The sequence below is a fragment of the Massilia genomosp. 1 genome (genome assembly GCF_011682185.1).
GTDB classification, from domain to species: domain Bacteria; phylum Pseudomonadota; class Gammaproteobacteria; order Burkholderiales; family Burkholderiaceae_D; genus Telluria_A; species Telluria_A rubra.
Window position 1 is genome coordinate 1 of record NZ_WHJF01000025.1, and the last position, 57,671, is coordinate 57,671.

The window sequence follows — 57,671 nt, forward strand, 5'->3', positions numbered from 1 at the left end:
GCGACATCGGTCCGTGTGTCATTCTCGCGTCCAAATATCAAGAGTAAACGCCTTTCTCGGCGAGTTTACAAGCAATATTTACAATCTTTGCTCACCGCGACGTCCCAGCCTTCATGCAATCGCCCTATCTTCTCCCCGGCCACCGCGCTACCAGCGGTGCGCCTGTGGTATCCTCCCGGGTTCCCCAAGAATACTCAGGCAACCACGCCCGCATGCCGGGCCGGACCGCCACGCTCCTGATCGACCATGAAAAAAACCCTGTACGGCATTCCCAACTGCGACACCGTCAAAAAAGCCCGCACCTGGCTGGCGGAGCACGAGCAGCCATTCGACTTCCACGACTTCAAGAAGCAGGGGCTCGAGCGCGCCACCGTGGCCGCCTGGCTCGAAGAACTGGACTGGGAAGTGCTGGTCAACCGCAAGGGCACGACCTGGCGCAAGCTGCCCGACGAGCGCCGTGCGGCCATCGTCGACAAAGCCAGCGCGCTCGAACTGATGCTCGAACAGCCATCCATCGTCAAGCGCCCGGTGCTGGCCGGCGCCGGCAAGCTGTCGGTCGGCTTTTCGGATGCGCAGTACCGCCAGATCTTCTCACTTTAAGACGCCAATGACCTTTTCCCGTACCCTCGCGTTGACCGAAAAACTGATCGCGCTGTCCTCGATCACACCCGACGACAAAGGCTGCCAGCAGCACCTGATCGACCTGCTTTCGCCGCTCGGCTTCGTGTGCGAGACCATCGAATCGAACGGCGTGACCAATCTGTGGGCGCGCAAGGGCGCCGCCTCGCCGGTGTTCGTGTTCGCCGGCCACACCGACGTGGTGCCGACCGGCCCGGTCGAACAATGGCAGTCGCAGCCCTTCATTCCCACCCAGCGCGACGGCAAGCTGTATGGACGCGGCGCGGCCGACATGAAGACCTCGATCGCGGCCATGGTCGTGGCGTGCGAAGAATTCATCGCCGCACACCCCGGTCACACCGGCTCGATCGCCTTTTTGATCACCAGCGACGAAGAAGGCCCGGCCACCGACGGCACCGTGGTGGTCTGCCGCCTGCTGGAAGAGCGCGGCGAAAAGATCGATTACTGCCTGGTGGGCGAGCCGACATCGGCGTCCACCCTGGGCGACATGATCAAGAATGGCCGGCGCGGTTCGCTGTCGGGCAAATTGTCCATCCGCGGTATCCAGGGCCACATCGCCTACCCGCAGTTGGCGCGTAATCCCATTCACCAGAGTGCGCCGGCATTGGCCGAACTGGCCGCCGAGCAGTGGGATGCGGGCAACGAATACTACCTGCCGACCTCCTGGCAGATGTCGAACATCCACGCCGGCACGGGCGCCAACAACGTGATCCCGGGCGAGGTGACGATCGACTTCAACTTCCGCTTTTCGACCGCCAGCACGGCGGATGGACTGAAAGCGCGCGTGCATGCGATCCTCGACAAGCATGGCCTGGAATACGACCTGGCGTGGACCTTGTCCGGCCTGCCCTTCCTGACTCCGCGCGGCACTTTGTCGGATGCGCTGTCGAACGCCATTTTGTCGGAGACTGGCGTGACGACCGAATTATCGACCACGGGCGGGACCTCGGACGGGCGCTTCATCGCCCGCATCTGCCCGCAGGTGATAGAATTCGGCCCTCCGAATGCCAGCATCCACAAGATCGACGAGCACATCGACGTGCGCTTCATCGATCCGCTCAAGAATATCTATCGCCGCACGCTCGAGCACCTGCTGGCGCCTGCGCCGCACAACACATGACCCGAGAACAGCCATGACGACTACCCTGTTTACATCGACTTTTACCACGCCGCGCGACCTGCTGCGCTATGCAATCACCCGTTTCAACGGCGCCAAGCTGTTTTTCGGCCACGGCAGCGCCGAAGCGCTGGACGAAGCGGCTTACCTGATCCTGCACACACTCAAGCTCCCGCTCGACAAGCTCGATCCCTTCCTCGACGCCCGCCTGTTGCCGGACGAAGTGCTGCAGGTGCTGGCCGTGATCGAACGGCGCGTCAAGGAACGCGTGCCGGCCGCCTACATCACCAACGAAGCGTGGCTGGGCACCTATGCCTTCTACGTCGACGAGCGCGTGATCGTGCCGCGTTCCTTCATCCATGAACTGATCCCGCACCAGTTCAGCCCCTGGGTGGAAGATCCGTACGCGGTCGAGAACATCCTCGAATTATGCACCGGGTCGGGCTGCCTGGCGATCATGATGGCCGACGCCTTCCCCGACAGCGTGGTCGATGCGGTCGACATTTCGACCGACGCGCTGGCCGTCGCCGAACGCAATATCCGCGAATACAAGCTCGAAGGCCGGGTCAACCCGATCGCCTCGGACCTGTACCAGAATGTCCCGTTCAAAAAATATGACCTGATCATCTCGAACCCGCCGTACGTCAATTCGGCGTCGATGGCGTCGCTGCCGCCGGAGTACCTGCGCGAGCCGCAGATTGCGCTCGACGGCGGCGCCGACGGCATGGACCTGGTGCGCAAGATCGTCGCCGGGGCCGCCGAACGCCTGACGCCGAACGGCATCCTGATGGTCGAAATCGGCAACGAGCGCGACTACGCGGAAGCGGCCTTCGGCCACCTCGGCCTGACCTGGGTGACCACCAGCGCCGGCGACGACATGGTTTTCCTGCTCACCGCAGAGCAGTTGCAAGCACAGTAATCCTCACTCATTACAAAAAGTAGAACATGATCCGTTTCCTGAACGTTAGCCTGATGCGCGGCACCAAGCCGCTGCTGGAAGGCGTCGACCTTACCCTTAACCCGGGCGATAAAATCGGCCTGATCGGCGCCAATGGGGCCGGCAAATCGAGCCTGTTCGGCATGCTGCGCGGCGAACTGCACCCGGACCAGGGCGAGATCGATTTCCCCGCCAAATGGCGCATGGCTTACGTGGCCCAGGAAACGCCGCCGCTCGAACGCGCGGCGCTCGACTACGCGATCGACGGCGACGTCCACCTGCGCAAACTCGAAGCGGAACTGGCGCGCCTGGAATCGGAACCGGAATCGACCGAGAACGGCATCGCCATCGGCGAGATCTACAGCGCGCTGGCCGACGCCGACGCCTACACGGTGCAGTCGCGCGGCGAACAGCTGTTGCTGGGCCTTGGCTTTTCGCTGTCGCAGATGCAGATGCCGATCGTCAGCTTCTCGGGCGGCTGGCGCATGCGCCTGAACCTGGCGCAGGCGCTGATGTGCCCTTCCGACCTGTTGCTGCTCGATGAACCGACCAATCACCTGGATCTGGACGCGATCATCTGGCTGGAAGACTGGCTCAAACGCTATGCCGGCACCCTGATCATCATTTCGCACGATCGCGACTTCCTCGACGAGATCGTCAACGTCATCGTGCATATCGACGAGCGCAGGCTGAAACGCTACTCGGGCAACTACTCCGGTTTCGAACGCCAGCGCGCGGCCCAGATGATCCTGGCCGCCGGCGCACTGGCCAAGCAGCAGCGCCAGCGTGCCCACCTCGAGTCGTTCGTGAACCGCTTCAAGGCGCAAGCCTCGAAAGCGCGCCAGGCCCAGAGCCGCATGAAGGCGCTCGAAAAGATGGAAGAACTGGCGCCCTTGCGCGCCGCCGCCGAATTCTCGTTCGAGTTCCGCGAGCCGCTGGCCGCGCCGAATCCACTGCTGGTGATGGAAGACGTGGACGCCGGCTACCATATCCTCGACGAGCATGGCGACAAGGTCGGCGACAAGGTGATCGTATCGGGCATCAAGTTCTCGCTCCAGATCGGCCAGCGCATTGGCCTGCTGGGTGTGAACGGCGCCGGCAAATCGACCCTGATCAAGACCATCGCCGGCGAACTGATGCCGCTCACGGGCGACGCCACGCTCGGCAAGGGCCTGTCGATCGGTTACTTCGCCCAGCACCAGGTGGAAATGCTGCGCCATGACGAGTCGCCGCTGTGGCACTTGTCCAAAATCGCGCCGACGGTGCGCGAACAGGAACTGCGCAACTTCCTGGGCGGCTTTAACTTCCCGGGCAATATGGTCACCAGCCCGATCCGCCCGTTTTCCGGCGGCGAAAAGGCGCGCCTGGCACTGGCGCTGATCGTCTGGCAGCGCCCCAACCTGCTGCTGCTCGATGAACCGACCAATCACCTGGATCTGGAAACGCGCGAAGCGCTGACCATGGCGCTGGCGCAGTTCGAAGGCACCCTGGTCGTGGTATCGCACGATCGCCATCTGCTGCGCGCGACCACCGACCAGTTCATCATCGTCGCCGACGGCAGGCTGCAGCCGTTCGACGGCGACCTGGACGACTACAAGGACTGGCTGTTCCAGACCAAGCTTGGCAAGGGCACCACCGTGCTGCCGGCGGCGGGCAAGGATAACAAGACGGCGTTCCCGGTGGCGGCGGCGGTTGCGGCGCCGAGCGCGCCGGTGGTCGACAAGAAGGACCAGAAGGAGCAGAAGCGCCAGGACGCGGAACAGCGCCAGCGCACGGCGGCGCTGCGCAAGCCGATCGAAGGCAAGATCAAGCGCCTGGAAGAGCAGATCGCCAAGCGCAACGAGCAAAAGACCGACGTCGACGCCAAGCTCGGCGAAGCGAGCATCTATGAGGCGGCCAACAAGGCCAAACTGAAAACGCTGCTGGCGGACCAGTCGTTCTACAAGAAGGACCTGGCGCAGCTGGAAGCGGAGTGGATGGAGTTGCAGGAGCAGTTGGAAGGGTTGGCGGCGTAACCCTTACCGCAGCGCGCACTACACCCCGTCGCCCCCGCGCAGGCGGGGGCGACGGTTTTGAGGGTAACGACAGCGCCTTACGCAGCCTGCTGCGTCACCGTCTCGCGCCGGATCGACATCAGCTTGTCGATATCGACCAGGATCAAACGCCGCCCGTCGGTTTCGCCCAGTCCCATCAGATAATCGCAGCCGTTCTCGCGGGTCATGCCGGGAATCGGCGTGATCTGGTCCGGATACAGGCGCACCACGTCGGTCACCCCGTCCACCAGCATCCCCATCACGCAGCTCGACAGTTGCAGGATGATCACGTCGGTCATCGGGCCGGGCGAGGCGGCGCGCTCGTTGAACGCCACCCGCATGTCCACCAGCGGCATGATCACGCCGCGCGACACCGCCACGCCCTTGACGATCGCCCCTTCCGAGGCGAAACGCTCGAGCGACTGGAAGGTAAGCAATTCTTTCACCTTGCAAAAATCCACCCCGTATTCCATGCCACCTAGCTGAAAGCTCAGGAACTCCCTCTTGCCGGCGGGGGCAGACTGCGTTGAAATCGTGTGCATGGTGGTCCTTTCGTCTCTGCGGGGCTGCGGCAAGGTCGCGAAACCCCATCGTAATGCGCGTGTGCAAGCGTCTCGTTGAGCGCGATCAAGGTTTGGGCCAGTCTGGCCGCGCTTGCAAAGCAACGGGAAGTCTTTACAATGGGGCGGCAATATTCCACGGGGATCATTGCGAACTTGAAGGACGGACAATGTATCAATGGGTGAAGCGACTTTTTTCTGCTTCCGAGCCGGCGCCCGACGCGCCCGGCGCGGCGCAGGCCAGCCAGGCGTCAGCCGTCGCAGCGACTGGCGGCGCGCCACCCGGATCGGCGGCCCAGTTATCGTTCGAGCAGCGCGACGGCGTCAATGGCAGCTATTTCAACTGGCTGTTCGAGAATGCCGACGTTACTGGCCTGGACACCACGCCGCACGAAAACCAGGTGCTCGACGCGCTCACGGCCATCCTGGCGTCGCAGCAATCCGGCGCGGCGCTGGTGCGGCGCCTTCCCGGCCTGCTGCCGCAACTGCTGCAAAGCCTGCGCAGCGATAACTTCTCGGGCGCGCAGCTCTCGCGCACCATCTCCAACGACGTGGTGCTGGTGGCGGCCGTGATCCGCATGGCCAATACCTCGTTCAAGGGCAGCGGCACCACGATTGCCAGCGTCGAACACGCGGTCATGCTGATCGGCCAGGAAGGCTTGCGCCACCTGATCACCAGCGTCGCCTTCCGCCCCATCATCGACCTCAATTCGGGCCAGTACACACGCTTGCTGGCGCCGCGCATCTGGGACCAGTCCGAGCGCTGCGCGGTGGCCAACCGCATGCTGGCCGAAGGCATGGGCGTCGATCCCTTCGAAGCCTTCCTCGCCGGGCTGGTACAGAACGTGGGCTTGATCGTCACCCTGCGCATCATGGACCAGATGAGCCGCGCAGAGAAAGAACTGGGCTCGGAGATGTTCTGCGCGCGCCTGGTGCGCGACGCCCGCATCCTGAGCTGCAGCATCGGGCGCGAATGGAATTTCCCGGAGAACGTGGTCAGCGCCATCGGCGAGCAGGCCGGCATGCGCAAGGGCGTGCCGGTGTCGCCGCTGGGACGCTTGCTGACCCAGTCCGATTACCTGAGCAAGGTGCGCATCCTGGTCGATAACGAACGCCTGGGGCAGGACGATCCGGTGCTGTTCAAGGGACTGTCGGCGCAGGCGATGGCGTGTTACCGCGCGCTCGACGCGATCGAAGACGATGTCGTGGCGACGCCGGCGGCTGCGGCGCCGGCGCCGTGAACGCAACGATCGATCCGGGCGAGGTGGCGTTTTCCGCCATCCGCGCCCAGGGGCCTGGCGGCCAGAATGTGAACAAGGTCTCGTGCGCGGTGCATGTGCGCTTCGACGTGGGCGCGTCGTCGCTGCCCGAGGCGATCAAGGAGCGGCTGCTGGCCCTGTCGGACCAGCGCATCACCCAGGCCGGCGTGGTGGTGCTCAAGGCGCAGCAGTCGCGCAGCCTGGAACAGAACAAGGAAGATGCGCTGCGCAGGTTGCAGGAGCTGGTCGACAGCGTGGCGGTGCTGCCCACGATACGGCGTGCGACCAAGCCGACCAGGGGCTCGCAGCGCCGCCGGCTCGATTCGAAGACCAAAAGCGGGCAGACCAAGGCGATGCGGGGGAAAGTCAGCGAGTAGCGCGTCTCACGCCCCGCTATTCCAATCGACCGCGCCCTCGTCCCCCGCAAAAATCACCTCCCCCTCGGCGCGCGTGGTGCGCAGTTTGAGCTTGATGTCCTTGGCCGGCAAGTCGTAGATGCTGGCGCCGTCCGGGTTGTAAGTCATCCCCCGCACCACCGTCTCGCCCTCGATCCGCTTGACCGTCACCGAACTGAGCCCGGCGCTGTCGTCGCGCTGGCGCACCAGTTCCGCCACCAGCGCGGCCCCGGCCTGCTGCTCCGTTTCGGCCGCCTTCACGTCCAGCGACACCCTGGCGATCGCCTTCAAGGCCGGCCCCGCCGCCAACGCCATCTTCTGGAACATCGGCACCTGCTCCTCGGTCAAGATCAACTCCTTCTTGCGCACCTTGGAGGCCAGCATGACGTACTTGCGCACTTCCGGCTCATTGGTCATCGCGTCCATCTCGGCCTTGCGCCGCAGCGCCAGCGCGGCGAACTGCGCGACCCGCGCCGTCATCGTCTCGATCACCTCGTCCAGGCGCGCGCTGTCGGGTTGCAGCGCGAAGATGTTCATCTCGCTCTGCCGGCGCGGCCCGGCGCTGTTGACCGTCACCGTGCGCGCCGCGATGGCGCAGCCCTCGGCCTGGCTGATCGTCACGTCCTCGCCCATGATCTCGCAGTTCACCGCGTGCATGATGGTCACGCGCGTGCCGGAAATGACGCAGCTCTCGGCGCGGTTGAGCACCACCTCGCCGGCGCTGGCCTGGATCACCGAGCCCGACGCCACGCCCTTGACGCGGATATCGCCGCGCGCGTTATGCGCCGTGCCGCCCACCAGGTTGCGGTTCAACAGCACCGTGCCGCCGCGCGAGATGATGTTCCCGAACACGTCGGCGTGAATCGTGATGCCCTCGCCTTCAACCACGCGCTTTTCCTGCACTTCGCCGAATTCTTCGAAGTCGCCGCTCAGTTTCAGGTTGCCGGTGGTGCGCGCGCTCACGCCATCGCGGCTGATGATCTTGTCGCCCACCGAAATCTGGCCGCTCTTGCTGTCCACATTCAAAAAACCGGTGTGCTGCGCGATCAGGAATTCGCCCTCGCCCGTGACCTCGACCACCGTCCCCGGTCCGGCCATGGGCGTGACTTCGGCATCCTTCGGCACGGGCGGTTCGATCCGCAATCCGGACAACTCGAAGCCCGGCTTGCCCGCCACGCGCGGCACCTTCTTGAGCAGCCGCACCCCCTTCTCGACCTGGGGAAAGCGGTTCTGGAAGGCCATCAGATCGAGCTTGCCGTTGGCCAGTTGCAGCGGCGCGTCGCTGCGATGCAGGTCGCTGGTCACTTCGATCACATGCGCGTCGCGCCCCGCCCGTGCTTCGAGCAGCCTGGCCACCACCACGCGCTCGGACTTGCCGCCGTCGATGGCCAGGCGCACCGCCTCGACATCGATCCCGAAACGGATTCCCTTGCCCCACATGTCGGCGATGAATTCGTCCACATCGAGCCGCTCGAGGTTGCCCGGACCATCCGGGTCGGCGGGGTCGGCCACGTACACCGGCTCGAAAAAATACTCGGCCTTGCCGCGGTTGATCTTGACCGACTTGTAGAGCGGGCGCCGCAGCGGGCTGAAAGGCCGGATGGCCGAGGCCAGGCGGATGATCACGTGGCCATCGGCCGATTTGGGCAAGGGCGGGCCGGCCCCGTAGACGGCCTTGATCAGCAAGGGATAGTCGAGATCGACCAGGTAACTGGTGGCGAAGATGCGGTCGATGGCGGCGCCGAAGGTCGTGCCGAGCACGCTCGGGTCGCCGTACACGCCGTCGTGACGCTCGATGATGCAGTGATCCAGCTCGGGCATTGCAGCGCCCGGGCCGGCGGCCGGACGGGGCGAACTTGCGCCAGAAAATTCAATCGACAAGACGGCACTCCATTTGATGCAAGCTTATACACCTGGCAAGTGTATTTCGCTACTGGTAAGTTTTTTCTAGCGTAACAGCTTGTCTCAAGCAAATATACAAGTGAATGCGCGAAACTCAGCAAATGTAACAATCCGGGGAATGGGGAGTGCGAAGGGGGAGGCAGGTGCGCGAAGGCGCCGGGCGCCGTGGCGCGCCCGGGAGAAGGTCAGCGGCGCGGCGCGTTCTTGTAGATGTCGACGCCGGCTTCGTTGATCTGGCGCCGCAGGTCGCGCCGCTCGTCGGCCGTCATGCGGCTGCCACGCCGGGCGGCGTCGGCATTCTGGGCGTTCTGGTCCTGCTGGGCCTGCAACTGGCGGCGCTGGTCGTCGGCGCGCGCTTCGAACTGGCGCTGGGTATCCTGGCGCTGCTGCTGGGCGCGCTGCGCGTCGGCCATGCGCTGGGCATCGCGTTCCTTGTCGCCGGGGTTGGCCTGGGCCACGGACAAGCCGGCGCAAGCGAACAGGCAGCACACAGCAACGCGACGCACGAACGCATGCCTGCAACGATCTGCGAGGGTGGCTGTCTTGGTTTCGATGTGCGCGTTATTCATGATGATCCTCTTCCGCAGTGCCTGATAAACATATAAGCTTGACCTGCTACTGGACTCAGTGTATGACCATTTGCATCTGAGCATAAGCCGAATTGGGTAAAGTTTGTAACAGTATGTAATGACCTTCGCGCATCGTGTTCTATCGGGCGATATGACGTTACCATAGCGACATGAATCTGACAAATCTGACAGCCAAATGAACACACCAGCCTCCCCTACCTCAGGCAACAATACAACGCAGGCGAACGCCAATGGTCACGCCGCCAAGATTATGGTAGTCGACGACGACGTGCGCCTGCGCGATTTGCTGCGCCGCTATCTTACCGAACAGGGCTTTTCGGTGGTCACCGCCGAGAGCGCGCCCGCCATGAACAAGCTGTGGCTGCGCGAGCGCTACGACCTGCTGGTGCTCGACCTGATGCTGCCAGGCGAAGACGGCCTGTCGATCTGCCGCCGCCTGCGCGGCGCGGGCGACCAGACCCCGATCATCATGCTCACCGCAAAAGGCGAAGACGTGGACCGCATCGTCGGCCTCGAAATGGGCGCCGACGACTACCTGCCCAAGCCCTTCAATCCGCGCGAACTGGTGGCCCGTATCGGCGCCGTCCTGCGCCGCAAGGGCCCGGACGAGATTCCGGGCGCGCCATCCGAAACGCCGCAATCCTTCGAGTTCGGCCAGTTCGTGCTGGACCTGGGCACGCGCACGCTGAAGAAAAATGGCGAGACGGTGCCGCTGACGACCGGCGAATTCTCGGTGCTCAAGGTGTTCGCACGCCATGCGCGCCAGCCGCTCTCGCGCGAAAAACTCATGGAACTGGCGCGCGGGCGCGAATACGAAGTATTCGACCGCAGCCTGGACGTGCAGATTTCGCGCCTGCGCAAGCTGATCGAGCCCGATCCCTCGTCCCCGCTGTATATCCAGACCGTGTGGGGCCTGGGCTATGTGTTCATTCCTGAAGGCCAGCCACGCTAGTGTTCGCACGCGATTCAAGCACGCCTCACGGCACGCAAATGAGCTGGCTCAGGAGCGGCCTGTTCTGGCGCACCTTCCTCTTGCTCAGCATCCTGACCACGCTGTCCATGGCCTCGTGGATCGGGATGATCAGCGCCGTGCAGCGCGGTCCGCAGGTCGAACAGACGGCCGACCTGGTCATTTCGGTGGTGACCATCACCAAAGCCGCCCTGACCCACTCCGCGCCCGAACTGCGGCGCGAACTGCTGTTCGAATTGGTCAGCAACGAAGGTATCCGCATCTTTACGCTGGAAAGTTCCGACGCGGTCGATCCGCCGCCGGACAGCACCCTGATGCCGGAAATCGAAGCCATCATCAAGTCCAAGCTGGGCGCCGACACGCGTTTTTCGAGCCGCGTGAACGGCACCGCCGGCTTCTGGATCAGTTTCAAGATCGACGACGACAGTTACTGGCTGATGCTCGAGCGCGAACGCCTGGAAGGCTTGACCGGCGTGCAGTGGCTCGGCTGGGCCACGGTGGTCGGCGCCTTGTCGGTGGTCGGCGCGGCGCTCATTTCGAGCCTGGTCAACCTGCCGCTGGCGCGCCTGACCGCCGCCGCGCGCGCCATCGCGCAGGGCAAAAAACCGGACCGGCTGCCCGAAAAAGGATCGAAAGAGATCATCGAAGCCAATCGCAGCTTCAACCAGATGGTGGAAGACTTGCAGCAGGTCGAATCGGATCGCGCCGTCATCCTGGCCGGCATTTCGCACGACCTGCGCACGCCGCTCACGCGCATGCAGCTCGAGCTGGAAATGGCCAAGCTCAGTAACGAAGCGCGCGAAGGCATGCAGTCCGATATCGAGCAGATGGACGCCATCATCGGCCAGTTCCTCGACTACGCCAAGCCGACCGAGGCGGCCACGTTCGTTCCGGTCGATATCGGCGAACTGCTGCAGGACACCGCGCGCGAAGCGGAGCGCATGCTCGACATCCATGTCACGACCCACATCGAAGAAGGCGTACACGTGATGGGCAACGCCACCGACCTGCGGCGCGTCTTCAACAACCTGGTGGAGAACGCGCGCCGCTACGGCAAGACGCCGGGCAGCGACTTTACCGAACTCGATATTTCGTGCCGCATCAAGCCGCACGGCCTGGGCAAACGCGTGGTGATCGAAGTGCAGGACCACGGCCAGGGCGTGCCGGACGATCATATCGAACTGCTGCTCAAGCCGTTCACGCGCATGGACAGCGCGCGCGGACAGGCCAACGGCGCCGGGCTCGGACTGGCGATCGTGGAACGGGTGGTCTTGCGCCACAACGCCGAACTGCAGGTCAGCAACCGCGACGGCGGCGGCCTGCGCATCGCGCTGGTGATGGCGCTGGCGAGCTGACGCCGCGATCAGCGCAGGGTGTAGTTCTCGCTGTCGAAACGGCGCGTGGCCCAGCGGTAGGAAAAGGTAAACCCCGGCCAGATGGCGTAATTGCGGCCCTTCCCATCAAGGTACCAGTTCTTGCAGCCGCTGCTCCACACACCGCCGCGCAGCTTGCGTTGCAAGTTGTCGTTCCAGGCGCGCTGGACTTCCTCCTTCACATCGACCGACAGCAGCTTGCGCGCGCGGATGGTCTTGATGGCGGCCAGCGCATAGTGTACGCCGGCCTCGATCATGTAGATCATCGAGTTGTGGCCCAGGCCCGTGTTCGGCCCGACGATCGTGAAATAGTTCGGGAAGCCCGCCACCGTGCAGCCCTTGTAGGCTTCCAGGCTGTCGGCGAACATGCGCTTGCCGCCGCGCCCGCGCACGTCGAGCGCGTGGAGCACGCGCTCGACTTCGAACCCGGTCGCGAAGATGATCACGTCCACCGCTCGTTCGGCGCCGTCGGCGCTGGCGATGGCGTTGGCGCTTACCCGGCTGATGCTGTTTGTGATCAGCTTGACGTTGGGGCGGGCCAGGGCCGGATAAAAATCGTTCGCCATCAGCACCCGCTTGCAGCCCATCTTGTAGCCGGGCGTGAGCTGGCGCCGCAGCAGCGGATCGTCAACCTGGCGTTCCAGATGACGGCGCGCCACCCACTGCGGCAGCGCCAAGAGGCGCGAGGTGGTCAGGAACAGTGGCGCGCGCGATTCGTACAGCAGGTAGTTCAGGGCGCGGTAGGCGAGCCGCAGCGGCGCCACGCGCGCCAGCAAGGAGCGCTCGCGCGGGCCGATCATGCGGTCGGGACGCGGCATGATCCATTGCGCCGTGCGCTGATACACATCGAGCTGCGCGACCAGCGGCGCAATCTGCGCAATGAACTGGACTGCGCTGGCGCCGTTGCCGATGACGGCCACGCGCTTGCCGCGCAGCTCGACCGCGTGGTCCCAGCGGCTCGAGTGAAAGGCGGGGCCGGCAAAGTCGGCCAGTCCCGGCAAGGCCGGAATGGATGCGCGGCTCAGGGCGCCGGGCGCGCTGATGACCGACCTGGCGGTGAGCGTGCCGGCGCCGGTGCGCACCAGCCAGTAGCCGCCCTCCTCGTCGAATTGCGCGCCTTCGCAGGCGCAGCCCAGGCGCAGGTGCGGCGCCAGGCCGAAGTCGCGCACCAGCGAGCGGGTGTAGGCCAGCAGTTCGTCCCGCCCCGCGAAACGGCGCGTCCAGCGCGCATTCGGCGCGAACGAGAACGAATACAGATGGCTGGGAATGTCAACCGCGCAGCCGGGATAGGTGTTCACCCACCAAGTGCCGCCGAAGTCCTTGTCTTTTTCGAGGATGATGAAATTGTCGATGCCGGCCTGTTTGAGCCGCACGCCGGCGCACAAGCCGCCGAAGCCGCTGCCGATGACGATGACCTCGAAATCGGGCACGGGCATCAGGTGCGCACCACGTAGTTGCCGATGTCGAAGCGGCGCGTGGCCCAGCGATAGGTGAAGGTAAAGCCCGGCCAGGCCGCGTAATTGCGCCCGCGCGCATCGAGGTACCAGCTTTTGCAGCCGCTGTTCCAGATCGTGCCGCGCAGCTTGCCGTGTACCCTGGCGACGAAGTCGCGCTGCACCTGCGCCTTGACGTCGACCGAGTGCAGGCCCTGCGCGTGGATCGCCTTGATGGCCTCGACCACATAATTGACGCTCGACTCGATCATGTAGATCATCGAATTGTGACCAAGCCCGCTATTCGGACCGGTGACCGTAAAGTAGTTCGGAAAGCCGGCCACGGCGCAGCCCTTGTAGCAATCCTGGTCATGCTCGAACAGGCGCTTGCCGCCCCGTCCGCGCACGTCGATGGCGCCCGGCGCGTGCCCCACATGAAAGCCGGTCGCGTAGATCAGCACATCGACCGCCCGCTCGCCGCCGTCGGCGCAAACGATGCTGTTGGCGTACACCTGCGCCACCGCGCCGGTGACCAGGCTGACGTTGGAACGCATGAGCGCCGGGTAGTAGTCGCTCATGACCAGCACCCGCTTGCAGCCCATGGTGTAGTCGGGCGTGAGCTGGCGCCGCAGCAACGGATCGGTCACCTGGCGATGCAGGTGGCGCAAGCCAACCGCCTGCGCGAGGCGGAACAGGCGCGGAAAAAACACGTACAGCGGCGCGTTGATCTCATACAGGGTGTAATTGAAGGCGCGGTACAGCAGGCGGATCGGCGCGAGCCTGGTCAACAGCGAGCGTTCGCGCGGGCCGATGGCGCGGTCGTGGCGCGGCACGATCCACTGCGCGGTGCGCTGGTAGACATCGAGCTGCGCGACGATGGGCGCAATCTGCGGGATGAACTGGATCGCGCTGGCGCCGTTGCCGATCACCGCCACGCGCTTGCCGCGCAGGTCCACGTCGTGGTTCCAGCGGCTCGAATGAAACGCCGCGCCGGTAAACGTGTCGATGCCGGGCAAGGCCGGAATCGCCGCCCGGTTCATCGCGCCCAGGGCCGACACCACGCACTTGGCGCTCAATGGCCCGGCGCTGGTGCGAACACGCCAGTAGCCGCCCTCCTCCTCGAACTGCGCGCCTTCGTAGGCGACACCGAGGCGCAGGTGCGGCCTGAGGCCGAAGTCGCGCACGATGGCGCGCGTGTAGTCGAGCAGTTCGGACTGGCTGGCCAGGCGGCGCGTCCAGTTCGGATTGGGCGCGAACGAGAACGAATACACGTGGCTGGGAATGTCGACCGCGCAGCCGGGATAGGTATTGACTTGCCAGGTGCCGCCGAACTCCCGGTCTTTTTCGAGGATGACAAAATTGTCGATGCCGGCCTGCTTGAGCTTGACGGCGGCGCACAGCCCACCGAAGCCGCTGCCGATGACGACCACATCGAACCGCGGCGCGGTCATCGGTTCGGCACGCGCGTTTGCAGCAGCTCGGCCCGAAAGCGCGGCTTGCCGTCGCGCTCCAGCACGTAACTGAGTTTGCTCCCGTCCGGCGAAACCGAGAGCGTCCAGACCTTGGTGGCGGCGGCGGGAATCAGGCGCGCCGTGTAGGCATCGGCGCGGAACCTCTGGGCGATGGCGCTGCCGTCGCTGCCGGCGGCGCCGCCGTACATGGTTTGCTCGTCCGGCGAGCCGTCGGCATGGCGGTGGTCGTGCTGCAAGGTCAGCCCGGACGGGGTGCGGGTGACGATCCAGGTACGCGAAGCGTCAGCCCCGACGACGAAGGGAATCCGGATCTCGCTGGCGTTGCAGGCGCTGACGGTGGCGACCAGCTTCTTGCCGGCGAAGGCTTCGCCGCCGTCGTCGGGCGCAAGCGAGGCGCCCTCGTACACGGCGCCGCAGAGCTTGCCGAGGTTGGCGAAAAAGGCGTCGCGCGCGTCACCGGCGGGGGCTGCGTGGCAGGGCAGCGCCAGCATGCCGGCCAGGACGATGGCAGTGGTGCGCAGGATCATGGAGCTCGCTCTCGGGTGGTGATAGTGGCAATGACGATAGGCGCGGGGCGCGCAAAAGTCAACGTTTTGCAAACGCAAGCCTATGAGCGATTGCGCACATACATGCATTTACGCACGGCGTATAAAGATCGGACACCATTCGTAACCAGGAGAAGACGATAATGAGAAAACTGTTAATTGCCGCCCTGATTGCCGGCTCGCTCGGCAGCATCGCCGCCCCCGCCATCTCGGCGGTGATCATCGTGCGCGAAGCGCCGCCGGAACCGCGTGCGGAACGCACACCGCCGCCACGGCGCGGTTATGTCTGGGCGCCGGGCCACTGGGACTGGCGCAACAATCATCACGTCTGGGTCCGTGGCGCGTGGATTCGCGACCGCAAGGGCTACCATTACACCGCACCGGCGTGGCAGGAACGTGATGGACGCTGGGAAATGCAGCGCGGTAACTGGGCGCGTGGACAGCGCGACAATGACGGCGACGGCGTGCCGAATCGTCGCGATGAGCGCCCGAACAATCCGAATCGCCAGTAATGGATGTGCCGCGCGGGGCACGACAGCCGCGCGCGGCGGCGCTGCCGGGTGACAAGGCCTGATTCAGGCCGGAGAAGCCTGTCCGCCGCATTGCATGACCAGATAGTCGCGCACCGCGCGCACATCGGTAAACGGCATTTCCCCGATCACCTGGCGGATATGCCGTAGCGCATCCCATAAGAATTCATAGTGACCCTCGTTCACCGGAACCAGGCTGTACACACCCGTGGTGGTGGTGAACAGGTGCCGCTCGTTGGGCACAAGGAAGGCCGGCATCAGCGGCGTGCCTTCGTCATCCCAGAAACGCCACAAAGTTGCCTCCACATCGACCGCGTCGCAATAGACGGACGCCGTCAGCGCGTCGGGAAAGACGAGCAGCGAACATTCTTCGGTATCGGCGGCAAAGATCATCTGGTCCTCGGGGGCGCGGGATGATGGATGCTTCTGCAGCACCCTTTCCTTAACCGTAACACATAAAACAACATTGTGCGCTTGGTCGATCCGCTAATGAAGCGCCCCCCTCGCCCGCGCAGACTTTCAGGCTTCGAGCGCCTTGCGCAGCTCGGCCACGACGTCCGGGCGCACCACGCGTGCGACTTCCTTGCCATCCTTGATGACCACTACTGTCGGCCACAGCTTCACCTTGAATGAGCGGCCCAGCTTGCGGCCACTGCCGTCCTCGACCTTGATATGACGCGCCTCGGGCATGGCCGCGAGCGCCTGTTCGATCAGCGGCGCCGCCGCGCGGCAATGGCCGCACCAGTCGGTGCCGAAATCGAGCACCAGCACGCCCGGCGTGGCATCGATCTCGCTGCGTTCCGGCTGTGCCGGTAAATACGGTGTGCTCATGCGGCTGCTCCTGATGTCGGTTGCATAAGCCTACCGCAAAACGACGCGCCGCACTACACGACTCACGAGTTTGAATTGGAAACATTGCCAAGAGCCAATTGAAGGTCTACAATAAACCCTTTCAGAGGTAGGGTTATCATGGCGATCGAACTGTTCAATAACGGCAAGCACATCTGCCTGATGTTCTCCGATCTGGTCGATGAAGGCGAAGCCTCGGTCCAATCGAACCAGTTTTTGATTGTCCAGGATGGCACCGGCATCTTGCTCGACCCGGGCGGTGTGTTGACCTACAACGAGCTGTACATGGAAATGAGCAAGTATTTCCCACCAAAACAGCTTCGTTATGTCTTCGCTTCGCACGCCGATCCCGACATCATCGCGTCGCTGCCGCGCTGGCTGGCCGGTTCGGATACCAAGCTGCTGATTTCGTCGATCTGGTCGCGTTTCGTGCCGCACTTTTGCGCGCAAGGCAAAACCGAAGGCCGCATCATCGCCATTCCCGACGAGGGCAGCCTGTTGCCGCTGGGCGAGACCGAATTCCAGATCCTGCCCGCGCATTTTTTGCATGCGGAAGGAAACTTCCAGTTTTACGACCCGGTCAGCCGCATTTTGTTCTCCGGGGACATGGGCGCATCGATGCTGCCGGACGGCCTGGCGATGGACCCGGTGCAAGACTTCGACAAACACCTGCCCTACATGCGCGGATTCCACGCGCGCTACATGGTGTCGAACAAAGTTTGCCGCTACTGGGTCGAGATGGTGCGCAAGCTCGATCCGGAATGGATGGTGCCGCAGCATGGCGCGCCGTTCAAGGGACGCGCGATGATCGGGCGCTTCCTCGACTGGATTGAAACGCTGCCTTGCGGTGTCGATCTGATGACCCAGGAAATGTATCAGGCGCCGCGCAAGATCAGCATCAGCCTTTAGTCCGCACACCGGCGCGCGGGCTGCTCGGCGTCAGCACCGTCGCGCCGAGCCGGTCCGCCAGGAAATCGACCAGCGCCGCCACCCGCGGCGCCAGCGCGCCTTGCTTGTAGAACACCGCCCATACCGGCTGCGACCAAGGCAGGGTCAGCGGGTCGAGCACGGGCGCCAGCCGGCCCGCCTCGACATCGGCGCGCGTCAGAAAATCCGCCAGGCAGGCGATGCCCGCCCCCGCCAGCGCCAGGTGGCGCAGGGTTTCCCCGCTCGAGGCCAGTACCGCCGGACTCACCGCCACCCCTTCGCTACCCGTGCCCCCGTCCTCTTCCGCCAGCGGCCAGGTGTTGAGCGAGGCCGGCGCGGTGAAGCCGAGCAAGCGATGGGCGCCCAATTCCCGCACCGTGGCAGGCGTGCCGTGGCGCGCAAGATAGGATGGCGCGGCCAGCAGCCGCAGCGCGCTGCTGGCGAGACGGCGCGCGTTGAGGCTGGAATCCGCCAGCTGGCCGATGCGAATGGCCACATCGGCCCGCTCTTCGATCAGGTCGACCAGGGTTTCGCCGCTGGTCAGTTCGAGCCGGATCAAGGGGTAGGCGTCGAGAAAGGCCGGCACCAAGGGCGCCACCAGATGATCGAGCGCGGGCGTGGCGGCGTTGACGCGCACCAGGCCGGATGGCTGGGAACGGCGCGCCGACACTTGTGCTTCGGTATCTTCCAGCTCGGCCAGGATGGTGCGCGCGCGGCCGAGCAGCCAGTCGCCCTCTTCGGTCAAGTCCTGGCGCCGGGTGGTGCGGTGCATCAGGGTCATGCCCAGCTGCGATTCGAGCCGGGCAATGGCGCGGCTGATGCCGGACGGCGTTTGCCCGAGCCGCTCGGCGGCGGCCGAAAATGAACCGGTATCGATGACTGCGGCAAACGCACTGAGCGCGTCGACGTCGATCATGTCTTTCTCCACAGTCAAAAAGCCATTGTACGGGAAGGCACAAGGTCGCCATGCGATTAGTGACTGCCAGTCAAAAGTATAGTGTGCTGCGGGGCATTTTTCTTCCTTGGCTTTGCGCGCAGACTGCATGTCATCGCAAACCGCCTCAACTGGAGAATCCATGCCACTCGCACTCTGGGCGCTGACACTCAGCGCTTTCGCCATCGGGACCACCGAATTCGTCATCGTCGGCCTCATTCCCACCATTGCCGCCAGCCTCGGCGTGTCGCTTCCCTCGGCTGGCCTGCTGGTGAGCCTGTACGCGCTTGGCGTGGCCATCGGCGCGCCGGTCCTGACCGCCCTGACCGGCCGCGTGCCGCGCAAGCATTTGCTGCTGGGTTTGATGGCACTGTTCACCGTCGGCAACCTGGTAGCCTGGATGGCGCCCGGCTACGACGCCCTGATGGCCGCGCGCGTCCTCACCGGCCTGGCGCACGGCGTGTTCTTTTCGATCGGCTCGACCATCGCCACCAGCCTGGTGAGCAAGGAAAAGGCCGCCAGCGCCATTGCGCTGATGTTTACCGGCTTGACCGTCGCGCTGGTCACAGGCGTGCCGCTGGGAACCTGGATCGGCCAGAGCTTCGGCTGGCAATCGACCTTTCTGGCGGTGTCCCTGCTGGGCGTGATCGCCTTTGTCGGCAGCTATTTCCTGGTACCGTCGAATATCGCCATGAGTCCACCGGCAAGCCTGCTGACGCAACTGGCCGTGCTCAGGAAACCGCGCCTGCTGCTGGTGTACGCCATGACCACCCTGGGCTACGGCGACACCTTCATCGCGTTCACCTATCTGGCGCCGATTTTGCAGGAAGTGTCCGGCTTTTCAGCAGCCAGCGTGAGCTTGGTGATGCTGGTGTACGGCGTGTCGCTTGCATTCGGCAATATCTGGGGTGGCAAACTGGCCGACAAGAAAGGCCCGATCAAGGCCTTGCAGATCGTCTTTGCGCTGCTGGCCGCCGTCTTGCTGCTGCTGACCTTTACCGCCTCGAACACGTGGCTGGCGCTGGGTACGGTGTTGTTGTGGGGCGCGGTAGCGTTTGGCAATGTGCCGGGGCTGCAAGTGTACGTGGTGCAGCGCGCCGAACGGGACGCGCCGCAGGCGGTCGACGTGGCGTCGGGGCTCAACATTGCCGCATTCAACGTCGGCATCGCACTCGGCGCCTGGGGCGGCGGGCTAATCGTGGCGCATGTGGGGCTGATGGCCACGCCGTGGATCGGCGCCATTGTCGTGGTCGGTGCGCTGGGACTGACCACGCTCGCAGGCTGGCTCGACCGTCGCGACGGACTGGTGCAGGTGGCGGGCACGAGCCGCGCAGTCGGGGCGCACTAAGCGAATCCCGAGCGCAATCCGCAATCCGCAGCCGGCAGCCATCGCCAGCAACCGTCAACCGCGTACAGTCAATGGCAAGCGGTCAGCGGTCAACGGTCAACGGTCAGAGGCTGGCCGTCAGCGGTCCAGCTCAGGATAATGCCGGAAAATTCCCTCTTCGTTGAACGCGATCCGGCGCTTCGACGCCAGGTAGGCGGCAATATTCGGCCGCTGCGCCACCTGGTCGTGCAACGCCACCAGCCCTGGATAGTCGCCTTCGAGCCGCTTCATCGCCTTGGGAAACGCATAGCGCAAACCCTCCATCACCTGGAACATCGATAAATCCGCGTACGACAGGCGCGTACCCACCAAAAAACCGCCGCGGCGCTTGGGCTGCCGCAGCACACCCTCAAAGTAAGACAAGAACTTGGGTATTCGGTTCCCTACAAAATCGGCGGCACGTCGTTTCGCTTCCTTTTTCTGGTCTTCGTAATACAGCGACACGCCCACGGGATGATGCGTGTCGTGCGCTTCGTTGACGAAGTCGGCAATCGTCAACTGCAACTGATGGGTCCACAGGCGGCCCGCTTCGGCCCGTGGCGCAAGGCCGTGGCGCGCGCCCAGATACAGCAGGATATTCGCCGTCTGGCCGATGGTCAGCGCGCCCGCCTTGAGAAACGGCGGCGCAAACGCCGGGGTCGCCTGCACGGCAAGCTCGGCCGCAACCTTGTCGGCGCCATTCTTCTGGCGCCCCACGTCCACATACGCCACGCCCGCCTCCTCCAGCGCCAGGCGAACGAATTCGCCGCGTCCCTGGATCGTCGGCCAGTAGTAAAGTTCATACGTCATCGCGTCTCCCATGCATGGATCAGTTGTGCGGCGATTATCGCCGATCCGCTTGAACGGGCAGCGCACGCCGTGCTAATCTGCCAATGCTGCCGATCCGGCAGCGCATGCTCCGACCTATATAAGGGGAACGCCATGATACGAAGGATCGCGCTGGTGCTGGTGCTCTTGATCATCGGCATTCTGGGCACGGCGGCGATGCAGCCGGACACGTTTTCCGTGACCCGCTCGGTAGCCATCAAGGCGCCGCCGGAGAAAATCCTGGGGCTGGTCGGCGATTTCCACCAATGGCAGGGCTGGTCGCCGTGGGAGCGGCTCGACCCAGGCATGCAGCGCGTCCACAGCGGCGCGCCGAGCGGCAAAGGCGCGCGGTACGCCTGGACCGGCAATGACGACGTCGGCGCCGGCAAAATGGAAATTACCGAACTCACGCCCCCGTCCAGGGTCGTGATCAAGCTCGATTTCATCAAGCCGTTCGAGGTGTCGAACGTGACCGAATTCACGCTCGCGCCGAAGGACGGGCAAACGCAGGTAAGCTGGACCATGTCCGGCCCGATGCCCTTCATCTCGAAAATCATGAGCGTCTTCATGAGCATGGACCGGATCATCGGCAGGGATTTCGAGAAGGGGCTGGCGAACCTGAAGGCCGCGGCCGAAAAGTAAGCCTGGGTTTTTGGCCCCCTCCCCGCAAGAATTTCGTGCTTGAGCGATAATCTGGCATCATCATCGAGCCAACACGAGGATCCATTTTGCTTAACTTCGACTTCTACAACCCGACCCAGATCCTGTTCGGCCAGGGCCAGATCGGCGCAATGTCCAAACACATTCCCGCCTCCGCGCGCGTGCTGCTGGTCTACGGCGGCGGCAGCATCAAACAGAACGGCGTCTACGACGAGGTCATGGCCGCACTGGCCGGCTTTAGCGTCACCGAATTCGCCGGCATCGAACCGAATCCCAGCTACGAAACGCTGATGCGCGCGATCGCCCAGGTCAAGGCCGAGAAAATCGACTTCCTGCTCGCCGTGGGCGGCGGCTCGGTCATCGACGGCGCCAAGTTCATCGCCGCCGGCGCCCTGCTCGACGCCGACCCGTGGACCATCCTGGAAAAGCGCGGATCGAACATCACTGCCGCCCTGCCGTTCGGCGCGGTGCTGACCCTGCCCGCCACCGGCTCCGAAATGAACAGCGGCGGCGTCGTCACCCGCAAGTCGACCCACGAGAAGTACTCGTTCATGAGCCGCAAATGCTTTCCGAAGTTCGCGGTGCTCGACCCGGGCAAAACCTATTCGCTGCCCACGCGCCAGGTCGGCAACGGCGTGGTGGACGCCTTTGCGCACGTCATGGAACAGTACATGACCTACCCGGTCGGCGCCAAGGTCCAGGACCGCTTCGCCGAAGGGCTGCTGCTCACGCTGATCGAAGAAGGCCCGCAGGCGCTGGCCAATCCCGACGATTACGACGTGCGCGCCAACATCATGTGGACCGCCACCCTGGCCTTGAATGGCCTGATCGGCGCCGGCGTGCCGCAGGACTGGGCCACCCACATGATCGGCCACGAGCTGACCGCGCTGCACAATCTCGATCACGCGCAAACGCTGGCCGTCGTCCTGCCGAGCATGCTGCGCGTGCGCAAGGAAGCCAAGCGCGCCAAGCTGCTGCAATTCGCAGAACGCGTGTGGAACCTGTCCGGCGGCGATGAAGACACCCGCATCGAGGCCGCCATCACCCGCACCGAAGAATTCTTCGAGCAGATGGGCGTCAAAACCCGCCTGGGCGACTACGGCCTGGGTGCGAAAGACATCGACGGCGTGCTGGCGGCGTTAGAGGCGCACCGCATGGTCAAACTCGGCGAGCAGCGCGACGTCACGCTCGATGTCAGCCGCAAGGTACTGGAAATGAGCCTGTAAAGCGCGCCACACATCGCTGGCGCGGGCCTTCTGCGCCCACGCCAGCTGTGATAAAATCGACCTTCGCTAGGGGTCCTGGAAGTCATTTTCCGGGTGAGAGATACCCTCCGTACCTGATCTGGATAATGCCAGCGAAGGAAAGCGCAAAGTAGTTCCCTCCTTTGTTTGCTCCCCCGTTGGCTCCGGCTTTTTTAAGCAACGCCCCGCACGCCGGCGCGTAATACGAGCACACTATGTCATCGCCAAAATTCAAGCAGTCTGTCATCGCCCTGGCCATCGTCCAGGCATTCGCCTTTTCCGCACACGCGCAAACCAGTTCGCAATCGATGCCTGAAGTCGTCGTCAGCGGCGCCCGGCAGATCAGCGCCGAGCGCGCCAGCGTGGCCGGTTTCTCCGACACGCCGCTGCTGTACACGCCGGCCACGGTGGTGTCCATCGGCCACGAGCAGATGCAGGACTACAGCATCCGCAACAGCACCGACGCCATGAAGTTCGACGCCAGCGTGAGCGACTCGTACAACGCGATCGGCTACGCCGAACAGTTCTCGATCCGCGGCTTCATGCTCGATAACGGCGCCAGCTACCGCAAGGACGGCATCGCCATCTCGGGCGACACCCAGATCCCGCTCGAGAACAAGGAGCGCATCGAAATCCTCAAGGGCTTGTCGGGCCTGCAGGCCGGCGTGACCGCGCCGGGCGGCATCGTCAACTACGCGGGGAAGCGCCCGACCGCCGCGCCACTGCGCTCGGTCACCGTCGAAGCGCGCGAGCGCGGCACCGTGTACGGCGCCGTCGACCTGGGTGGCCGCTTCGAGGACAAGCGCTTCGGCTACCGTGTCAACGCCGCCGGCGAGCGCCTGCGTTCCTACGTCAAAGGCGCGGACGGCGAGCGCTCGTTTGTTTCGGGCGCGTTCGACTGGCAGATGTCGCCGCAGGCGCTGCTGCAGCTCGACATGGACTACCAGAAAAAATCCCAGATCACCGCGCCGGGCTACCAGCTCATTGGCGGCGTTGCGCTGCCCACCAACATCTCGGCCAAGACGCTGCTCAACAACCAGCCATGGACCAAGCCGGTCGACACCCGCACCAGCAATATCGGCCTGCGCTTCGAATACCTGATCAACGACGCCTGGCGCACCACCGTCAGCGCCAACAAGCACCAATTCAAGCGCGATGACTACACCGCCTTCCCTTACGGCTGCGGCAACGAGGGCGATGGTTTCTATCCTGGTTACTGCTCGAATGGCGACTACGACGTCTACGATTACCAGAGCGTGGGCGAGCGCAAGTCGCCGCTCGGCGCGCAGGCCCTGTTGCAGGGCAAGTTCGCCACCGGCGCGATCGGCCACGAGCTGACGGTCGGTGCGACCTATCTGGAACGCAGCGACAAGGCAGGCGAGTACGTGTACGACTACGTCGGCTTCAGCAATATCTACAACAACCTGGTGGTGCCGCCGGTCGATGCCAGCCGCGTCACCGGGCCGCTGACCGAGCGCCGCAACGACCATGAACGCGGCCTCGTGGTGCAGGACATCCTGTCCCTTAGCGCGCAGTTCAAGCTGCACACCGGCCTGCGTTATGTGGGCATCAAGCGCAACGCCAGCACCGACACCACCTTCCTGCTGCCGAACGTCGCACTGGTGTACAACCCGACGCCCGACTGGACGGTGTACGGCTCGCTGGCGCACGGCATGGAGCATGGCGGCGTGGCACCCAAGCGCACCGCGAACGAATTCGCCTCGCTCGATCCAAGCCGCTCGAAGCAGGTGGAGTTCGGCGTCAAGGCCATGGTCAATGATGCGCTCAGCATGTCGGCCTCCGTGTTCAGCATCGTCAAGGGGCTGGAGTACACCAACGCGGCCAATACCTTTGTCCGCAGCGGCGAGCAAAAGCACAATGGGCTGGAGCTGGCTGCGCAGGGCAAGGCTGGCAAGGACCTGAAATACAGCGTCTCGCTGATGGCGCTCGATACGCAGCAGGAAGGGACCGGCACCGCTTCGCTGGACGGCAAGCGCGTGAGCAATGTACCGAAGTTCAAGACGGCGACGGTGCTGGAGTATGCCGTGCCGGCGGTGGCTGGTTTGAAGGTGAACGGGATGTGGCAATACACCGGCAAGAAGGCGTTCGATATCGAGAACAAGACGCTGGTGCCGGGATACAGCGTGTTCAACCTGGGTGGCGCGTACGCAACGCGCATCGCGGGCGTGTCCACAACGGTGCGCGCGACGGTGGACAACGTGGCCGACAAGTTCTACTGGCGCGATGTGACGCAGGAGCTGGGTGGCTATCTGCTGCCGGGCGCTCCGCGTACGGTACGGGTGTCGGCGCAGTTCGACTTCTAAGCACCGCCCTGCAGACCGTCGTTCCTGGCAGGGACGACGGCCTGCAGCCTAGCGCAGGGAGGCAAGCAAGCGTACTGCCTGCGTCATTCGATCTTCCAGAGTGCCTATTACCAGCGAATACCCGATCCCGCGCTCATCGAGCATTTGCACCACCTGCTCATGAATCGTCTGGCGCACTGCCTCCGATTCGCGCTGCAATCCATCAGCCTCCCACGGCCCGTCAGGCGCCGTCACGAATGTCAGCGCATAGTCATGGCGCTGCTCCAGCACAGACAACTGCGCATCGACCCTGTTCCAGTACCAGCGGCTGTAAATGGCCGTCATCAGCGGCGTGGTGTCGCAAAACAGGAAGCGCGTCGCTTGCCGCGCCGCCGCGTCTTCGCGCGCCGTCTGGGTCAGCGCGATTTGATACTGATCATCCTCGCGCGGCACGCGGCCCGCGGTATCGACAAACTCGCGCAGATACTCCGGCACCCACACCGTACCGAAATGCGCTGCCAGCGCCGCAGCCAGGGTCGACTTCCCCGACGATTCGGCGCCCAGAATGGCGACCCGCAAAACCGGCGTCATGGCTTGCCGTCCGCTGCGCGTGCCCAGGCGCGCCATCCGAACACCGCCATCACCACGAACGCCGCATACAACACCGCCGTCGCATGCAGGTCCTTGTGGATGTACAGGCCCACATACAGCACATCGACCACAATCCACACGATCCAGTTTTCAACCTTCTTGCGCGATAAGAGCAGCTGGCCGAGCAAACTGCCTGCCGTGAGAAAACCATCGATATGCGGCACGTCGGTATCGGTGAATTTACGCAGCGCATAGCCAATCGCCACGAACAGCACCAGCCAGCCGGCAATGCCCCCGATCCAGCCGGCGCGGTTGGAGCGCGTGGCCGCAAGCGGCGCGTGCTGCTCGCCGCCATACAGCCACTGGTACCAGCCCCATACCGACACGGCGATGAACACGCCCTGCAAGCCCATGTCGCCATACAGGCGCGCGTTGAGGAAGACGATGCCGTACACCGCCGACGAGGCGATCGCGAACAGCCACGCCCAGTGCGTCTGGCGGATATTGAGTACAACGGTGATGACCGACAGGACCAGCGCCGTCAGTTCGAGCGGTGTGGTTGCCAGGCCAAGCAGGACAAAGGAATCGTTCATACGGAGGGAGTGGCGGAAAGTGGCGCAATTGTAGCGTATGCGCCGCTTTCCAAAAGGCGGGGACGGCGTCCCCACCCCAGATTTACCTGGCTTACTTGCGTGGGTACTTGATGGTCATTTCCTTGAGCAGGTTGTCGGCATGGTCGACTTCCTTCATCACCCACAGCATGTAGCGGATGTCCACGTGAATGGCGCGCGTGATGTCGCTGTCGAAGTACCAGTCCTTGGTCACCGATTCATAGGTCGAATCGAAGTTCAGGCCAACCAGTTCGCCGCGCTTGTTCATCACCGCCGAACCGGAATTGCCGCCCGTGGTATCAGCGCTGGACAGGAAGTTGACCGGCACCGTGTTCAGCACCGGGTCCTTGAACACGCCATAACGCTTTGCCTTGACCGCATCGAGCAGCGGCTTCGGTGCGTTGAACGGCTCGGTCGCGGTGTGCTTCTCGACGATGCCTTCGACCGTCGTGAACGGGCCTTTGACGATGCCATCGCGCGGCGAGTAAGGCGCCACCGTGCCGAAGGTCACGCGCAGGGTCGAATTGGCGTCGGCGTAGACAGGCTTACCCTGCGACTTCTTCCACGCGATCACGGCCGACATGTACTGCGGGATGATGCGTTCGAGCTTGCCGTCGATTTCCTTGCGGCGGTTTTCCAGCGTCATGCTCACGTCATGCAGCTTGACGGCCAGCTTGATGAAGGCGTCGTCCGACTTTGCAAACGCCGCCGCATCCTTGCCGATCCAGGCCAGGCGCTTGGCGGTTTCGCCCAGTTCCGACTGTTTGTACAACGCGCCGATGGCGCCTGGTTCCGGCAGCAGCGCGTCCAGGCCTTGCGGATGCATCTTCGCGGCCAGCTTCTGGTAGCGCTGCAAACCGGCGGCAAAGCGCGCCTCGTCCACGCTGCCCACGTACGATTGCTCAAGGCGGGTCAGGCGCGCCTTGATGAACGACAGGTCGCGTTCCTGGTAGCCGGTTTCGCGTTTGGCATCGGGCTTGGCGCCTTCCAGCGCCAGGCGGTACACCGTGCGCGCGGTTTTCAGCAGGTCGCTGTTGCCGGCGACCGACCAGGCGAATTCCTGTTCCGACAACGCCATATCGGCGACGATGGCGGCGTCCAGGTCGGCCAGCAAGGTCGGCGACACGTCTTTCTGCTTACCCGGCTTGTTGAACCAGGCGCGGAACTCGGCGTCCTGCACGTCCTTGATCGCCGCGATGTCCTTGCGCGCGAAGCCGTCGAGCAGGCCCTGGGTTTTCTTGAGCACGTTGTTGATGCCCTTGACTACACTGGCGTAGCGCACGTCCTGGGCAGCGTTGCCCTTGGTGGCGGCAGCGATGACGGCCAGGTCGGCCTGCATCTCGGCCACGCGCACCGGGAAGTTGGCGTCGCGCGCGAAGCGGATCTCGGACGGCAGCTTGTAGCGGCTGGTGCGGCCGGGGTAGCCGGCCAGCAGGATCGGATCGCCGTTCTTCAGGCCTTCGGCCGACACCACCAGGAAGTCTTTCGACTTGTACGGCACGTTGTCGGGCGACGGATCGGCCGGACGGCCATCCTTGCCGACGTAGGCGCGCAGGAAGGAGTAGTCGCCAGTCTGGCGCGGCCACTCGAAGTTATCGACGTCGCCGCCAAAATTGCCGATCATGTCCGACGGCGCGTACACCAGGCGCACATCGCGGATCATCAACTGGCGGATACGGTAGTACTCAAGGCCGCGGTGAAAGCTCGGCACGGAGCAGCGGTAAGCCTTGTCGGTTTCGCATTCGGCGGTCAGCGCCTTGATGCGGTTCTGGACTTCTTCATTGCGCTCGCGCCCGGACAGGGTCGGCGACAAGCCCTTGAGCACGCGGTCGGTGACGTTTTCGACTTTTTCGGTCACGTAGACCAGCGTATTCGGGCCACCCGGCAGTTCGGCGTCGCGCGTTTTGGCGAGAAAGCCGTTGACGATGTAGTTCTTTTCAGCCGTCGAATTGCGTTGAATCGCGCCATACGCGCAGTGGTGGTTGGTGACCACCAGTCCATCGCCGGAGACGAACGACGCCGAGCAACCGCCCAGCGACACGATGGCGCTCATGGGGTGCTTGGACAGGTCGGCCAGCTTCCCGGCAGGGATGGTGATGCCGATGCGTTTGAGTTCCGACGACAGTTGCGGAAGCTGGTATGGCTGCCACTGGCCTTCATCGGCATTTGCGGTAGCAAATACGCCGAGCAGGGCGACGGGTAAGGCGATGGATTTCAACAAGATATACCCCAGAAGATAAAAGCAAGCGGGGAGTATATCGCTGATGCATAGCGCTGCAAAATGATTTTGTCGGCCCGTATTGACGTCTTGAGCGGGCGCGCAGGTCGCTGCATGACGGACGCGGGCCGGTGGTACATCCAAAAGGCGTGCGTTACAATCAACTGTTAACAAATAATCATAACATCGATCCATGCCGACACAGCCCCTCCTCGTCCGAAACTACTTTCCTCCAGCCGGCGCCGACCCCGATCTGCTGCTGTTGATCGATGGCCGGGTGATCGCCCCGGCCACGCCCTTGCGGTGGATCGGGCGCTTTGCCGACGACGGGCGTGGCGGCTTGATCGCGCCGGCGCGCACGATGGACCGGCGCGCCGGCTACATCGGCGCCGACGGCGCATGGTTGTCCGGACCCGGCATGGACAAGGCGCTCGGCTTCACCGCCACGGGCTCGCGCGCTGTTGCGAGGGCGGCCTGTGGGGCTTCGTCAACCTGGCGGGCGAGCGCGTCATCGCGGCGCAGTACACCGAGGCGGAAGGGTTCTCGAACGGCCTGGCGGCGGTCAAGGTATCTGACGACCAATGGCGCTACATCGACTGCGATGGCCAGTTTGCCTTCGACGGTGCGTTTTCCCATGCGGGCAAGTTCAGCGCCTGCGGCCTGGCGGCGGCCGCGCCGGGGCAAGACCAGCCATGGGGCTACATCGACCGGCAAGGCCGGTGGGCGATTGCGCCGCGGTTTTACCGCGCATGGGCCTTCACGGCAGGCGGCGTGGCGCCGGCCGGCGCCAGTCAGCGAAAATGGGGGCTGATCGATAACGGCGGCCACTGGATCACGCCCGCGTCGTTCGAATTCATTTACCCATTCAACGACGACGCCTATGCCAGCTTCACCGATTCCGGTTCGGACGATGAACCGGGAGGCTACCTCGACCCGCGCGGCGTCACGGTCATCGGCGGAAAGTGGGTCTCGAAGGAGATGCACGCAGGCGTTGCGGTCAACGGGGATCGTGGTTTCGTCACGGCGGACGGACCGCTGACGTTCCCGGTCGAGCTGCGATGGGTGCGCGAGTTCGACGACAGCGGCTATGCCCTGGCACGCACGGCGGACTTTGCGCCCGGCCCAAAAGCCATCCCTGTCGCGACGGTGTGGGGCTTTGCGCAGCGCGACGGCCGCTTCGTGCCGGCCCCGGAGAACGCACTCGAACCGCTCACGCTCGACGGCTTCATTCCCGACAACGAAAGCGGCACGCCGTTGACGCCTTTCCTCATGCGCGACGGACAAATCGCCTTGCTCGACAGCGACGCACGCACGGTCCTGCACTGGCAACGCGAAGTCTGCGCCGGTGGCGAATGCGCAGTCTTGTACGACCATGCCGGCACGGCGCTCTGGCGCGCAATGCCATGTGACTCACTGGCAGTCCATGCACCCTTCTTCGTCCTGCCGCCCGAATCCTTCCTGGCTCCTGTCGACACCTTCGAACAGATTCCCGACTTCGCAACGGCCATGCTCGACGATATCGAATGCCGGCTGCATGAACTTGTTGACAGCCAGGCGGGGACGCCCCGCACGACCATCTCGCACCGGCTGCTGCGCGTCTACATCAGCGAACCGCACAACACGGAATATGATTTTCTTGGCAGGGTGCGCTCGGGGACGCGTGGCGTGGCGCGCGAGCGCATCATCGCCGCGCTGGAACAACGCTTCGGCCCCAGCGACACCGATCCCGACCTGGCGGGAGCCGGCGAACGCGCAGATTCGATCGCATGGCCGGTGCAACTGCGGCAACCGCTCAAGACGATGCACGGCGCAAAAGTAGACGCGAACCGCTTATGGATCGCCATCTATTGCGATGACGGCAGCGAGGACGCCGACGCGTGGTTCGACATCTGGATGGATTGCGGTCCGAGCATCGAAACACTGGAAATGGCGTCAGCGGGCACGATCGCAGAGCAGGAAGACCCGGACGACGATGACGACGACGACGAAATCGAAGACACGGCAGAAGATGACGCCCTCGCGGGAACGCCCTGCGAGCAATGGATCGCCGCTGTCAAACGACGCGACTACGCCATTGAAGAAGTCCGCGCCGAATTGATGGACGATGTCCTGTGCGAGACCGCGCTGGCACATGGAAGCGACGCACTGCTGTACTTGTCCGCACGATGGCAAACGCCGGAGCGCCTGGCGTCCCTGGTCCGCAAGGATGTCTACAGTGCGATACGGATTCCGCCCGCTTGCATGACCGCCGCCGCACTTGCGCTGGCACGCGCGCTGTACGGTACCGACCCGGACTGGCAAGAGGCCGATGCGGAGGCATCGACAGTGCCGCCCTACCTGAACGACTACAGCATCCGCAAAGTGTGGGGCTGCCTGCTCGACTACGAGCAATGCCTGCGGGCAGTCAGGGAACGCGCAAGCCTGGCGTCGATTCCGCGCTGGTTGCGCACCCCTGAGCTGGAAGCGATCGCCCTGGACAACGATATCGGCGACATCCGCTGGCTCGAGAAGGGCGATATCACAGCGGACCTGGTGCGCCAGGCCCTGTCCGACCCCGAGGCCAACGCCGTGCGATACATCCCTGCCGCGCTGCTCTCGACCGAAATGTGCCTGCTCGCGGTCCGCACCGAAGCGACCACGCTACGCAGCATGGCGCCAGAGCTGCGCACGGCCGAGATATGCGCCGCAGCCCTGGAAAAAGACAGGTACATCCTGCACGATGTCCCGGAGGCCGTGCGCGAACCTGCCGTCACGCGCCTGATCGACAAGGACCTGCGCTCGTCCACGGCGATACGCGAGCAGCGCACCTTCAGCAAATGGCACAAGCTGCGCGCCTGGATCAAGCTATTTCAACAGGATTACCAGGGCGCCATCGCCGACGCCACACAAGCGCTGCGAGCGCTACCCGAATCGGACGACGCACACTACATAATCGCATACGCCTTCAGGGAAACCGGCCAGCATGACGCGGCCGCACGCGAAGCTTTTCTGGTACTGTCAAGCGACAGCGACTACCGCGAGGAGTTCAACCACAACGCCAGCACCGCCTGGCTGCACCCCCTGGCCAGAGCTGTACGCCCTTGCGCTGGCACGCAACGTCAAGCAGTTCAGGCAGATTCCGGCCGCCTTCAAGAACGAGGCATTTTGCCTGGCGACGGTGCATCACGCGAGCTTCGGGCTTTACTACGTGCCGGAGGCGCAGCGCACGCTCGCGCTGTGCATCGCCGCCGCGCGCGACAGCAGCATGGCGCTCGATTATGTTCCGGCAGCGCTGCTGGACGAGGTGCTGCGGGCGCCCGGCGTACGCAGGTCTTGAGATGAGCGTCCACCCATGCAAATCCGGCACCCGAGTGCGTCGGGGGCCGTCCGCCTTGCGCGCGGCGGCTAAGTTCAGCCGGCCTTGGCCCGCTTGCGCTTTTTGGGCGCCAGCATGCTGCCGGTGCAGGTAGGCGCGCCGCAGCGGCACTCGAAGGCTTTTTTGACAGCGGGCGTGTGCCGCTCTTCGTAAATCAGCGCATAGTTGTATTTGAGTTCTTCGTCGCGCATGATCGGGTGCAGCGCGTAGATGAACACCCTGCCCTCGTCTTCCTGCGCTTCGCAATTCGGTTCGCAGGCGTGGTTGATGAAGCGCGAATCGTTGCCGCCACGGCCACCGTCGATGACCATGCCGTCGGCCAGCGAAAAGAAGAACGTGTGGTTGACCGGCCCGCCGCCGGCGTCGGCGCGGACCGCCGATTCGTCGGACGTGATGCGCTCGCCCGTGTATTCGGCGATCTGCTCGCCCGGCTCGATGTCGCGCGTGGCAAACACGCCGTTGCCGTGGATAGTGGAGCGGCGTACTTCGTAGCAGGCCGGCTCGGTTTGACTGGATTGGGAAGGTGTGCTGTTCATCCGCCTATTTTACTGTGCTTGCCACCCGCCCCCCAATGCCTGAATCAACGAAATCGCGGTGCTCTGGCGGTCGCCCTGCGCTTGCACCAGCGCGCGCCGCGCCGACAGCGCGCTGGCCTGGGCCTGCACCACTTCACTGTAGCTCACCTGTCCCGCCTTGTAGCGGTTGAGGATCTGCGCCTCGACCTGGTCGGCCGATTCGGATGCCTCGCGGCGCAGCGCCAGCTGCTGCGCCAGCACGCGCGTGGCGGAGAGCTGGTTCTCCACGTCGCCGAAGGCATCGAGCACCGTTTGCCGGTAGCGCGCCACCGCCGCCTGCTGGCTCGCTTCGGCCCCGGCCACGCTGGCGCGCGTGGCGCCGGCGTTGAACAGGGTTTGCGCCGCGCTCAAGCCGAACGACCAGAGCGCGCTCGAGGCGCTGAACAGGTCCGCTACGCGGCTGCCGCTGTTGCCCAGCGACGCGCTCAAGCCGATGTTCGGATAGTAGGCCGAGCGCGCGATGCCGATCTGCTCATTGGCCGACGCCACGCGCCGTTCGGCGGCGGCGATGTCGGGCCGGCGCTGCAACAGCGCCGACGGCACGCCGACCGGAATCTCGGGCACGAACGCTTGCCACGGTGCGCTCGCCAGGCTGAAGTCGGCCGGGGCCTTGCCCAGCAAAACGGCGATGGCGTGTTCGAACTGGGCGCGCTGGCGCGCCAGCGACAAGGCGTCGATCCGGGCGTTGGACAATTGCGTCTGCGCCTGCAGCACGTCGGACTTGGTGGCGATGCCGGCGTCGAAGCGGTTGCGCGTGATCTGCAGCACGCGCTGGTAGCCTTCGATGGTGGTGGCCAGCAGCGCCGCCTGGGCGTCGCTTTGGCGCACCACGAAATAGTTGGCCGCCAGTTCGCCCTGGGCCGACAGGCGTGCCGACGCCAGGTCGGCGGCGCTGGCCTGGGCGTTGGCGCTGGCCGCACCCACGCCGGCGCGCAGCCGGCCCCACAGGTCAGGCTCCCAGCTGGTGCCGATGTTGAGACGGTAGTGATTGTCCGCGCCGGCATTGCGCGTGCCCGAGCGCTCGCCGCTGGTACTGAGCGACACGCTCGGGAACAGCGCGGCGCGCTGCTGCGCTACCTGCGCACGCGCTTGCGCGTACGAGGCCACGGCGGCGGCGACATTCTGGTTCGATACCTCCACTTGCGCGGCCAATTCGTTCAGGACCGGATCGTTGAACAGCATCCACCACGGGCCGCGGTCAAGCGCATCGGCCGGGGCGGCAGGCGACCAGCCCGGCGCCTCCTTGAAAGCAGCCGGCTCGGGCGTGGTGGGCTTGACGTACGCCGGGCCGACGGCACAGCCGCCGAGCAAAAAGGCGGCCAGCGGCATAAGATGAAGAAGCGGACGAAGGAGCTCAGTTGCACGCATAGGTTTACTCATTGTGGATTAGGTGAGGCAGCGTTGTCGGCGTGATGGCCAAGCTGGCGCTCGGCGGGACTGCGCCGGCGCAGCTTGTCCATCACGACGTAGACGACGGGGGTGGTGAGCAGGGTCAGGACCTGGCTGGCGATCAAGCCGCCGATGATGGCGATGCCGAGCGGCCGGCGCAGCTCCGAGCCTTCGCCGAAGCCGATTGCCAGCGGCAAGGCGCCCAGTGCGGCGGCCAGGGTCGTCATCAAGATCGGGCGAAAGCGCAACAGGCAGGCTTCGCGCACGGCCGCCAAAGGCGGCAGGCCGCGCGTGCGCTCGGCCTCCAACGCAAAGTCGATGATCAGGATCGCATTCTTCTTCACGATCCCGATCAGCAGAAACACCCCGATCAGGGCGATGATCGAAAATTCCATCTTGAACAGCAGCAGGGCCAGCACGGCGCCCACGCCGGCCGACGGCAGGGTCGAGAGCACCGTGATCGGATGCACCAGGCTTTCGTACAGGATGCCGAGCACGATGTAGATGACAACGATGGCCGCCGCGATCAACATCGGCTGTTCCTTGTTCGACTCGTCGGCCGCGCGCGCCGTGCCCTGGAAGCTGCCGCGCACATTGTTCGGCATGCCGATGTCGGCCTCCGCCTGCTTGACGGCGGCCTGTCCGTCGGCCAGGTTGCTGCCCTGCGCCAGGTTGAACGACACTGTCGTCGCCAGTTCGCCGTCCTGGTGGTTGACCGAGGTCGGGGTCGAGCTTTCGGCGAAGCTGGCGATCGCCGACAGCGGCACCATGGTGGTTGCCGCGCCGCTCAGGGCTTGCCCGCTGGACGGGTCGCGCGCGGCCGTGGTGTTGGCCGGCGTGGCGGCGCCGCCGGCGCTGGACGTGCCGCGCGAAGGCACGTACACATCGTTCAACGCTTCGGGCGATTGCTGGTACTGCTTTGCCACGCCCATGATCACACTGTACTGGTTCAGTTCATCGTAGATGGTGGTGACCTGGCGTTGGCCGAAGGCGTTGTAGAGCGCATTGTCGACGTCGCGCGGGTTGATGCCGAGGCGCGCGGCGCTGTCCTTGTCGATCTGGACGAACATTTCGACGCCGTTTTCGGCCTGGTCGGTGTCCACATCGACCAGCGGCGCTTGCCGCTTCATGGCATCGGCCAGCTTGCCGGTCCATAGTTTGAGGTCGGCGCGGTTGTCGCTCTTGAGCGTGTACTGGTAGGTCGAGTTGGACTGGCGCCCGCCCATGCGCAGGTCCTGCACCGGATTGAGGAACATCGACACGCCGGTCACCCTGGCCAGTTGCGGACGCAGGCGCGCGATCACTGCCTGCCCGCCGTCGCTGCGTTCGGACACCGGCTTGAGGTTGATGAACATGAAGCCGCCGCCTGCCCGCCCGCCGCCGGTAAAGCCGACCACCGTGGCCACCGCCGGATCGCGCCGGATGATATCGACCAGTTGCTTCAATTTCGCCTGCATGGCCTGGAACGAGATGCTCTGATCGGCGCGCAGGCCGCCGCTGATCTGGCCCGTGTCCTGCTGCGGAAAGAAGCCTTTCGGCGCGGCCGAAAACAGGTAGACATTCAGGCCGATCACGAACACGAAGATCAGCATCACCAGCGCAATGCTGTCCAACGCCCAGTCGAGCGAATGCTCGTACGCTTTGTGGATGCGGTCGAAACCGCGTTCGGCCCAGCGCGCAAAGCGGCCCGGCTGGCGCTCGATGTCGGTCGGTTTGAGCAGCCAGGCGCACATCATCGGCGTGGTCGTGAGCGAAATGACCAGCGAAATCATCACCGCCGCCGACAAGGTCACAGCGAACTCGCGGAACAGGCGGCCGACCTGCCCGCCCATGAACAGCAGCGGGATGAACACGGCCACCAGCGACAGGCTGATCGAGAGCACCGTAAAGCCCACTTCGCGCGCGCCCAGCAGCGCCGCCTGCATGCGGTCCATGCCGTTTTCGATGTGGCGCGCGGTATTCTCCAGCACGACGATGGCGTCGTCGACCACGAAGCCGGTGGCCACCGTCAGCGCCATCAGCGACAGGTTGTTCAGGGAAAAACCGAGCATGTACATCACGCCGAAGGTGCCGAGCAGCGACACCACGGTGGCCACCGCCGGGATGATGGTGGCGCGCACGCTGCGCAGGAACAGGCTGACCACCAGCACCACCAGCAGAATCGAGATCATCAGGGTCAGTTCGATTTCGGCCAGCGACGAGCGGATCGAGTTGGTGCTGTCGGACGCCACTTCCAGCTTCACGTCCTGCGGCAGTTGCGCCTGGAGCATTGGCACCAGGGCGCGCACCCCGTCCACCGTTTCGATGACGTTGGCGCCGGGCTGGCGCGTGATCAGCACGATTACCGCCGGCTGGCCGTTGAACAGGCCGAGCGTATTGACATTTTCGACGCCGTCGATCACTTCGGCCACGTCGTCCAGGCGCACGGCGGCGCCGTTGCGCCAGGCGACCACCAGGCTGCGGTAGTCGGCCGCGCTGCGCCCGCCGGTGGCGGTGCTGGCCTGCGAGTAGATCTGCAGGCGCATGCCGTTGCCTTCGATGGCGCCCTTGGGCCGGTTGGCGTTGGTCGACTGGATCGCGGCGCGCACGTCCTCGGTCGAGACGCCGTAGCGATTGAGCGCATACGGCAGCAATTCGACGCGCACGGCCGGCAGCGAGCCGCCGCCGATTTCCACGTCGCCCACGCCCTGCACCTGCGCCAGCTTCTGCTGCACCAGGTTCGATACCGACTCGAAGATCTGGCCGGGCGACTTGGTTCTGGAGGTCAGCGCCAGGATGATGATGGGCGCGTCGGACGGATTGGCCTTGCGGTAGGTGGGGTTGCTCTTGAGCGTGGACGGCAGGTCGGCGCGCGCGGCGCTGATCGCGGCCTGCACTTCGCGCGCGGCCGAATCGATCTTGCGGTTCAAGTCGAACTGCAGGCTCACCCGGGTCGAGCCGCTGCCGCTCGAGGAGGTCATTTCGTTCACGCCCGAGATCACGCCGAGGCGCCGCTCGAGCGGCGTGGCCACGCTGGTGGACATGGTATCGGGACTGGCGCCCGGCAGCGACGCACTTACCGAGATGGTCGGGAAATCCACCTGCGGCAGCGGCGAGACCGGCAGCACGAAGAACGCGCCGATGCCCGCCAGCGCAATGCCCAGCGTGAGCAGGACGGTGGCGATCGGGCGCCGGACAAAGGGCTCGGACAGGTTCACTTGGCAACCTCGCCCGCGGCAACGACGTCTTTGCGCGACCAGCGCCGCGCCAGGCTGTCGAAGCCGAGGTAAATCACCGGCGTCGTAAACAGCGTGAGCAACTGGCTGACGATCAGCCCACCGAAGATGGCCAGGCCGAGTGGGCGGCGCAACTCGGCGCCTTCGCCCCAGCCCAGCATGAGCGGCACCGCCGCGAACAGCGCGGCCAGGGTCGTCATCAGGATCGGGCGAAAGCGCAGCAACGCGGCCTGCCGGATCGCCTCGCGCGGGGCCATGCCCTTCTCGCGTTCGGCCTCGATGGCGAAGTCGATCATCATGATGGCGTTCTTCTTGACGATGCCGATCAGGAGAATGATGCCGATGATGCCGATCACGCCCAGGTCCTGCCCGCTGATCATCAGCGCCAGCAGCGCGCCCACCCCGGCCGACGGCAGGGTCGACAGAATCGTCAGCGGATGCACATAGCTTTCGTACAGCACGCCGAGCACGATGTAGACGCATACCACCGCCGCCAGGATCAGCCACAGCTGGTTCGACAGCGATGCCTGGTAGGCGCCGGCGGCGCCGAGGAAGGTCATGCTGACCGACGCCGGCAGCTTGATTTCCAGCGCGGCCGCGCGGATCGCCTCGACCGACTGGCCGAGCGAGACGCCGGGCGCGGTGTCGAAACCGATGGTGGTGGCCGGGTACTGCGCCACGTGGGTGATCTGCAGCGGCGCCGGCTGCTCGGTGATGGTGGCCACCGCCGCCAGCGGCGTGGTCTTGCCGGAGCCGGTCTTGATCGGCAACTGGCCCAGGCTGGCGATTGACATCTGGGCGTCGCGCTGCGCTTCCAGGATCACGCGGTACTGGTTGGTCTCGGTGAAGATGGTCGAGACGATGCGCTGGCCGTAGGCGCTGTACAGGGCGTCGTCGATCGAGGCGGCGGTGACCGACAGGCGCGAAGCCGTGTCGCGGTCGATGCTCACGAACGCCGAGGTGCCGGTGGCGCCGGCGTCGGTGACCACGTTGCTCACCTGCTTGTTCTGCTGGAGATGCTTGACCAGGGCTGCTGCCCACTGGCCGACGGTGGCGCTGTCGGCCCCTTCGAGCGAAACGCGGTACAGGGTCGGCCCGCTCTCGGCGTCGATGGTCAGGTTCTGGGTCGGTTGCAGGTACAAGGTGATGCCTGCCACGTCGGCCACGCGGCGGCGCAGGCGCTCCATGATCTCGGCCTGGCTGGAAGCCTTGTCGTGCTTCAGGTTGATCAGCATGCGGCCGGTGTGCAGCATGGTGTTGTTGGCCGCATCGACGCCCACGTTGGAGCTGAGCGACTCCACATCGGGATCGGCCAGGATCGCCTTGCCGGCCGCCTGCTGCAGCTCGGCCATGCGGTCGTACGAAATCGACTGGCGCATCTCCACGCGCGCCTGGAGCTGGCCGGTATCCTGGGTCGGAAACAGGCCCTTGGGAATGAGGATGTACAGCACGGCCGTGAGCACCAAGGTGGCCAGGGCGACCAGCAAGGTCAATCCCTGGCGCGCCAGCACCCAGGTCAAGGCATGGTCGTAACGGACGATCACGCGCTCGAAAAATGCCTGGGTGCGTTGCGCCATGCGCCCCGGTTTTTCGTCGTCAATGCTGCGCAGCCAGCGCGCCGACATCATCGGCACCAGGGTCAGGGACACCACGCCCGATATCAGGATGGTGATCGCCAGCGTGATGGCGAACTCGCGGAACAGGCGCCCCACCACGTCGCCCATGAACAGCAGCGGAATGAGCACGGCGATCAGCGACACCGTCAGCGAAATGATGGTAAAGCCGATCTGCGCGGCGCCCTTGACGGCGGCCGCCATCGGCGTTTCGCCTTCTTCGATGTAGCGCGCGATGTTTTCGATCATGACGATGGCGTCATCGACCACGAAACCGGTGGCAATCGTCAGCGCCATCAGCGACAGGTTATTCAGGCTGTAGCCGAGCAGGAACATGGCCCCGCAGGTGCCGATCAGCGAGATCGGCACGGCCAGGCTGGCAATGACCGTGGCGCGCACGCTGTGCAAAAAGGCGAAAATGACCAGCACTACCAGCGCCACGGCCAGCAGCAGTTCGAGTTCGACGTGGGTGACCGAGGCGCGGATGCCGGTGGTGCGGTCCGACAGCACGTCGAGCCGCAGCGCACCGGGCAGGCTCGCTTGCAGTTCGGGCAGGCGCGCCTTGATGGCGTCGACCGTGGCGATGACGTTGGCGCCGGGCTGGCGCTGCACGTTCAGGATAATGGCCGGCTTCATGTTGGCCCAGGCGCCCAGCTTGACGTTTTCGGCGCTGTCGACCACCTTGGCCACGTCCGACAGGCGCACCGGGGCGCCATTGCGGTAGGCGACGATCAGTTTTTCGTAATCGGGTACGGTCAGGAGCTGGTCGTTGGCGTTGATCGCGTAAGAGCGCGTGGGACCGTCGAAGTTGCCCTTGGCGCTGTTGGCGTTGGCGCCCGAGATCGCGCTGCGCAAGGTGTCCAGCCCGAGGCCGTAGCTTGCCAGCGCGCCGGTATCGGCCTGGATGCGCACTGCCGGCCGCTGTCCGCCGCTCAGGGTGACCAGGCCCACGCCCGACACCTGGCTGATTTTCAGCGCCAGGCGCGTGTTGACCAGGTTCTGCACCTCGGTCAGCGGCACCGTATCGGACGTGATGGCGAGCGTGAGCACCGGCGCGTCGGCCGGATTGACCTTGGCGTACACCGGCGGCGCCGGCAGGTCGGCCGGCAGCAGCGAGCCGCCGGCGTTAATGGCCGCCTGCACTTCCTGCTCGGCCACGTCGAGCGTTTGCCCCAGGCCGAACTGCAGGGTGACGATGGACACGCCCGAGGCGCTGGTGGAACTCATGCGCTGCAAGCCGGACATCTGGCCGAAGCGGCGTTCCAGCGGGGCCGTGACGGTGCGCGCCATCACTTCGGGACTGGCGCCGGGGTACAGGGTCTGCACCTGGATGGTCGGGAAGTCGACCTGCGGCAGCGCCGACAGCGGCAGGAACTTGAAGCCGACAAAACCGGCCAGCACGATCGCCAGCATCAGCAGCGAGGTGGCGACCGGGCGGGCGATAAACGGGGCTGAGGGATTCATCGCGCACCCCTCGCATTGTGTGCCAACATCAGTGCCAAGATCGGCGCCAGCATCATCGCGGCGCTCCTTCGCGCTGGCGGCGGCGGCCGCCCGCGGCGCCGGCGGCCGGCTTGTCGGTCGGCAGGGTCACCTTGGCGCCATCCTTGAGGCGGTCGGCGCCTTCGGTGATCACCTGTTCGCCGGCTTTCAGCCCGGTTTTCACTTCCACCTTGTCGACCGTGGCCTGGCCGCGCGTGACGGGCCGCACGGCGACCGTGCGCTCGCCTGGATTGAGCACATACACAAAGTCGCCCGTGCTGCCGTGGCGCAGCGCGGTCACCGGCACCACGACGGCGTCCTTGATGGTGCGCAGTTCGAGGCGCAGGTTGACGAACTGGCTGGGGAACAGCGCCTGGTCGTCGTTGGCGAAGCGCGCCTTGGCGCGCACGGTGCCGGTCTGCACATCGACCTGGTTGTCGAGCGCCTTGAATTCGCCTTTGGCCAGCGAGGTGGTGCGGGTGCGGTCGAACGCGGTGGCGGGCAGGCTGGCGCTGTCGCGGATGCGCCCCTGCAGGTCGGGCACGCGGTCTTGCGGCACCGCGAATTCGACATCGATCGGCGAGAGCTGGGTGATGACGGCGATGCCGTTGGCGTCGCCGCTGCCGACCAGGTTACCCATGTCGATCACGCGCAGCCCCACCCGGCCCGTGATCGGCGCCTTGACCTGGGTGTAGCTCAGGTTCAAGCGCGCCACTCCCTCGGCGGCGCGGTCGGTCATGGCGGTGCCTTGCAGCTGCTTGACCAGCGCGGCCTGGGTGTCGACTTCCTGGCGCGCGATCGAGTCCTGCGTGAGCAGGGTGCGGTAGCGTTCCAGCGTGACCTTGGCGCTGTCGAGCTGCGCTTCATTGCGCTGGCGCGTGCCGCTCGCCTGCATCAGCGCCATCTCGAACGGGCGCGGGTCGATCGTGGCCATCACCTGCCCGGCCTTGACCAACTGCCCTTCGCTGAAGTGGACCTTTTGCAGGATCCCCGAGACCTGCGGGCGCACCGTGGCCGTGGCGGCCGCGGTGACGGTGCCGAGGGCGTCGAGGGTGACCGGGATGTCGGTGCGTTCGGCGCTGGCCACGCCGACGGTGGTGGCCATGCCGCCGCCGCGTCCACCACGGCCACCGCCGCCACCGCCGCCGCCCGGGCCGCCGGGGCCGCCGGGGCCGGCCGCCGCGCCGGGAGCGCCGCCCGGGCCGCCGGCCGGGCTTTGGTGGGTCAGGTACCAGGCCAATCCGCCGAGTCCGGCCATGGCGAGCACGGCCATCACGCTGCCGATGATCTTGGTACGGCGGCTGCGCCGTGGCTGGGAAGGTGATGGGCTCATGCTTTTCCTTGTCTTGATTGCAACGATTATTGAAGCAACTCTAGCATGGAGAAGCCAAACGGCATGTTTCGCGGAAGGCGCAACGGGCGCCAAAACCGGGCGATTCATGCACTGTATGGACGTGCGCACGCCGCCACCGGCGCGGGTGGCGCGGCGGCGGCGGTGTTTTCATAGGGAGGCGAGGCGCTGCGGGCGAGTTTGTAACAGGCTACATGGCGTTACAAAGTCGCTACAAATTGATGGCGGGGGCCTGGGCCGCGCCGGGCATGTCGGGGCGTTCTGACTGACGCCGAGGCAGCACGGGCCGGCCTCCAACCGAGAACCGTCGCCCCCGCGCAGGCGGGGGTCCAAGTTTCGGCGGCTATCGCGGGACTTGGGCTCCCGCCTGCGCGGGAGCGACGATGCTTACGTCAGCAGTGTTACGGCGCGGTACACATGCAGTGGGTGACCGCCGCGAACGGCTTGCGGCCGTTGGTCATGTCGGACAGCCAGCCCAGTTCCTTGCTCACCTCGGTCATGGCGCTCGCCGGCACGCCGCTTGGCATCAGGCCCAGTTTGACCTCGATGTTGACCGCTTGCGCGGCGCTGGCGCCGAACATGGTCACGAAGCGCTCGAACGCCGACACATCGCGCTCGATGTAGGCCACGCGGTAACCCTCGGCCAGCTTGGCGCGCCTGGCGGCCGACTTGAGCGCGTCGGTGTAGCTGCCGATGGTGTCGACCAGGCCGCGTTCCTTGGCCTGCACGCCGGTCCATACCCGACCCTGCCCCACTTCGTCGATCTTCGGCTGGGTGGTCTTGCGCGCCGCCGCGGCCTTGGTGGTGAACTCGCTGTAAATATGGTTGATGCTGCTCTGGATCACCTGGGTAAAGCGCGGATCGAGGGGACGCATCGGGTTGTAAGCGTCGGCCAGCCAGGTGGTGGTGGTGCCGGCGGTGTGGATGCCCAGCTTGTCGACCACTTTTTCAGCCGTCGGCAGGATCGCGAACACGCCGATCGAACCGGTGATGGTGGAACGGTCGGCGAACACCTCGTCGGACGCCATCGAAATCCAGTAGCCGCCGGAGGCCGCCACGCTGCCCATCGACACCACCACCGGCTTGCCGGCGGCGCGGGTCAGTTCCAGCTCGCGCCGGATCAGTTCCGAGCCGAAGGCGCTGCCGCCTGGCGAATCGACGCGCAGCACGATCGCCTTGATTTGCTTGTCTTCGCGCGCCTTGCGGATCAGGTTCGCGGTAGACAGGCCGCCGATCGAGCCGGCCGGCGCATTGCCGTCGCTGATTTCGCCGGCGGCCACGATCACGCCGACGCCTTCGCCGAACATGGGCGGACGCAGGCGCGCCAGGTACTCGTCGAAACCGACCTGGCGGAAGCTCTTGCCGTCGTCATCCGGCGCGCCGCGCGTGATCATCATGGCGCGCACTTCGTCGCGCGTTTTCAGGCCGTCCACCATTTTGGTGGTCAAGGCCAGCTTGCCGGTGTCGCCGCCGGCCTGTTCCATCAGCGCCGGCAGCGCGTCGATTTTCTGGGCGATCCAGCCGGCCGGCAGCTTGCGGTTTTTCTCGACGTCGGCGGTGTAGCCGGCCCACAGGGCGTTGTACAGGAAGGCGTCGGCTTCGGCGGCGGCCGGCGAAGGACCGTTGCCGATGTACGGCTCGGCGAAGCTCTTGTAGGTACCGACCTTGATCAGGTTGACCGTCACGCCGACCTTGTCGAGCGCATCGCGGTAGTAGTTGCGGTAGCGGCCGAAGCCTTCGATGTGGACGGAACCCATCGGATGCATATATACCTGGGTGGCGTGCGAGGCAATGCGGTACTGGCGCTGGTCGAAGTTGCTGCCCCAGGCGATCACCGGCTTGCCGGCCGCCTTGACTCTTTCGACGGCCAGGCCGACTTCATTGAGCATGGCAAGACCGGCGCCATCCATCTGGTCGAGCAAGAGCAGCACGCTGCTGATCTGCGGGTCCTTGGCGGCGCTATCGAGCACGGTGAGCACGTCGCGCAGCTGGACCGACTTGCGCACGTCGCCGCCGCCGACATTGGCCATGAGCGCGTCGCGCACATTGCCGCTGTGCTGCTCGACCAGGTCGCCCTTGACTTCGAGGACCAGCGCGGTCTTGGTCGCCATCGGCTTGACGCCGCCGCCGAAGATCGCCATCAGCAGGATGATCACGATGATCAGGAAGAGCACATTGAGCACGCCCCGGCGCGTGCTGTCGAGCGCGCTCCAGAACATGCCGAAACCGCGGCGTAGGGTGGACAAAGGTTTAAATGACATCGGTACTCCGGCGGAAAATGAGGTGGGTAAAAAGCTAAACGTCTACTGTAAGCGAAATCGCCGCGTCCCGTTCGGAAATGCGGGACCGGGCGGGCCGGGAAATAGCCCACAAGCCGGCAAACACCAATATGCCATTAATCATGAGCAACTCAAGCCCGAGGCGGTAACTTCCCAACAGCAATGTTTGATTATATTCAAGAAAAGCGCAGATAAGCGGTCCACCGACGGCCACCAGCGGCACCCAGCGGTCCCTGAGGGTGCGTTCGGTCAGCATGCCGAAGGCGAACAGGCCAAGCAGCGGGCCGTAGGTGTAGCTGGCCACTTTGAGGATCACGCCGATCATGCTGGGGCTGTCGACCAGCTTGAAGGCCATCACCAGCACCAGGAACAGGGCCGCGAAGCCGAGGTGGACGCGCTGGCGCCAATGCACCTTGTCCCGCTCCGACAGGTCCTGGCGCCGCGTCAGGCCAAGCAGGTCGATGCAGACGGTGGAAGTGAGCGCGGTAATGGCCCCGTCGGCGCTGGGGAACAGGGCCGAGATCAGCGCGATCAGGAAGATGATCTGCAGCGTTACCGGCAAGTGGCCCATGACGACGGCGGCGAACAGCTTGTCGCCGCTGGCGGTCACCCCGGCGCCCGGCGCGTACAGGTACAGCAGGCCGCCGAGGAACATGAACAGCGACAGCACCACGACCAGGATCGCGGTCAGGCTGAGGAGGTTTTTCTGCGAGTCGGCCAGGGTCTTGACCGAGATTGTCTTTTGCATCATCTCCTGGTCCATGCCGGTCATGGTGAGGACGATGAAGGCGCCGGCGATAATCTGCTTGAGGTAAAAATTGGGGCTGTCGACGGCAGTGGTGAACACGCGCGACAAGCCCTGCTCGTGCATCCGGGCCAGGCTCTGGGCGACCGAGAGGTCCATCTGGCTGAGCAACATGGCGATGCAGGCGAGCAGGCCGAACAGCATGCAGCTCGTTTGCAGGGTGTCGGTCCAGACGATGGTTTTCACGCCGCCCTGGTAGGTGTACATCAGGATCATGCCGAGGATGACCAGGGTGGTGAGCCAGAACGGCACCCCGAGGCTGTCGAGGATGATGGCCTGCAAAATGTTCACGACCAGGTACAGGCGCGCGGTGGCGCCCAGCAGGCGCGAAAGGATGAAGAACGACGCGCCGCTCTGGTAGGCGCGCCGGCCCAGGCGCTGGTTCAGGTAGTCGTAGATCGAGGTCAGTTTCAGGCGGTAGTAGAGCGGCAGCAGGATATAGGCGACCGCGATGTAGCCGATCACGTAGCCGATCAGGATCTGCATGTAGCCGAAGCCGTCGCGCCCGACCGCGCCGGGCACGCTGATGAAGGTCACGCCGGACAGCGTGGTGCCGACCATGCCGAAGGCGACCAGTTTCCAGTCGCTGCTTTTGTTACCGATGTAGAAGCTGTCGTTGGTGGCGTTGCGCGAGGTGGCCCAGGCCACGCCCAGCAACAGGGCGAAGTAGGCGATGAGGATGCAGAGAAGTAGAGCCGGTGACATGACATTCCGTTGGATGATCGAACCGGCAGCAATATACACTGTGCCGCAGCTGCCCTGCCGTCAAGCCCGTGGAATCAGCAGGGCGATGTTGGCCCTCACCTGCCCGCCATCGACCAGCAGTTCGGCCGCCGTCACCGGCAGGCTGAATCGCCTCGGTCCCGCGCTGCCGGGGTTCAGGTAGAGCAGCGCGCCCCGCTGCTCGGCCAGCGGCCGGTGCGAGTGTCCATACACGATCACCTTCACATCGCCCGACAGCGCGGCCGCATCGAGACCGGCGATATCGTGCAGCGCGTACAGGCGCACGCCGCCCACCTCCAGCAGCGCGCTTGCCGGCACGCCGGCGGCCCAGCCGCCCTTGTCGTTATTCCCGCGTACCACCGTCAAGGGCGCAAGCGCGGCCAGCCGGGCCAGGATGTCGGCATTGCCGATATCGCCCCCATGCACGATGGCGTCGCTCCCGGCGAGAAAATCGACCGCCTCCGGGCGCAGCAAGCCATGCGTGTCGGAAATGACGCCGATGCGCAGCATTCAGATCCCCTGCCCCGCCACGCGCCGGAACGGGCCGATGCAGGCGTCGAACGATTCGGCGGCGCACATCACGAACAAGGTGCCGGACGGGTGAAAGCGGACGAAGTGCGTGACCGAGGCGTCGGGTTTCATGACGGCGCCCGAACAATCCTGCTTGCCGTTGCCCTTGACGTAGCGGTCGACCAGCTTGTAGAAGCCCCTGGCGCTCGGCTTGGCCGGTATTTCGAAGCGGCTCTCGGACACTTCGGCCGCGCTGGTGACGAGCGTGGTGCCGTCGCCGCGAAAGCGATAGGTTTCGGAGCAGCTGGCGTCGGGCAAGGTCAGCTTCCAGATGCCGAGAATGGGATGGTTGGCCGCCGGCGGCGCGGCCTGCGCAGCGGGCGCGAGGACGGCCAGAAACAGCGCAACGGCAGTGAGCATACGCATGGCGGTCTTCCTTTTCGGGCGTTCGTGGCGGGAGCATGAAGTTTGCACCATTTTGCGATTGCGTGCAGCGGCCCGCTTCGATGCGTGGGCCCGGCCGACAGCGACATGAATCCGGCCGGCGGACCGATTGCCGACGCGGTCAAGCCGGGCATTGCGATGGGACACGATGGAACGGGGGCCGATGTGGCCGATGCGCTCGCTTATCTGGCGGGGCCGGGAGCGTCGTTCGTGACGGGGACCGGGATGCTGGCCGACGGCCGATTGAAGGCGCAAATCCGCCAGCGCCATCGCGCAAGGGCATGGCGCCCCTGCGCGTGGTGCCTGCTATTTGCTTTTGGCCGGGGCCTTCGGCTTGGCCGGACGGCGGCTGCGCGGGATGGCTTTTTTAGCTGGCTTGGCCGGCGCTTCCTCATCGCCCTGCTCCGCCGGCAGCTCCAGCGCTACCGGTTCCGGCTCGGGCTGCGGCTCTGGCGCCACCTCGGGAGCCGGGGCCACATCGGCCTGCTTGGCCGCCTTCTTGGCTGCGGGCTTGCGCGCGGGGCGACGCTTTTCCTGGACCGGCGCTTCGGGCGTCACTTCAGCGTCGACCGGCTCCACCGGTTCTTCAAGCTGTGGGACCGGGTCGTACCATGCGGGGGCCGCCGCCACCGGCTCCAGCGCCTGCGGCACGCTCTCCTCGACAGGCTCGTTGCGGTTGCGTCCTCCACGGCCACGACGGCGCGACGACTCGGGAACGACCGGCGCCGCTTCCACCGTTTCCGGCTGCGGGTCGTACCATGCCGGCACGCTTGCTACCGGCTCGGCTTCCGGCAGCTCCGCCGCATCCCCGGACTCGACAACGTCCGGCGCGACCGCCTCGACAGTGTCGCTGTCGTTACGGTTGCGGCCACCGCGACCACGTCCGCGCCGCGACGATTCCGGCTTGGCTGGCGCTTCTTCCGCGACATCGGCTAGCGCTGGCGCGTCGTCCTGCACGGCCGACGCTTGCAGCTCCACCGCGTGCGACTGGTGGTTGTTGTTGGCGCTGGCATTGCTGCTGCGGTAAACGTAAGCGCCGGATTTTTCGTCACGGCCGAATTCGAGCATGCCTCGGTTTTGCGCTTCTTCCAGCAGGTTGCCGAAGGTGCGGAAACCGTAATACGTCTCGTTGAAGTCGGGGCGACGGCGCTTGAGGGTATCTTTGAGCAGCGAAGCCCAGATCTTGCCGCTGTCGCCGCGTTCGGACACCAGCGCATCGAACATCTCGACCACCAGGTCGATGGCCTGGGCCTTGCGCGATTCGAGTTCTTCCTTGCGGCGGTTGCCTTCGTCGGGCGAGCGTTTTGCCTGCGGCTGCACCTTGCGCTCGTCGCGCTTGGCGGCCGCACGCTTTACTTCGCGCACCAGGTCGTCGTAGAAAATGAATTCGTCGCAGTTCGCCACCAGCAGGTCCGAGGTGGACTGCTTGACGCCCACGCCGATCACCTGCTTGGCATTTTCGCGCAGCTTGGACACCAGCGGCGAAAAGTCGGAGTCGCCGCTGATGATGACGAAGGTATTGACGTGCGACTTGGTGTAGCACAGGTCGAGCGCATCGACCACGAGGCGGATGTCGGCCGAGTTCTTGCCGGACTGGCGCACATGCGGAATCTCGATCAGTTCGAAGTTCGCTTCATGCATGGTGGCCTTGAAGCCCTTGTAGCGCTCCCAGTCGCAGTACGCCTTCTTGACCACGATGCTGCCCTTGAGCAGAAGCCGTTCGAGGACCGGCTTGATGTCGAATTTTTCGTAGTTCGCGTCACGCACGCCGAGTGCGACGTTCTCGAAGTCGCAAAACACAGCCATGCTGATGTTGTCTGAGGATGAAGCCATATGATCTGTTCTCTAATGATGGTTTTGCCAAGCTGATCTTGGATTATACGCAACAACCCGATCCGGGCAATGGCTGCCCGGCGTCGGGTGTGGCGATGTTGGTGTAACCGGACACAAAACGGCTGGCCGCGCCGCTGACGGGGTCGTACACATGGCGTGCGATGCGGCCGATGTCCGCGCCGTACACGTGGATGCTGACCGAGACCGCGCCTGGGCTGGCGTTGGACACGCGGTGAATGTCGCCCACGCGCGGCGACACCACGTCGATCGCGCCGGCCGGCAGATGGTGCGACCCGGTGGCGGCAAGCGGCCCGCAGCCGGCCGGCGGCGCGAATTCCTCGCACTGTTCCGCCCCGCGCAGCACGCCCACCATGCCCCACACGGTATGGTCGTGTACCGGCGTGGCCTGGCCCGGACCCCACACGAAACTGAGCACCGAAAAGCGCGCGTGCGGGTCGCAATGGAGCAGGTATTGTTGATAGCGGTCCGGGTGAGGTGCGGCGAATGCGGCGGGCAGCCAGTCGTCATGGGCGATCAAGGCGGCCAGCAGCGGCCTGCCCTGTTCAAGCATGCGCGCTTCGTCGTGTGCGGCTGTATCGACAAGGCGGGTGAAGGCAAGTACGAAATCGTGCAGGCGGGGTGGGTTGTTCATCGCTTCATCTTCATGTGGGCCGGGTGCAGCGAATATAGCATCCTCCGCGCGCTTGACGCGCCCGCGCCCGACTGGCACACTGCCAGCTTCTATTGACTTCCACAGGAGAATACACCATGCATACAAATGATATTGCCCTCCTGTCGGCCGCCTGATCCCGCCACAACCCGCCTGCCTGCCGTATTTTCCGGACTGAGTCCGGACTGAGCCTCGTGTGTTGATGCGCGCCCGATCGCGCGCCGACCTCCGTTTTCTTTTTGCCTGCGTGCTATTGCGCGCGGCTTGTGCCCGCGCGCGTCGCGGGCGAACGAATCCGGGAACACACCCTCATCATGATCCACATCGATTTTGAATCACTGCGCACTATCGGGCTGACGCAATCGGTCGCCAGCCAACTCGCCACCATCGACCAGGCACCGGAAGGCACGCGCCTGGTGCGCGTGACGCAAGTGCATCGCGACTGGGCCGTCATCCACGACGGCGTCGCCGAATCGCGCGCGCGCTCACGCAATAAGCTGGTCCAGTCGCTGCAGGCCGGCGACGCCGCCCTCGCCGTGGGCGACTGGGTGCTGGCCGAACCCCATGCGCACGGCGAACAGTGGCTGTCGGAGCGCCTGGCGCCGCTCACGCACATCGCGCGCCGCGCCAGCGACGGGCGTCGCCAGTCCCTGGCCAGCAACGTCGATACCGCGCTGCTGGTCATGGGCCTGGACCACGACTTCAAGCTGCGCCGCCTGGAGCGTTACCTGGCGCTGGCCGAATCGTCCGGCGTCGAGCCGGTAGTGGTGCTGACCAAGGCCGATATCGGGCTGGACGTCGATGAGCGCATGCGCCAGCTCGCGGAGCGCCTGCCGCGCCGGGTGCAGGCGTTCGCACTCAACGCCCTGGGCGACGAACCGGCGCGCATCCTGGCGCCCTGGCTGGCGCCCGGGCAGACCTTGATCCTGCTCGGCACCTCGGGCGCGGGCAAGTCGACCCTGACCAACGCGCTCTCGTCAAGCCACCAGGAAACCGGCGGCGTGCGCCGGGGCGACAACCGCGGGCGCCACACCACCACCGCGCGCTCGCTGCACCAGTGCCCGAGCGGCGCCTGCATCATCGACACGCCCGGTTTGCGCTCGTGGCAGCCGGATGCCGATGAAGAGGCGCTGGCGGCGAGTTTTGACGATATCGGTGAGCTGGCGCGGCATTGCCAGTTCCGCGATTGCGCGCATGAAGAGGAACCCGGTTGCGCGGTGCGCGGGGCGGTCGATCCGGACCGCTTGCTGAACTACCGCAAGCTGCTGCGCGATGCACGGCGCAGCCAGCAAACGCCGCTGGACCGGATCGCGGCGCGCAACAAGTGGAAGGTGGTCATCAAGGCGCACAACGCCAAGACCCGGCAGCGCGACTGAGCGATCGGGAGCGGATCAGCGCGGCGCCGTCATGGCGCCTGCTTGCGGCGCCTGCTTGCGGCACCCGCTTGCGGCGCCCGCTTGCGGTGCCCGCTTGCGGTGCCCGCTTGCGGCGGGGAAGCAGCTTACGGCCCAAGCCGTTGATCCACTTTGGCGCGCTCGATGAAACGGCTGACGTCTTCGTCGAGCAGCAGTCCGTCGTCGCGCAAGGCCCGCGCGGCAATCGCCACCGCCTTGGCGTATTCCAGCCGCGTCGTGTAGCGCTGCGAGAGCGCACGGCGCGGATCGCCCGCGCGCGGCACTGCCGAGAACGGCACCGACAAACCATTCAGTCCGCACAGCTGGTCTTCGGCAAAGCCGCGCCGGCGCAGGTTCCAGCCGGCATAGGTCGCCAGCGGCACCTCCACATCGGGCAGGCGGATGCCGGCGATATCGTGGCCGTCCAGATCGGCCATCGGCACCAGCACCTGGTAGCGCTTGTCCGGTGCAGGCGTGGGCGGCAGGCTGGCGTAATCGACCACCGTCAACTCATTCAACCCGTCCGGATAGCCGACGCCAAGCGCGCGCAGGTCCGGAAAACCGACCGCCTCGCGCTGCGGGAGCGTGAGCATGGCGCTGCCGATCTGCGGAAAGCGGCTGGGCGGCGGCTCCTTGCCGCTGCGCGCCCACGCCACCAGGTGGTCGAGCAGCACGCGCACCGTTGGCCCCTGCTGCGCCGTGTTATTGGTCCACTTGCAGATGCCGACCGTGGCCCGCTCGGCCGTCATGTGCTGGGTCGACGACATGAGGTAGGCGCGCACGCCGGCCGGCAGCGCGATGTCCTTGCCGGCGCCGTCGGTCACCACCAGCGAGGCGCGGCCCTGCCAGAATTCGGTGCTGCTGTCGACGTGCATCAGCTTCGGGCAGGTGCCGGTCGGCTGGCAGCGCGCGAAGATGCCGTCGGTCGCGCCGCCGACCGGGTCTTTCGTCACGGCGTAACTGAACGGGAACTGGTCGCCGTAGGCCCAGTGATTCAGGTGCAGGGTGGAGTAGCGTTCGGGCCGGCCGAAGCGGCGGTTCACAAAACTCTTGCGGCTGCCGGCGATGAGCGGCATGGCGCCGTCGAACACCTTGCCGCCGCGCGGGTCGGCGTTAAAACCCTGCCAGATCAGGTCACGCAGAAAGCGACCCGACTGCGACACGCCCAGCGCCAGCGTGACGTCGGGCTTGATATCGGCCAGCGGGTTGGGCTGGCCGGCGCCATCGGCCATGCCCGACTTGAGATGGCTGGTCACATCGCGCAGCGCCGCCATGCCCAGGCCCATCACGACCGGATCACGCGCCTGGTACTGGAACTGGTAGATCGCGCCGCCGTCGACCCCGCGCGGACGCGTGACCTCGATCCGGGTGGCACTGGTGTAGCTCCACGCGCTGGCCGGCAGGATGAGCGGCGCGGCGGTGGCGTGTACGCGCACGCTCAGCACTGCGCCCGCCTGGCTGGTCGAGGCGGCCGGATAGGCCAGATCGATGGTGCCCGTGGGCTTGACATCGTCGAAGACCTTCTCTTCGACGCTCTGGCCGGTGATCGGCTGGCCGTCCAGCACCGCCACCGGAAACGCCGTGCCGGCCAATTCGCCGTTGCCCGCCAGGCCGATATTGCCCTGCCAGCCGATCCACGCGAGCGTGTGCCCGCGCCGCATCAGGAAGCCGTTGCCGGTGTCGCGCGCGCTGGCCTCGTTGATCACGTCGAGCGCCAGCTTGCCGCCACGGTTGGGGATGTCGAGCACCAGCACGCGCGACGCTTTGGCGGCGTCGCGCGGGCGCAGCAGGATGACATCGGTCGCGTACTTGACCCAGCCGCCGGTCGTGGGCGCCTTGTCCAGGTCCACGATGGCGCGGTTGGCCGGATGATGCGGGTCGATGCGCAGATGCGCGATGGCGACGATTTTCTCGTAGGCGCCGGCGGCGTCGAAGACCTTGCCGTCAAAAGCGGGAGCACGGCTGACGATCTCGAAGCGCTCGACCTGGGCCGCCGGCGAGCCCGCGCCGCCGCTCCCCGCGCAGGCCGCCAGCATGGTCAAGACGAGAAGGCAAGGCAGGTGGCGCAGGCAGGTCAATTTCAGCTCCTTGTGATCTGCCAGACGATAGCACGGCGGGACGCGTCAGGTAAACACCACCGAGCGGTGCGCCGCCGTGCCGGCCATCACGCCATCGGCGGCGGCCCAGGTGGCATTGTGCGGCATGCGCGCCACGTCGCCGGCGGCGAACACGCCGCCGACGGTGGTTTCCTGGAACTCGTTGGTGCGCACGTAGAGGCCGAGCGGGCCTTCGTCGAACTCGCATCCGAGCTGCCGCGCGAGCGGGCTGGTGGACACTTGCGTCGCCAAAAATGCGGCATCGGCCGGCACGCGCGTGCCGTCTTCGAGGACGATGCCGTCCAGCGCCGGCGCCACGCCACCGAGCGAGGCGACTTTACTGTGTTCGATGCGGATGCCGCGCGCTTTCAATACCTGCTCCTGCTCGGCGTCGAGCGCGATGCCGTTGGCGCAGTAGGTGACGAACGGCGACCATTCGGCGATCAATTGCGCCATGTGGGCCGACATCGGCATCATGCCGATCACGGCGAGCCGGCGGCCCAGGAATTCGTAGCCGTGGCAGTAAGGACAGTGCAGGATCGAGACGCCCCAGCGCTCGCGCACGCCGTCGATCGGCGGGAACTGGTCGACCACGCCGCTGGCCAGGATCAGGCGCCGGGCGCGCATGCGTTCCCCGCCGGCGAGCACGACTTCGAAGCCGCCATCGATGCGCGCCGCGCTGTCGACCGTGGCGTCGATCACGCTGGCGCTGGGGTAGGCCAGCAACTGGCGGCGCGCGTCAGCCATGATGGCGTGCGGGGCGCGGCCGTCGTGGCCGACGAAGCCGTGGGCGGCGGCCGCGAAGCGGTTGCGCGGCTGGCCGGCGTCGATCACGCGCACCGGGCGGTTGGCGCGCGCCAGTTGCATCGCGGCGGCCATGCCGGCGAAGCTGCCGCCGACGACAATGAAATCGGTATCCATGTTGTGCTTTCTCAGTTTTAACTGTAACAATCATAGTTACGATAAAGCCCGATGTCAAGCGCGTCGTGGATGGGAACGGGCGTCCGGCCGGGGCGCGCGCTTGCCGCTGACGCGCGAGATGCCTTATGGCAGATACAAAGGGAGCGCGTCGGCTTCTTGCAACTGTTCGACGGCGACGGCGCGACTCGGCCGGATGGCGTCACGCAGGAGGGTGGGCAAGTCGCGCTTGCCTTCGGACTGATCCATGCTCAACACAATATCGCGCTGCGTGCCCGGGTGCGCAATGTGAGCCAAGCGAAAAGGTTCACGCTGCGGTCGCGCGCGATGTCGAGAACATCGCGGCCGGCCGGCGATTTGCCGAAGCGCTGCCAATCGAGTTGGTAGCCGCACGCCTGCGCCAGCTGCCGGGCGGCTGGCCGATGCTCTTGCCCGGCCGCTTACACAAAGCTGGAACGCCAATCCGATTCAAGCCGGATCGTCATCGTGACCTCTTTGCTCATGCACTCTCCTGGGGACCTCCTGATTCCCGGTCACTGGGAAACGTCATGTCATTGTACGGAAAACGACATGCCACAATCGACGTTGACGGTTGGCCTGGCAGGCCAGGCCGGCGGGTGACGCAAGGCCGACCGGCGCACGCCGTTTTTGCTACAGTAGCGGCATCATGAAACCAGAACACCTCCAACTGCTGCTGACCCGCGAGATGCCTTACGGCAAATACAAAGGCCGCGTCATCGCCGACCTGCCCGGCCACTACCTTGGCTGGTTCGCGCGCGAGGGCTTTCCGCGCGGCGAGATCGGCGAACTGCTCGCGCTGATGTACGAACTCGATCACAACGACCTGCGCAGCCTGCTCGATCCCTTGCGCGGACGCCGTTAAGCGCTCCCGTTACGGTCGCAACGCGGTCGTCCAGCCGGAGCCGCGCCCGGCGGTCAGGGACCGGCCAGCAGGCTGTCGAGCGCGCGGGGCAGAAAACGGGACTGGCCGTACGTCGGCACCAGTACAGTCACCTGCGGGGTGCCTGGGAAAGTGCTTGTCACGGCGAGCTCTTCATAGGATGCTTGACCTGTGAAGAAAGCATGCGCGAAAAATGCGCGACTTGTTTGATGTTGAACAGAAGTGCGCGCTATCGGCTCACTGTCAAGCGCTTGCTTTCGCGCTGCATGCAGGCAAATTCATCGCCGCTGACCGCCGGGCTGAACAGGTAGCCTTGCAGCTGGTCGCAACCCAGGTCGCGCAAGAACGCCATCTGCTCGGGCGTCTCCACGCCTTCGGCCACGATTTCCTGGCGCAGTTGCTGGGCCATGGTGACGATGGCGCGCGCGATGGCGCAATCGTTTTCCTCGTACGGCAGGCCGATCACGAAGGAACGGTCGATCTTGAGTGTACTGATCGGGAATTTTTTCAGGTAGGCCAGGCTCGAATAGCCGGTGCCGAAATCGTCCAGCGCCAGCGCCAGGCCCATGGCCACCAGGTCGTTCATGATCGCGATCACGCTATCGGTGCCGCGCACCAGCAGGGACTCGGTGATCTCCAGCATGATCTGGGCCGGTTCCACGCTGTGCCGGTCCAGCACTTCGCTCACGCGGGCCGGCAGGCTGCGGTCGAACTGGCGCGCCGAGACGTTGACGGCGACCGGCGGCATCGACAGCCCCGCATCGTCCCAGGCGCGGATCTGGCGGCACGCTTCATTCATGACCCAGTTGCCGATATCGAAAATGAGCCCGGTCTCTTCGGCCAGCGGAATGAACACGCCCGGCGAGATCATGCCGCGCTCCGGATGGCGCCAGCGGATCAGCGCTTCGGCGCCGACGATGCGCCCGCTGCGCAAGCTCACCTTGGGCTGGTAGTGCAGCTCGAACTGGTTCTCGGCCAGGGCGGTGCGCAGTTCGGTCTCCAGGCGCAGGCGTTCGCGCGCGCGCTGGTCCATCTCGTCGCGGTAGAACAAGAAGCCGCCCAGGCCGAATTCGCCGGCCTTGGCCAGCGCCACCTCGGCAAAGCGCAGCAGCGAGGCGGTATCCATGCTGTCGTCCAGATACAGCGCGATGCCGATATTGGCGCTCACCTGCAGGCCGTGGCCGGCCACCAGCAGCGGCGCGGCCAGGGTCGCGAGCAGCTTTTGCGCGACGATGCCGGCGTGCTCGCGCTGGCCGATGGTGGGCAGCGCGACGGCGAACTTGCTGCCGTCGATACGCGCCAGGATGTCGGGCTCGCGCAGCACGCTGCGGAACTGGCGCCCGACCGTGCAAATGACTTCGCTGGCCACGTCGTGACCGAGCGTGTCGCTGATGGCGCCGACGCGATTGACTTCGATGACCATCAGCGCGCCGTACTCGTTGCCGCGCCGCGCTTCGTTGAGCACCTGCCCGACCAGGTGATTGAACAGCGAGCGGTTGGGCAGGCCGGTCATGCCGTCGTAGTTGGCCATGCGCTGCATGCGCGCCTCGGCGTCCTTGTGTACGCTGATGTCGGAGAACAGCGAAAAGGTATGCGTAATCCGGCCCTCGGCATTGCGCACCACGCTGATGGTGACCGATTGCGGAAACAGCTCGCCGTTCTTGCGCTTGCCGACAATCTCGCCGCGAAACGGGCCGTTGCCCTGCATGGCGGCGCGCACCTTGGCGCGGAAGTCGGCGTCGTGTACGCCGGAGCGCAGCAGGTCGGGCGTCTGGCCGATCGATTCCGTGGCCGAGTAGCCGGTGATGCGGGTGAACGAGCTGTTGATCGATACAATCCGCTCGCCGGCATCGGTAATGAGCACGCCCTGGTCGCTGTCTTCGATGATGCGCGCGTACAGGCGGATCTTGTCTTCTTCGGTCAGGTGTTCGGCCAGCGGCGAGAGATGCACCAGCATGCCGATCGCCTCGCCGTCGTCATCGTTGATCAGCGAGAGCGCCAGGCGTACCCAGATCACGTCGCCGCTCTTGCGGCGGCGCCGCACTTCGACCAGGCAGCTGCCATGTTCGAGGAACAGTTCGGCGATGCCCGGGTCGTCGGCGCCCGCCTCGTCGGCGTACAGGAACAACACATGCTGGCCGATCGCTTCGTCGCTGGTGTAGCCGAACACCGCTTCGGCGCCCCGGTTCCAGCTGGTGAGGTAGCCCGACAGATCGAGCACGATCACCGCGTCGTCGGAGTGCTCGTAGGTGTCGGCGTGGTGCTGCAGCAGGCGCCGCGCCAGCGGGAGTTGCGCCTGTTTGGCCAGCAGCAGTTCGGCTTCGAGCCGCACCAGCATCTCGGCCAGGGCATTGCCTTGCATCGCGCGCGCATTGCGCACCAGGTCCAGGCTGCGGTCGAGCGCCGATTCAGCCATGGCCACTCGCCCCGCTGTCGCGCAGCGCCGCCAGCATCCAGCGGTGCGCTTCCAGGTTGGCGCTGTTGAAGTCGGCCGCTGCGATCTGCAATGCCGCCAGGGTTGGCGCCAGCGCATCCGGTTCGCCCCGTTCGGCCAGTTCGACCAGCGCCAGCAGCGCGCCCAGTTCACCATCGTGATGCAGCAGCGCGCCATGCACCGCCTCGCTGATCGACAGCGGCGCCAGCAAGGACGCCAGCGGCAAGCCGAACAAAATGCCGAGCAGCGAGAACATGCCGGTCATGAAGGCTTGCTCCTGGGTGAGCTTGTCGAGGCCGCGCGTGCGCGCCAGCAGTTCGAGGGCGCGCGCACGCACCGCCACGCGCGCCAGCAGCATGGGCGACCGGATGTCGCCTTTCTGGGCGGCGAACAGCATCAGCTTGAGCCAGCGCCGCAGTTGCTGGCGTCCCAGGATCAGCAGCGCCTGGCCGAAGCTGGTGATGCGCCGCACCGCGCCCATGCCGAGCGAGTTGACAAGGCGCAGCAACTGGTAGGACATGGTCGGGTCGAGCCGCAGCAGCGCTTCGATTTCGTGGGTGTCGGCGTCGGCGGCGACCAGTTGCACCAGTTGCAGCGCGAGCGTGCGCGAGGCGGCCTGGCTGGCCAGCACCTTGGCCGGCGCGCCGAGGCACCAGTCGCCGTCGATCCAGCGCGCCTCGGGCGGCAGCGGCATGCTGGTGAAGCGCTCGCCGGCGCGGAACAGGGCGTACTCGGCCAGCTCGCTCCAGCCGTGCCCGGCCAGCGCCGCGGCCAGCTGCGGGTCGGCGCCAGGGCGGTACAGGCACGGAAAGTCCCGGCACAGGGCGCCGAGATCGTCCACCACGGCGCCCGCGAGGCGGGCCTCGTCCGTGGCGGCGCCGGCTTCGATCAGCAGGCCGGACGGCAAACCGCGACGGTCCGCCAATACGCGGAAAACAAGCAAAGGGGCCGGGCTCGAGCAGGTCATTGGGATCGAGATGGTGGGTGGCAACAAATCCATGTTACCTCCGGGAAATCCCCCCTCGCCAACGTTTAGATCAATAAGCGAGGCGATTCACGCAAAATATCCGGGATGTCCTCAGCGGGTGTTGCAGATCCGCCCGGCAGAAAACCGGACAGTTGCGCGAACAGGCCGGGTAGCTGCATGCGCTCGCGCCACCAGCGCAGCGCAGCGCCCTCCTCGCCCACGCGCCAGGCCACGTAAAAGGTTTCGGCGGCGCGCACTTCCTCGACTTGTTTTTCTACCAGCAGGCCGCGTTCGATGGCCGGGCGGGCACACGATTGCGGCAAGAAGCCGAAGCCGAGGCCGGCCACCTGCAAGTCGAACTTCGCTTGCATGGTCGGCACCGTCAGCGCGTCCTGGCCCAGCAGCAGGCCGACGGTGCGGGCCGCCATGTT

At 65.3% G+C, this 57,671-nt stretch carries 48 protein-coding genes and 1 riboswitch (1 of these 49 running past the window's edge); of the genes, 18 read left to right on the top strand and 30 right to left on the bottom strand.

What is annotated here, in order from left to right; all coding sequences use genetic code 11:
- Window positions 1-246 precede the first annotated feature (246 nt).
- Genes F1735_RS11705 through F1735_RS11720 form a run of 4 tightly spaced genes read left to right on the top strand, consistent with a single transcriptional unit; the run spans window position 247 to window position 4,708 of the window.
- The gene (locus F1735_RS11705) at window positions 247-600 is read left to right on the top strand and encodes an ArsC family reductase (RefSeq protein WP_167237087.1); all 354 of its coding nucleotides are present in this window, start codon (window positions 247-249) and stop codon (window positions 598-600) included.
- Between the two features lie 7 nt (window positions 601-607).
- Window positions 608-1,759 (top strand): succinyl-diaminopimelate desuccinylase, encoded by a 1,152-nt coding sequence (gene dapE / locus F1735_RS11710; RefSeq protein ID WP_167237088.1) that lies wholly within the window; start codon window positions 608-610, stop codon window positions 1,757-1,759.
- Between the two features lie 13 nt (window positions 1,760-1,772).
- Complete coding sequence (gene prmB, locus F1735_RS11715; protein WP_373888506.1) at window positions 1,773-2,675, top strand: 50S ribosomal protein L3 N(5)-glutamine methyltransferase; 903 nt, start codon at window positions 1,773-1,775, stop codon at window positions 2,673-2,675.
- 26 nt (window positions 2,676-2,701) lie between these two features.
- The gene (locus F1735_RS11720; protein WP_167237089.1) at window positions 2,702-4,708 is read left to right on the top strand and encodes an ATP-binding cassette domain-containing protein; all 2,007 of its coding nucleotides are present in this window, start codon (window positions 2,702-2,704) and stop codon (window positions 4,706-4,708) included.
- Window positions 4,709-4,785: 77 nt separating this feature from the next.
- On the opposite strand, the gene F1735_RS11725 is transcribed toward F1735_RS11720, so the two are convergent.
- Window positions 4,786-5,268, bottom strand: coding sequence for a chemotaxis protein CheW (locus F1735_RS11725; protein ID WP_167237090.1), 483 nt, complete (start codon window positions 5,266-5,268; stop codon window positions 4,786-4,788).
- A 188-nt stretch (window positions 5,269-5,456) separates the two neighbouring features.
- Here F1735_RS11725 and F1735_RS11730 point away from each other — a divergent pair, with 188 nt between their 5' ends.
- Both F1735_RS11730 and arfB read left to right on the top strand, forming a co-directional pair.
- Complete coding sequence (locus F1735_RS11730) at window positions 5,457-6,527, top strand: HDOD domain-containing protein (protein ID WP_167237091.1); 1,071 nt, start codon at window positions 5,457-5,459, stop codon at window positions 6,525-6,527.
- Window positions 6,524-6,922 carry an alternative ribosome rescue aminoacyl-tRNA hydrolase ArfB gene (gene arfB, locus F1735_RS11735; protein ID WP_167237092.1) on the top strand — a complete coding sequence of 133 codons (399 nt, stop codon included), beginning with the start codon at window positions 6,524-6,526 and terminating at the stop codon, window positions 6,920-6,922. Before F1735_RS11730 ends, arfB begins: the two co-directional genes overlap by 4 nt.
- 6 nt (window positions 6,923-6,928) lie before the next feature.
- On the opposite strand, the gene F1735_RS11740 is transcribed toward arfB, so the two are convergent.
- Both F1735_RS11740 and F1735_RS36480 read right to left on the bottom strand, forming a co-directional pair.
- Window positions 6,929-8,761 (bottom strand): flagellar assembly protein A, encoded by a 1,833-nt coding sequence (locus tag F1735_RS11740; RefSeq protein WP_167237093.1) that lies wholly within the window; start codon window positions 8,759-8,761, stop codon window positions 6,929-6,931.
- A gap of 266 nt (window positions 8,762-9,027) precedes the next feature.
- Window positions 9,028-9,411, bottom strand: a complete 384-nt coding sequence (locus F1735_RS36480) for a hypothetical protein (RefSeq protein ID WP_229505726.1) — start codon at window positions 9,409-9,411, stop codon at window positions 9,028-9,030.
- A 271-nt stretch (window positions 9,412-9,682) separates the two neighbouring features.
- Here F1735_RS36480 and ompR point away from each other — a divergent pair, with 271 nt between their 5' ends.
- Entirely contained in the window at window positions 9,683-10,384 is a 702-nt protein-coding gene (gene ompR / locus F1735_RS11750) for an osmolarity response regulator transcription factor OmpR (RefSeq protein WP_229423363.1), read from the top strand.
- A gap of 38 nt (window positions 10,385-10,422) precedes the next feature.
- A complete protein-coding gene (locus F1735_RS11755) occupies window positions 10,423-11,757 on the top strand; it encodes a sensor histidine kinase (RefSeq protein ID WP_167237095.1) in 1,335 nt (444 codons plus the stop codon).
- An 8-nt stretch (window positions 11,758-11,765) separates the two neighbouring features.
- Here F1735_RS11755 and F1735_RS11760 read toward each other — a convergent pair whose 3' ends face one another.
- The 3 genes from F1735_RS11760 to F1735_RS11770 are packed head-to-tail and all read right to left on the bottom strand — an operon-like array spanning window position 11,766 to window position 15,207.
- Window positions 11,766-13,211 carry a flavin-containing monooxygenase gene (locus F1735_RS11760; protein WP_167237096.1) on the bottom strand — a complete coding sequence of 482 codons (1,446 nt, stop codon included), beginning with the start codon at window positions 13,209-13,211 and terminating at the stop codon, window positions 11,766-11,768.
- Window positions 13,211-14,659, bottom strand: coding sequence for a flavin-containing monooxygenase (locus tag F1735_RS11765; RefSeq protein ID WP_167237097.1), 1,449 nt, complete (start codon window positions 14,657-14,659; stop codon window positions 13,211-13,213). The genes F1735_RS11760 and F1735_RS11765 overlap by 1 nt, the downstream gene beginning before the upstream one ends.
- Entirely contained in the window at window positions 14,656-15,207 is a 552-nt protein-coding gene (locus tag F1735_RS11770) for a hypothetical protein (RefSeq protein WP_167237098.1), read from the bottom strand. The genes F1735_RS11765 and F1735_RS11770 overlap by 4 nt, the downstream gene beginning before the upstream one ends.
- Window positions 15,208-15,368: 161 nt before the next feature.
- Between F1735_RS11770 and F1735_RS11775 the strand changes: the two genes are divergently transcribed.
- On the top strand, window positions 15,369-15,737 hold the full coding sequence (locus F1735_RS11775; RefSeq protein ID WP_167237099.1) for a YXWGXW repeat-containing protein: 369 nt from the start codon (window positions 15,369-15,371) through the stop codon (window positions 15,735-15,737).
- 63 nt (window positions 15,738-15,800) lie between these two features.
- Here the strand turns inward: F1735_RS11775 and F1735_RS11780 are convergent, their stop codons facing one another.
- Both F1735_RS11780 and F1735_RS11785 read right to left on the bottom strand, forming a co-directional pair.
- Window positions 15,801-16,148, bottom strand: a complete 348-nt coding sequence (locus F1735_RS11780) for a hypothetical protein (RefSeq protein ID WP_167237100.1) — start codon at window positions 16,146-16,148, stop codon at window positions 15,801-15,803.
- Between the two features lie 126 nt (window positions 16,149-16,274).
- Window positions 16,275-16,586, bottom strand: coding sequence for a thioredoxin family protein (locus F1735_RS11785; protein WP_167237101.1), 312 nt, complete (start codon window positions 16,584-16,586; stop codon window positions 16,275-16,277).
- Window positions 16,587-16,724: 138 nt separating this feature from the next.
- On the opposite strand from F1735_RS11785, the gene F1735_RS11790 reads away from it, so the two are divergent.
- On the top strand, window positions 16,725-17,513 hold the full coding sequence (locus tag F1735_RS11790; RefSeq protein WP_167237102.1) for an MBL fold metallo-hydrolase: 789 nt from the start codon (window positions 16,725-16,727) through the stop codon (window positions 17,511-17,513).
- Here F1735_RS11790 and F1735_RS11795 read toward each other — a convergent pair.
- Window positions 17,503-18,447 (bottom strand): LysR family transcriptional regulator, encoded by a 945-nt coding sequence (locus F1735_RS11795; RefSeq protein ID WP_167237103.1) that lies wholly within the window; start codon window positions 18,445-18,447, stop codon window positions 17,503-17,505. The two genes, F1735_RS11790 and F1735_RS11795, sit on opposite strands and share 11 nt — an antisense overlap.
- A 160-nt stretch (window positions 18,448-18,607) precedes the next feature.
- Between F1735_RS11795 and F1735_RS11800 the strand changes: the two genes are divergently transcribed.
- The gene (locus tag F1735_RS11800; protein WP_167237104.1) at window positions 18,608-19,813 is read left to right on the top strand and encodes an MFS transporter; all 1,206 of its coding nucleotides are present in this window, start codon (window positions 18,608-18,610) and stop codon (window positions 19,811-19,813) included.
- A gap of 117 nt (window positions 19,814-19,930) precedes the next feature.
- Here F1735_RS11800 and F1735_RS11805 read toward each other — a convergent pair whose 3' ends face one another.
- Entirely contained in the window at window positions 19,931-20,641 is a 711-nt protein-coding gene (locus F1735_RS11805; RefSeq protein ID WP_167237105.1) for a glutathione S-transferase, read from the bottom strand.
- Between the two features lie 132 nt (window positions 20,642-20,773).
- On the opposite strand from F1735_RS11805, the gene F1735_RS11810 reads away from it, so the two are divergent.
- The 3 genes from F1735_RS11810 to F1735_RS11820 all read left to right on the top strand — a co-directional run bounded on the left by F1735_RS11810 (window position 20,774) and on the right by F1735_RS11820 (window position 24,887).
- Window positions 20,774-21,301 carry an SRPBCC family protein gene (locus F1735_RS11810; RefSeq protein ID WP_167237106.1) on the top strand — a complete coding sequence of 176 codons (528 nt, stop codon included), beginning with the start codon at window positions 20,774-20,776 and terminating at the stop codon, window positions 21,299-21,301.
- An 86-nt stretch (window positions 21,302-21,387) separates the two neighbouring features.
- A complete protein-coding gene (locus tag F1735_RS11815) occupies window positions 21,388-22,545 on the top strand; it encodes an iron-containing alcohol dehydrogenase (protein WP_167237107.1) in 1,158 nt (385 codons plus the stop codon).
- A gap of 58 nt (window positions 22,546-22,603) precedes the next feature.
- A riboswitch (TPP riboswitch) is annotated at window positions 22,604-22,702 on the top strand.
- A 76-nt stretch (window positions 22,703-22,778) separates the two neighbouring features.
- A complete protein-coding gene (locus F1735_RS11820) occupies window positions 22,779-24,887 on the top strand; it encodes a TonB-dependent siderophore receptor (RefSeq protein ID WP_167237108.1) in 2,109 nt (702 codons plus the stop codon).
- Window positions 24,888-24,935: 48 nt separating this feature from the next.
- Here F1735_RS11820 and F1735_RS11825 read toward each other — a convergent pair whose 3' ends face one another.
- From F1735_RS11825 to F1735_RS11835, 3 genes are all read right to left on the bottom strand, one after another.
- Window positions 24,936-25,457, bottom strand: a complete 522-nt coding sequence (locus F1735_RS11825; RefSeq protein ID WP_167237109.1) for an AAA family ATPase — start codon at window positions 25,455-25,457, stop codon at window positions 24,936-24,938.
- Entirely contained in the window at window positions 25,454-26,050 is a 597-nt protein-coding gene (pnuC, locus tag F1735_RS11830) for a nicotinamide riboside transporter PnuC (RefSeq protein WP_167237110.1), read from the bottom strand. Before pnuC ends, F1735_RS11825 begins: the two co-directional genes overlap by 4 nt.
- Before the next feature lie 91 nt (window positions 26,051-26,141).
- Window positions 26,142-28,289: a S46 family peptidase gene (locus F1735_RS11835; protein WP_167237111.1), complete on the bottom strand. Its 2,148-nt coding sequence runs from the start codon at window positions 28,287-28,289 to the stop codon at window positions 26,142-26,144.
- 396 nt (window positions 28,290-28,685) lie between these two features.
- On the opposite strand from F1735_RS11835, the gene F1735_RS11840 reads away from it, so the two are divergent.
- Complete coding sequence (locus F1735_RS11840) at window positions 28,686-31,607, top strand: WG repeat-containing protein (protein WP_167237112.1); 2,922 nt, start codon at window positions 28,686-28,688, stop codon at window positions 31,605-31,607.
- 69 nt (window positions 31,608-31,676) lie between these two features.
- Here the strand turns inward: F1735_RS11840 and F1735_RS11845 are convergent, their stop codons facing one another.
- From F1735_RS11845 to F1735_RS11895, 11 genes are all read right to left on the bottom strand, one after another.
- On the bottom strand, window positions 31,677-32,177 hold the full coding sequence (locus F1735_RS11845; RefSeq protein WP_167237113.1) for an SET domain-containing protein: 501 nt from the start codon (window positions 32,175-32,177) through the stop codon (window positions 31,677-31,679).
- A 9-nt stretch (window positions 32,178-32,186) separates the two neighbouring features.
- Window positions 32,187-33,584: an efflux transporter outer membrane subunit gene (locus tag F1735_RS11850; protein WP_229505727.1), complete on the bottom strand. Its 1,398-nt coding sequence runs from the start codon at window positions 33,582-33,584 to the stop codon at window positions 32,187-32,189.
- A gap of 8 nt (window positions 33,585-33,592) precedes the next feature.
- On the bottom strand, window positions 33,593-36,802 hold the full coding sequence (locus F1735_RS11855) for an efflux RND transporter permease subunit (protein WP_167237115.1): 3,210 nt from the start codon (window positions 36,800-36,802) through the stop codon (window positions 33,593-33,595).
- The gene (locus tag F1735_RS11860; protein WP_167237116.1) at window positions 36,799-39,897 is read right to left on the bottom strand and encodes an efflux RND transporter permease subunit; all 3,099 of its coding nucleotides are present in this window, start codon (window positions 39,895-39,897) and stop codon (window positions 36,799-36,801) included. Before F1735_RS11860 ends, F1735_RS11855 begins: the two co-directional genes overlap by 4 nt.
- A 52-nt stretch (window positions 39,898-39,949) precedes the next feature.
- Window positions 39,950-41,248, bottom strand: a complete 1,299-nt coding sequence (locus F1735_RS11865; protein ID WP_167237117.1) for an efflux RND transporter periplasmic adaptor subunit — start codon at window positions 41,246-41,248, stop codon at window positions 39,950-39,952.
- Between the two features lie 419 nt (window positions 41,249-41,667).
- On the bottom strand, window positions 41,668-43,527 hold the full coding sequence (gene sppA, locus F1735_RS11870; protein ID WP_167237118.1) for a signal peptide peptidase SppA: 1,860 nt from the start codon (window positions 43,525-43,527) through the stop codon (window positions 41,668-41,670).
- Between the two features lie 34 nt (window positions 43,528-43,561).
- On the bottom strand, window positions 43,562-45,055 hold the full coding sequence (locus tag F1735_RS11875) for a sodium:solute symporter (protein WP_167237119.1): 1,494 nt from the start codon (window positions 45,053-45,055) through the stop codon (window positions 43,562-43,564).
- 60 nt (window positions 45,056-45,115) lie between these two features.
- Window positions 45,116-45,583, bottom strand: a complete 468-nt coding sequence (locus F1735_RS11880) for a metallophosphoesterase family protein (protein WP_167237120.1) — start codon at window positions 45,581-45,583, stop codon at window positions 45,116-45,118.
- Window positions 45,584-46,009, bottom strand: a complete 426-nt coding sequence (locus tag F1735_RS11885; RefSeq protein WP_229505728.1) for a hypothetical protein — start codon at window positions 46,007-46,009, stop codon at window positions 45,584-45,586.
- A 324-nt stretch (window positions 46,010-46,333) separates the two neighbouring features.
- On the bottom strand, window positions 46,334-47,860 hold the full coding sequence (locus F1735_RS11890) for an NYN domain-containing protein (protein WP_167237121.1): 1,527 nt from the start codon (window positions 47,858-47,860) through the stop codon (window positions 46,334-46,336).
- 43 nt (window positions 47,861-47,903) lie between these two features.
- The gene (locus tag F1735_RS11895) at window positions 47,904-48,512 is read right to left on the bottom strand and encodes a cysteine dioxygenase family protein (RefSeq protein WP_167237122.1); all 609 of its coding nucleotides are present in this window, start codon (window positions 48,510-48,512) and stop codon (window positions 47,904-47,906) included.
- A 332-nt stretch (window positions 48,513-48,844) separates the two neighbouring features.
- Between F1735_RS11895 and rsgA the strand changes: the two genes are divergently transcribed.
- Window positions 48,845-49,906, top strand: coding sequence for a ribosome small subunit-dependent GTPase A (gene rsgA / locus F1735_RS11900; protein WP_167237123.1), 1,062 nt, complete (start codon window positions 48,845-48,847; stop codon window positions 49,904-49,906).
- 125 nt (window positions 49,907-50,031) lie between these two features.
- On the opposite strand, the gene F1735_RS11905 is transcribed toward rsgA, so the two are convergent.
- Complete coding sequence (locus F1735_RS11905; RefSeq protein ID WP_167237124.1) at window positions 50,032-52,002, bottom strand: alpha/beta hydrolase domain-containing protein; 1,971 nt, start codon at window positions 52,000-52,002, stop codon at window positions 50,032-50,034.
- 45 nt (window positions 52,003-52,047) lie between these two features.
- Window positions 52,048-52,941 (bottom strand): NAD(P)/FAD-dependent oxidoreductase, encoded by an 894-nt coding sequence (locus tag F1735_RS11910; RefSeq protein ID WP_167237125.1) that lies wholly within the window; start codon window positions 52,939-52,941, stop codon window positions 52,048-52,050.
- Between the two features lie 156 nt (window positions 52,942-53,097).
- Here F1735_RS11910 and F1735_RS35670 point away from each other — a divergent pair, with 156 nt between their 5' ends.
- A complete protein-coding gene (locus tag F1735_RS35670; protein WP_222852977.1) occupies window positions 53,098-53,325 on the top strand; it encodes a hypothetical protein in 228 nt (75 codons plus the stop codon).
- A gap of 280 nt (window positions 53,326-53,605) precedes the next feature.
- A complete protein-coding gene (locus F1735_RS11915) occupies window positions 53,606-53,821 on the top strand; it encodes a DUF3820 family protein (RefSeq protein ID WP_054263608.1) in 216 nt (71 codons plus the stop codon).
- Between the two features lie 53 nt (window positions 53,822-53,874).
- Here F1735_RS11915 and F1735_RS11920 read toward each other — a convergent pair whose 3' ends face one another.
- From F1735_RS11920 to F1735_RS11935, 4 genes are all read right to left on the bottom strand, one after another.
- A complete protein-coding gene (locus tag F1735_RS11920; RefSeq protein ID WP_167237126.1) occupies window positions 53,875-53,982 on the bottom strand; it encodes a glycosyltransferase family A protein in 108 nt (35 codons plus the stop codon).
- A gap of 86 nt (window positions 53,983-54,068) precedes the next feature.
- Window positions 54,069-56,255, bottom strand: a complete 2,187-nt coding sequence (locus F1735_RS11925; protein ID WP_167237127.1) for a putative bifunctional diguanylate cyclase/phosphodiesterase — start codon at window positions 56,253-56,255, stop codon at window positions 54,069-54,071.
- Window positions 56,248-57,273 (bottom strand): EAL and HDOD domain-containing protein, encoded by a 1,026-nt coding sequence (locus tag F1735_RS11930; protein WP_167237128.1) that lies wholly within the window; start codon window positions 57,271-57,273, stop codon window positions 56,248-56,250. The genes F1735_RS11925 and F1735_RS11930 overlap by 8 nt, the downstream gene beginning before the upstream one ends.
- A gap of 32 nt (window positions 57,274-57,305) precedes the next feature.
- On the bottom strand, window positions 57,306-57,671 hold the final stretch of the coding sequence (locus F1735_RS11935) for a LysR family transcriptional regulator (RefSeq protein ID WP_167237129.1). 615 nt of this gene lie beyond the right edge of the window; only the last 366 of its 981 coding nucleotides appear in the window; its start codon lies beyond the right edge, outside the window; it ends in the stop codon at window positions 57,306-57,308.

Bases quoted from the DNA above. Each gene is read 5' to 3' on its own strand.
- F1735_RS11725 (WP_167237090.1), bottom strand. From the start codon at position 5,268: ATGCACACGATTTCAACGCAGTCTGCCCCCGCCGGCAAGAGGGAGTTC.
- F1735_RS11740 (WP_167237093.1), bottom strand. From the start codon at position 8,761: ATGCCCGAGCTGGATCACTGCATCATCGAGCGTCACGACGGCGTGTAC.
- F1735_RS11885 (WP_229505728.1), bottom strand. From the start codon at position 46,009: ATGCGTATGCTCACTGCCGTTGCGCTGTTTCTGGCCGTCCTCGCGCCC.
- sppA (WP_167237118.1), bottom strand. From the start codon at position 43,527: ATGTCATTTAAACCTTTGTCCACCCTACGCCGCGGTTTCGGCATGTTC.
- F1735_RS11775 (WP_167237099.1), top strand. From the start codon at position 15,369: ATGAGAAAACTGTTAATTGCCGCCCTGATTGCCGGCTCGCTCGGCAGC.
- F1735_RS36480 (WP_229505726.1), bottom strand. From the start codon at position 9,411: ATGAATAACGCGCACATCGAAACCAAGACAGCCACCCTCGCAGATCGT.
- F1735_RS11850 (WP_229505727.1), bottom strand. From the start codon at position 33,584: ATGCGTGCAACTGAGCTCCTTCGTCCGCTTCTTCATCTTATGCCGCTG.
- F1735_RS11930 (WP_167237128.1), bottom strand. From the start codon at position 57,273: ATGGATTTGTTGCCACCCACCATCTCGATCCCAATGACCTGCTCGAGC.
- pnuC (WP_167237110.1), bottom strand. From the start codon at position 26,050: ATGAACGATTCCTTTGTCCTGCTTGGCCTGGCAACCACACCGCTCGAA.
- F1735_RS11825 (WP_167237109.1), bottom strand. From the start codon at position 25,457: ATGACGCCGGTTTTGCGGGTCGCCATTCTGGGCGCCGAATCGTCGGGG.
- rsgA (WP_167237123.1), top strand. From the start codon at position 48,845: ATGATCCACATCGATTTTGAATCACTGCGCACTATCGGGCTGACGCAA.
- F1735_RS11765 (WP_167237097.1), bottom strand. From the start codon at position 14,659: ATGACCGCGCCGCGGTTCGATGTGGTCGTCATCGGCAGCGGCTTCGGT.
- F1735_RS11755 (WP_167237095.1), top strand. From the start codon at position 10,423: ATGAGCTGGCTCAGGAGCGGCCTGTTCTGGCGCACCTTCCTCTTGCTC.
- ompR (WP_229423363.1), top strand. From the start codon at position 9,683: ATGGTAGTCGACGACGACGTGCGCCTGCGCGATTTGCTGCGCCGCTAT.
- F1735_RS11910 (WP_167237125.1), bottom strand. From the start codon at position 52,941: ATGGATACCGATTTCATTGTCGTCGGCGGCAGCTTCGCCGGCATGGCC.
- dapE (WP_167237088.1), top strand. From the start codon at position 608: ATGACCTTTTCCCGTACCCTCGCGTTGACCGAAAAACTGATCGCGCTG.
- F1735_RS11895 (WP_167237122.1), bottom strand. From the start codon at position 48,512: ATGAACAACCCACCCCGCCTGCACGATTTCGTACTTGCCTTCACCCGC.
- F1735_RS11880 (WP_167237120.1), bottom strand. From the start codon at position 45,583: ATGCTGCGCATCGGCGTCATTTCCGACACGCATGGCTTGCTGCGCCCG.
- F1735_RS11875 (WP_167237119.1), bottom strand. From the start codon at position 45,055: ATGTCACCGGCTCTACTTCTCTGCATCCTCATCGCCTACTTCGCCCTG.
- F1735_RS11790 (WP_167237102.1), top strand. From the start codon at position 16,725: ATGGCGATCGAACTGTTCAATAACGGCAAGCACATCTGCCTGATGTTC.
- F1735_RS11925 (WP_167237127.1), bottom strand. From the start codon at position 56,255: ATGGCTGAATCGGCGCTCGACCGCAGCCTGGACCTGGTGCGCAATGCG.
- F1735_RS11770 (WP_167237098.1), bottom strand. From the start codon at position 15,207: ATGATCCTGCGCACCACTGCCATCGTCCTGGCCGGCATGCTGGCGCTG.
- F1735_RS11820 (WP_167237108.1), top strand. From the start codon at position 22,779: ATGTCATCGCCAAAATTCAAGCAGTCTGTCATCGCCCTGGCCATCGTC.
- F1735_RS11915 (WP_054263608.1), top strand. From the start codon at position 53,606: ATGAAACCAGAACACCTCCAACTGCTGCTGACCCGCGAGATGCCTTAC.
- F1735_RS11760 (WP_167237096.1), bottom strand. From the start codon at position 13,211: ATGCCCGTGCCCGATTTCGAGGTCATCGTCATCGGCAGCGGCTTCGGC.
- F1735_RS11785 (WP_167237101.1), bottom strand. From the start codon at position 16,586: ATGAGCACACCGTATTTACCGGCACAGCCGGAACGCAGCGAGATCGAT.
- F1735_RS11780 (WP_167237100.1), bottom strand. From the start codon at position 16,148: ATGATCTTTGCCGCCGATACCGAAGAATGTTCGCTGCTCGTCTTTCCC.
- F1735_RS11795 (WP_167237103.1), bottom strand. From the start codon at position 18,447: ATGATCGACGTCGACGCGCTCAGTGCGTTTGCCGCAGTCATCGATACC.
- F1735_RS11840 (WP_167237112.1), top strand. From the start codon at position 28,686: ATGGTTGTCCGGACCCGGCATGGACAAGGCGCTCGGCTTCACCGCCAC.
- F1735_RS11705 (WP_167237087.1), top strand. From the start codon at position 247: ATGAAAAAAACCCTGTACGGCATTCCCAACTGCGACACCGTCAAAAAA.
- F1735_RS11845 (WP_167237113.1), bottom strand. From the start codon at position 32,177: ATGAACAGCACACCTTCCCAATCCAGTCAAACCGAGCCGGCCTGCTAC.
- F1735_RS11890 (WP_167237121.1), bottom strand. From the start codon at position 47,860: ATGGCTTCATCCTCAGACAACATCAGCATGGCTGTGTTTTGCGACTTC.
- prmB (WP_373888506.1), top strand. From the start codon at position 1,773: ATGACGACTACCCTGTTTACATCGACTTTTACCACGCCGCGCGACCTG.
- F1735_RS11810 (WP_167237106.1), top strand. From the start codon at position 20,774: ATGATACGAAGGATCGCGCTGGTGCTGGTGCTCTTGATCATCGGCATT.
- F1735_RS11720 (WP_167237089.1), top strand. From the start codon at position 2,702: ATGATCCGTTTCCTGAACGTTAGCCTGATGCGCGGCACCAAGCCGCTG.
- F1735_RS11805 (WP_167237105.1), bottom strand. From the start codon at position 20,641: ATGACGTATGAACTTTACTACTGGCCGACGATCCAGGGACGCGGCGAA.
- F1735_RS11730 (WP_167237091.1), top strand. From the start codon at position 5,457: ATGTATCAATGGGTGAAGCGACTTTTTTCTGCTTCCGAGCCGGCGCCC.
- F1735_RS11865 (WP_167237117.1), bottom strand. From the start codon at position 41,248: ATGAGCCCATCACCTTCCCAGCCACGGCGCAGCCGCCGTACCAAGATC.
- F1735_RS11860 (WP_167237116.1), bottom strand. From the start codon at position 39,897: ATGAATCCCTCAGCCCCGTTTATCGCCCGCCCGGTCGCCACCTCGCTG.
- F1735_RS11800 (WP_167237104.1), top strand. From the start codon at position 18,608: ATGCCACTCGCACTCTGGGCGCTGACACTCAGCGCTTTCGCCATCGGG.